This is a genomic window from Nostoc sp. ChiQUE02, from assembly GCF_034531305.2.
Classification (GTDB): Bacteria; Cyanobacteriota; Cyanobacteriia; order Cyanobacteriales; family Nostocaceae; genus Nostoc.
The window spans coordinates 1-57,671 of sequence record NZ_JAVRBN020000012.1 but is presented as its reverse complement, the minus strand read 5'-3'; the positions used below and the strand labels follow the sequence as shown (position 1 = coordinate 57,671).

Sequence of the window (57,671 nt, the reverse complement as noted above, 5' to 3'; positions counted from 1 at the left end):
TGGATTGTTGTAGCCCAAAGCAGCAATCAGAGTGGGAACAGATTCCTCTATACCAGCTGCTGCTAACTCTTGAACTGCGTCTAATAAGCGATCCGAGGAGTCTGCTTCTTGCACAGCACGGATCAATATTTGGGCAAGGTCACTGTTATTCATAATAATTTTTCATGAGTCATTAGTGGTCAGCCAATTGTAGCTTAAGTTCTGCGTAGTTGATATCATACATAAACCCCCTAGCCCTGATTTTGTGGTTGGGTTGGGGGTTTACGTGTAGTAAGCATTTTGTTTAAACGTATCAATGAAAACTCATTATCTAGAACTTAGGACTACAACAGCGAGTCCATCAAATTCATCACTTTAATTGCACCTGCTGACAAAGTGCTTGTTGCTGTATGGTTAACTTGATGTTCTAGTAATGCTTTAAGAGAAATTAGCTTCAGGCTATTTTCAGCAAGAGTCTCGGCGATCGCATCTGCTGCGGGTAGATAGCCAATCGCTCCCAAATCTGCTAAAACTGCTCGACGCAATTGCAATTTCTCTCCCGCCAAAGCTTTTACTAACCGTTCTCCATAAACTGGTTCTTGGGTTAATTGATACATGGCTCGTGCGGCAGCATATTGCACCAATTCGATTGGGTGCTCTAAGTATGGCTTTACTAAAGGGATGTACTCGGTCGCCCTCAAGGCTCCCAAGGCTTCTAAAATGGCCTCGTAGGGTTGAGATAAATCAGGCTGCTTTGATATGAGCTGCTCTCCCTGCAAGCCAACTTTTAATAGCTCGATCAGGGCAGAAATACAAACCGGATCGCCCAGCATCTCTAAAGATTGCGCCGCTGCTTCCCGTACATAAAAATCTGAGCAGTCTAAACACCTAATTAAAGGTGATACTGCCTGGCGATCGCCAAGTTTCCCTAAGGCCCGAGCTGCGTTCCGTCGCAGAGGATATCCGCCTTCTGGTGTCCTATCTGCTTCATCCTCTAACGCTTTGATCAATCCTGTAACCGCAGCTGCTTCACCTATGCGAAACCTGCCTAACCACCAGGCAGCATAAAACCGCAGACCTAAATCTGTACTCTCAAGATTAGCGATCGCTTGCTCTACTGTTAAAGATTCACCGTCGGCATTGTCACCTGTTGGTGATAAATCTTCAATTTTCTGCGGACTGGAATTCATTATGAAGAAGGAGGATCGCTTTGTTCGCTATTTGTTTGAGCTTCAGCGTTTAATGGCTGAATGCTGACTATTTTGCCACCCAAGCGAGTAATCCGCTGCATTTCTTGATTCATCCGGTTCTCAGGTACTGTGAAAAACACAGTGGCACTAGAACGAATGGGATAGTTGGTTTTTTCAGTTTCTTCGCTTTGGCGCAGACCTACTACTTCATACCGAAAGTAGCGACTACTCGTTCTACTACTAATTGAGCCAACCATAAAATTAATTCCCAATTTCAAATTGTCATTAGTCCTTTGTCCTTAATAATGACTAATGACTAATGACTATTGACAAATGACATTAAAGCGGCTTCACACTAGCTATTTTACCACCTTGTTTTACCACTCTCTGGAAGTAACTAGATAGTTCTTCATAGGGGATAATCACCGCTTGATTGACACGGCGTGTGCTAGGATACCCAGCTCCAAAAACGCCTGCCACTTCGATACGGTAAAGTCTGCCTTCTTTACCAAAAGTTCCCGCACCACCGAAAGTACTGTTGGGGGTAACGCCTTTTTCAGAAGCAACGTATGAAAAGCCTGAAGGACCACCAGAGGGAGGAACAACGACGGATGCACTATTACGACCTAGTTCGCTAGCAAGGCGGGAGGACTTGCCTTTGAGTTGGGAGGTATCGCTACTGGCATAGCCGCGATAAAGTTGGAATATCCGGCTAAATCCGACAGTTTTCTGTCCTGTTTGAGTTTGAAAGCCGCGATAGTAAGGCACTATATTTTCACCAAAGTTAGATTGATACTCTGGCGAATCAATATAAGAATCAATGTCAGCTTCGTATCCCTTGTTTTGGTACAAGTCTAAGTGATAGACCACGTCAGACTCATCATAGGGGGCACGACCCAACAAATGTTTATAGTTCAGTTCGATGACGCGAGTTTGGAAATTGTCGTAGAAAAACTTGGATTTGTACAGTTCTGATTTAGCTACTTGACGCACAAACTCTTGGACTGTATTTTTCCCATCGCGCAGGATGGATTCAGCACTTGTAAGGCGGTCAGATGCCAATATGTAGTTGTTGCCCAATACCTGACGATAGACGGCAGCAATTACTCTCTCAATGTCTTCTTTGGTTGCATTAGGACGCAATTCCACAGGAGACTGATCGCTAAAAGGTTCCGTTCCCAGACGGGAAGCTGCTGTTGTAATAGCCATTGGTAATTTTCCTTTTGTAATTGGTAATTGGGGACTAAGAATTAGGGATTGGGGATTAGGTATTGGGAAAACTCTTCCCCAATCCCCAGCCCCCAGCCCCCAGTCCCAAGTCCCCAGTCCCTATTTATACGGCTGTAATGCTAATAACCTTACTGCCCTTGCGATTCAACTGCTGCAATTTACTAGAAAGTTGCTCGTAGGGTACGATCAATTCCGCAGTACCCCGCCGCACTACAGTTGAGTTCGGGGAAGCTGCTTGTAACACTCTGATGCGGTATGTTTCCCCACGACCACCTGTAGAGAGGCCTGTTAAGGCTCCGGTGGAGACTGGGTAAATGGGTGAAGCTAGATTCTTAGCTACTTCCCAGGTTAGCCGTCCTTGTTTTTGTCCTTGAGCGCGATCGCTATTGGCATAACCCCGATAAAGTTGGAACAGTCGGCCAAATCCAACGTTTTTCAGTCCTACTTGACTTTTAAAGCCTCGATAGTAGGGCACAATATTTTCGCCAAAACTCTCTTGATATTCTAATGAGTCAATGTAGGAATTAATCTCAGCTTCATAACCTTGTGAGTTGTAAAGCTCAACATGGTACGAAATCTCTGACTCATCTTCCGGGGCACGCCCCAATAAATGCTTATAATTCAACTCGATAAACCGAGTTTGTGAGTTGGAGTGGAAAAACTTATCTCGATAGAGTTCCGATTGAGCAATGGCTAGCACAAATCCCCGTACGGTGATTGCACCTTGTTGCAACAGTGATTCTGCACTCTCTAGACGCTCTCCTTCTAGTAGATATGCATTACCCAAAACCTGACGGTAAGCCGCCCGGATAACCACTGCCACATCCGCTTCTGTTCTATCGGGACGTAGTTCTACCAGTGCTGAGTTTTCAAATGCTCCAATTCCTAACCTTGCTGCTTGTCCCAAAGCCGCCATCTTTAACCTCCTCAGTTTTAACTGCAAAACTGAAAATTTTTTAGAAAAATTTTTTTCTAGTTTTTTAACAGTCTTTTGAAAATAAAACTGCCCGGAGAGGTAAACAACTCATAGAACTCACTTGTCATAAGAGCTGATTTCCTCTCCGGGCTAAAGAAACACTCTAGCTTAGAGTATTGATTACATAGTCGATGTAAGAATTAGCTTCAACAGCTGGATCGCCGCTTAGACCGTGGTTAGCTTTGATGTACTTGAGAGCTTCAATGTACCAGCTAGGAGATAGGTCAAAAGTCCGGTTGATTTCAGCCAAGCCAGAAATCAAGAAATCATCCAAGGGGCCTGTGCCACCAACAACTAAAGCGTATGTGATAATCCGCAAGTAGTAGCCGACATCACGTACACATTTGCCTTTGCCGCGTGCATCTGACGCGAAGTTGGGGCCTTGTTGTTGAGTGGTGTAAGGGAACTTGTTATACACTGCTTGAGCAGCACCTTCGGTCAAGCGTTGAGCATTAGCACTTAATGCTTTTGCTGCTTGTAAGCTAGCTGGTGCTTGACGGAAGCGACCAAAAGCAACTTGAATTTCGGTGCTGCTGAGGTAGCGACCTTGGGAGTCAGCTGATGCAATTGCTTCCGTGAGAGGTGTTTTTGTCATTTTGGTATTTCCCTTTTACAAACTTTTGGTTGAAATTTTGTTTTGTCCTAATGGACAATTATTTAGTCGATAGCACCAATACCTGGCTTAAGCTACCGCAGCAGCAGCACGATCAAAATAGCTAGCTATTTCAGATGTCAGAGCGCTGCAATCTCCTCTGGTGATGTTGTTTGTATCGTTGACAATAGCCAAGGAAGCTGCTTTCAGCTTTTGAATACCAACAGCAACTGAAGCTCCTGGGGTTCCCAATGCTAAGTAGGTTTCACGCAAGCCATTGAGGGCGCGGTCATCTAGCACGCTGGAATCACCAGCAAAGATAGCGTATGTGATATAGCGAAGAATGATGTCCAAGTCTCTGATACAAGCAGCTGCACGACGGCTGGTGTAAGCATTACCACCGGGAGTGATCAATTGGGGTTGTTCTGCCCACAAATCACGAGCCGCAGCAGCAACAAGAGCTGACGCATTGCTGGTAATACGGTTAACAGCATCTGCACGCTTGTTACCATCTTTGACTAGTTCGCTCAATGCATCTAATTGTGCATCGGAGAGATATTCCCCACGGGTATCAGCTTGGGAAACCACTTTTGCAAATGCATCTAAAACCATTGCGTTAAATCTCCTAATTTGCTTGGTTAAGAATAATTGGACTCAAAACTGAATGGTTCAGTTGATTTTTGATGTCAGCACTGCCTGACGAGTTACGAAAGGTTTAAAACAGACATCCAAGAAATAAGTTTACGATCTCCAGGCTTTCAGATTAAAACTTTTGTTAAAAAACTTCAAACTTCTGTGAATGACTGGAAAACCTGATTAAGATGTTGTTTTTTACTTCCAAGTTCCCTTTATACAATGCTGCCGCATCATTATTTATTACAAATTATTGTTATGTTTGTTAATTTCATTTACATAAGTTAACATTTCCTTTCTTGAGTTTATGAGAAGTTTGGTACAGGACGGTAGAAATAACTATCCAGATGAAAAAAGCTAAAATTCCGAGCAAATAAACAGTATCAATTGTGTTTTTTGGCACTAAATATCTAGGCTGTTACGGAGAGCTTCGAGTAATCTTATAGACCTCTTGCAAAAGTCCCTAACACCCCACCCTGCTCTTCGGGAGGGGAGACAAAGCGTAGCTTTGACGGTTTAGCCTCTCGTGGAAAAACTTCCGTGGATTGGTTCTTTGGTTTTAAGCTTCACATTATAGTCAATGAGCTTGGTCAACTCTTAAATGTGACTTTGACTCCTGGTAATATTGATGACCGTAAACCCGTTCCCGATTTACTGTGTGGTCTTTTTGGAAAAATCTTTGGCGTTAGCGTACCCCTTCGGGGAAGCAAGCTACGCGCAGCGTCTCGTAGAGAAGCTTACGTTCGCGTAGCGTTCCGAAGGAAAGGTATCGCGGCTATGTTTCCGAAAAACTTGCTTCTCAACTTTTGGAAGAGTTCGGAATCCAATTTTTTGCCAAACCCCGTCGCAACATGAAAAATAAGCTGATGCTTCTTCATGACTTGCTTTTGTCACGTAAACGTTCAATTATTGAAACCATTAACGACCAACTCAAGAACATTTCCCAGATTGAACATTCTCGGCACCGATAGCGAAGCGGTAGCTGGTACCCCGGCGTCAGTCCCGTTAATTTTTGCGTTCATGTTCTGTGCGGATTAATCGCTTATTGCCATCAACCAAAGAAACCTAGCCTTCAGATGGAGTGGGTTTGATCACAACCTGCTTAACCCGAACTCAGGTTAAAAAAATTAATATTCAGGAAGCTGTGCTGACACCTGAACAGTATGCCGCAATTACTCCAGAATCAATTAGTCAAATGTAGCTTTCAAGGATTAGAGGGTGCGTAGGCGTAGCCCGCCGCAGGCATCGCACCCTCTAAGTATGTAGCATTTACTAATTATTAGCTCCTGCCAAACACACTGCCAAGGGCACGCGCCATATTTTGCGGTTGCATTGCATCCATTGCGGCGGTGGGTTCGTAGCCGCAGTGAACCATACAATCGGCACACTTAGGATTACCACTAGCCCGGCCGTATTGACTCCAGTCAGTTTGTGCCAGTAATTCCTTGAAGGTAGAGTAATAACCTTCGTTCAGGAGATAGCAAGGTTTTTGCCAACCGAGAACGCTATAACTAGGGCTACCCCAAGGCGTGCATTCGTAGTCCTTCTCACCAGTGAGAAAATCTAGGAACAGCGGATTGTGATTGAAGTTCCAATTTTTTTCACCAGCTTTGTATGGAGCCAGAATTTCTCGGAAGAGGGCGCGTGTTTGTTCACGGTGGAGAAAATGATCTTGATCTGGTGCCCACTCGTAACTGTAACCGGGAGAAATCATCATCCCGTCAGTATTTAGTGTGTCCAGAAAGTTGAAGAACTCTTGCATATCTTTGGGTTTAGTCCCCTCAAATATAGTGGTGTTAGTTGTCACACGAAAGCCTTTAGCTTTAGCAGCGCGAATAGCTTTGACAGCAATATCAAAAACACCTTTGCGATCGACACACTGATCGTGCAACTCGCGCATTCCATCTAAATGCACGCTAAAAGTCAGGTAAGGAGAAGGTTGAAACTTATCCAGACTCTTTTCTAATAACAAACCATTGGTACACAAGTAAATATATTTCTTGCGCTCAATTAATCCTTGGACAATCTCATCAATTTGAGGATGGAGCAGAGGTTCTCCCCCAGGAATTGAGACAACTGGTGCGCCGCACTCTTCCACTGCGGCAAAGCACTGTTCTGGGGTGAGATTTTGCTTTAAAATTTCCTTTGGATGTTGGATCTTACCACAACCAGTACAAGCTAGATTACACCGAAAAAGAGGTTCCAACATCAATACTAAGGGGAAGCGTTTACGTCCTTTCAAGCGCTGAGTAACAAGATACTTCCCAATATCCATAGCTTGTTGTAGATTAACTGCCATTGTTGCGATCGCTCCTCTTTTAAATATAAAAACACCACGATAGGGGCGCACATCTGTGCATCCCTACATATTGCATCCACAGGTAAATCGCTAGATTTATCATTTAACGTAACCCTGAGCAACAAACCAATCCACAGCATCCTTGAGTGCCGCCTTCAGCGGAGATTGAGGTAGACCCAACTCTCGGACAGCCTTGGCGGCATCGTAATACATAGGTTGTTTCGCCATCCGAACGCCATCCAATGGCACTGAGGGCGATTTCCCCAGTGGTGCGAGAACCTTTTCATCAACCCAGGCAACACTAAGGGGTAACCAAGTAGGTACAGTTCGTTGAGGTGCGCTGAGGCCTGTGATATCGGCGAGTTGTTCGAGTAGTTGCTTTAGACTGAGGTTTTGGTGACCTAAGATATAGCGATCGCCTGATTTACCCCGCTGCAAGGCCAGTAAATGCCCCCATGCCACATCCCGCACATCAATAAAATTCAAACCAGTATCTAAGTAAAAGGGCATTTGCCGTCGTAAAAACCGCAAGATTATATCACCCGTGGGGGTAGGTTTGATATCCAACGAGCCAATTGGGCTGCTGGGATTAACTATAACTACCTCCTGACCTGTCGCAACGGCTTGTATGGCTTCTTGTTCAGCCAGAAATTTAGACTTTTTGTAGTCACCCACTAACTTTTCTAAGGGACTCTGATGTGTTTCATCCACAACTTCCCCTGATGATCCTACCCCAATTGCCGCAACCGAACTGGTGTAAACAGTGCGCTCAATCCCAGCTTTACGAGCTGCTGCCAACACATTGCGCGTACCCAAGACATTGTGACGGTGGAGTAATTCTCGGTCTCTTTGCCACAGGGAATAATGGGCTGCCACATGAAATAGGTATTGACAACCAAGCATCTGTTGCCAAAGAGTTGGTGAATTCAAATCACCTTTGACAATTTCCACATCTAAACCGCGTAGATTCTCCAAATTGCTGCTATGGCGTACCAGTGCTTTGACTGTGTAACCCTGTTGCAGCAACAATCGTACCAAATGAGCACCAATAAAACCCGTACCCCCTGTAACAAAAACCTGCATCAAGCTGTCCCCCTGTTCTTAAATCGGGGAAACCAATCATCCAAAATGGTGTATACTACCGGCACAACAATCAAGCTGAGGATAGTTGAAGTTACGAGTCCACCAGCGATCGCTACAGCCATAGGCGATCGCAATTCCGAACCAGCACCCAAACCTAAAGCGATCGGTAGCATTCCTAAAATAGTGGAGGCCGTGGTCATCATAATTGGTCTGAGGCGCACTAGTCCGGTGTTGAGGATCGCTTCGGTGCGGTCTAAACCAGCGTTGCGTAACTGGTTGATATAATCCACAAGTAAAATGGCATTTTTATTTGCCAGCCCCAGCAAAAAGACGAAACCGATCAGTGAGATCATGCCAAAGTCGCTCTTGGTGATTAGTAGCGCCAACATTGCCCCCACCAGTGCCAAAGGTAAAGAGACACCAATAACCAGAGGATCTACCCAGCTTTTGAACAACAAAATTAGTACCACAACAATGCACAGGGCAGATAGAGCCAAAGTACTGCCGAAACTGCTAAAAACCTTATTTTGGTTAGCAGAGTCTCCCCCTAAATTTAAGGAAACATTAGACGGTAACACCGCGTTTGCTTCAGCTACCACTTTGTCAGTGGCATCACCCAAAGACAGATCCTTGCCAAGATTAGCACTGATGTAGGCCACCCGCTGATTATTCAGACGTTCGATCTGAAAAACCGTGCCCTGTGAATTCGTTTCACCTGTAACTGTGACATCAGCGAATCCCGGTAGCCTCTGAATTCTCTCTTTAATTGCTTTGACTGCTTTGCTTAGAGCTTGGAGATTATCACCTTGTAATGCTATTTGCAGGGGTTTTTGACCGCCGGAATCGACAAATTGAATATCTTCAACACTAGTAGTTACGCCAGAAAGAGTAGGTAAGGAGGAGCGCAATTGGTCTTGTAGTTCCGCAGTGGTAATTGTACGGTCTTCCTGTAACTTTACATATAGTGTCCCTTTATTCGGCTCACCCTCACGAGAACCAACAGTGGTAAATACTGTTTCAACTGCTGGTGATTTTCTCACAACCTCTTCTATTTTCTTCGCAACCTCAAGAGAATCGTTCAAGGGATTAGGGATTGGGGATTGGAGATTGAGGATTGGGGATTGGGAATTGGGAATATCGCTCCCTTGTCCTCCTTGCCCCCCTCTGCCCAAATCAGGGATACTCGGCAAAGGAGCTGTATAAGCAATATTAAATTCGCCGCGATCGAGTTTGGGAATAAACCCTTTCGGAATTAGTGGAATCAGCGCTATACCTGCAATGAAGCTGAGTACAGCTAACCCAATAACTATCTTGCGGTGATTCAAAGACCAACTCAGCAAGTTTCTGTAAAATTGGGTAAACGCCACCCAGATTTTGGCTTCCCGACGCGGAGAGAGTGAGGATTTAGGTTTCAGCCAGTAGATAGCCAGAACTGGAGATAACGTCCGAGCAACTAGCATAGAAGCAAGCATCGCCGCTGAAACAGTGATGCCGAAAGGCTTAAAGAACTGACCGATGACACCACCCATCAAACCTATGGGTAGAAAAACTGCTACTGCTGTCAAAGTAGCGGCGGTGACTGTCAACCCAATCTCATTTGTCGCTAAAAGCGCCGCTTGGCGAGGAGTTTCCCCATCTTCGACGTGTCGCATGATGTTTTCCACATCCACGATCGCATCATCAACAATACTACCAATCACCAAAGCTAAAGCCAGCAGGGTAATTGTTTCCAGGTTAAAGCCGAAAATCGCCATGACGATAAACGTCGCCAACAAAGACGTAGGAATCGCCAAGGCAGAGATGAGAGTCGCCCGCCAATTCCACAAAAAAGGGAAAATTACCACTATTGACAACAAGACTGCTTCCAGCAAAGCATCGATGGTTGACTGGGTGGCTTGGCGGATATATTCGGCTTGGGTGGCGGCTAAGGTGAGGTTGACATCCTTGAGGGTAGAGCGTAGCCTTTGAACTTCTTTCTCAACCTGACTCACTACTTCCAAAGTGTTAGCGCTACCGCGTTTGATTACCTGAAATGCCAGTGCATCTTGACCATTAAACCGTACTAATGTCGCCCCTGCTTGGGGGACAGCGGCACTCGCACTCGTTGGATTTAAAGGAGGAGTTGCAGTAGCAGCGCCCAGTAGTGAGACTTTTAATACTCCTGGGAGTTTAGCGATCGCACCTACAATCTCATCCTTCGCCAACTTCGTCAAATCTGTGAGATTCCGCGATGGACTCTGAATGGCATAGCTAATGGCGGCTGACTCGTTTAGATTCAGGGGAATAATTTTGGAAGTTGCTCCCTGAGGCAAAGTCAACTGCTTGAGGGCAGTTTCAACCTTTTTGGTCGATGTTTCTAAATTAGTTCCAACGGCAAAAGAAAGGGCAACGGCTGTTTGACTAGGATAGGTGGATGAGCGGATATTCTCCAGTCCTTCTAGGGAGCGGAGGCGTTCTTCCAAAGGTTGGGTGAGCTTCGCCTCTGTATCCAGGGCAGTTGTCAGGGGGGCTGTAGCATTTACAACCACCACTGGAAAGGTAATATCTGGAAACAAGGCATACTTAAGGGAACTGAAAGCCAGAACACCAGCTACCGTTACGGCAATCCAAAAACTCACCGTCAGCCACGAAAATTGAATCGCCAATTTGGAAATATTGAAGAGTTCTCGTGCGGATTTTGAGTTATCAAGCTTTACCATCTTGGAAAATTATCGTGTGGGTGACACAATTATTTAGTCATGCTACAGCAATCACCTTCGGTTTGCGAGTTTTGGTCACCACCAAACGGCAATATTACTTATTGTCACTCAGCTAGAGCAAAATTTTTAATACAGAATGGAACTTGATACATGAAACTTGGTTCTGTTGAGCATAAGGAATTATTCTGCCGTAGCTTTCTGTAAAGCTACAGGGAATACGAGCCTGAATCTCTCCCGTGGCCAGATTTGGACGTTACAGCCTTGAGTTTCCTACGCAGTATTCTCTTCTGGGAGATGACATCTTTACCAAAGACCTCACAATCGAAAAATCAGCGACGGCGGATGAGCAAGTATGATCCCGGTTTACTCCAACCGCAATTACTACCTAGACTTGCCAGTATCGCTCTCCGCATCCATGAGTTAATACCCAAACGCAAACTTGAAACTTTTGAGAGGGCTAGTGCCTAACTTTTTGCCCATCAACACAATTCTGGTGCCTCAGGGAGCAGAATATAAAGCTGTGTGTCGCGGATTAAGCGGCGTTACTGGCTCCATCCCAACGGTAGTAGCCATACCTGTTGGGATGAAGCCTTTACTGAAATATCTGCAACAAGGACAATTTCTAACTCCAAAATCCAGGGTGCTGATTATGGGTATATGTGGCAGCTTGAGCGATCGCCACACAGTTGGTGATATTGTGCTGTATCAAGATTGTATTTATCAGGGAAAGCGGCAAGAATGCGATCGCCCTTTTACAGCACAATTGCACTCTTCAATATCAGATAAAGTGACCTTAGTCAAGTCATTAACAAGCGATCGCGTTATTTGGTCTGCTGCCGAAAAACGCCATTTAGGTGAAACTTTAGCGGCTGATGTTGTTGATATGGAAGGATTTACCGCCCTAGAGTTTTTCAATGCGGCTGGGGTGGCCGTGGCAATGCTGCGAGTAGTCAGCGACGATTGTCAGCACAATATCCCCGATCTCACACCAGCAATTAACTCTGATGGCTCCCTAAACCCTTTTCCTTTAGCGATGGAAATGCTTCGACAACCCCTTGCTGCTACTCGGCTGATTCGAGGTTCATTAACAGCATTAAAGGTATTAGAGCAAGTTACAAATCTGCTATTTTCTGGCTATAGCCCGAAATAATCTGTTGCGTCTTGAATTGCACACTTAATCATTTTGTGAAATCGAACCACAGATTAAGGGACTTGCAAATAAAAAAATATCCCATCGCTTTGATGGCAGGGGAGCAGGCTTGCCGTGAGCTTGTCCTGAGCGTAGCCGAACGGGAGCAAGGGGAGAGAAATTCGTTTTGATTTGCTGAAATTGGATAATTTATTTTTTGGAGTTCCCTAAACACGGTTATTTATCGGTGTTTATCTGTAGTTACTTTTGCTTTGATATCACGTTAATACAAACTAATAACTATTAATAGTGTAACAATCAATACAACTTTGATTTTGATTATGAAATTCCTTGTGGAATAAGTTTTACAAAAACTTTATCTTTATTCACATTAAGTAGAAAACTAAATTGGGAAGCATAATATATAACCTTATCAGGGTTGGGTTCCATAAGAGCTGATTCCACTGGATTGTAAACCAAAAATACTTTTTTGCCAGCATAGCTCGGAACTAATTTGCCAACTATCAAACAGAATTTATGAAGCTCAATCACAAGCTCTACTTGTACTCGTTCCTAGCTAATTTCGGATGGCTCAAGAAAAGTTACACCACTAAAATCATGTTGGTGGCATTTTTGGGCACTCATGTACCACTTCTGACTTTACTCTTCAGTTTCGTCATTTCAAACTCCTATTCCTTGGAGATGGCGGCGCGAGTTATGATCGTTGCTCTGTTGGCGACGTTAGTGGGTACAGCCGCCACCCTCTATGCGCTAAACCATCTCCTCAAACCGGTCATTTTGACATCTGCTGCATTGCAGAATTATCTGAACACCAAAACCCTACCTGAATTACCCACAGAATATGCTGATGAAGCGGGTACATTGATGGCGGATACTTCACAAACTCTTCATAAATTAGATGAGTTAATTCACTACATCACTAATTATGACGATCTGACTGGATTACCCAATCGTGATTTATTCAGCGATCGCGTCCATCAGACTCTATCCCAATCTGAAAACAACCAGCGCCTTGTCGCTGTTTTTTTGCTGGGTATTGATGATTTCACTGGTATGAGTCATGCATTGGAGCATCAGACAACAAATTTGTTGTTAAGAGCAGTTGCTCAGAGGTTATCAACTTGTATGCTGCAAACAGATATTCTTGCCCATTTGAGTGGAGATGAATTTGCCATTGCCCGCATGGACATTGTTTCTTTTGAAAGTGTGATTAAGCTATCTCAGCTACTGTTAAGTACCCTGAGCAAACCCTTTTCTATAGAGGGTAACTTGATTCATCTCACCGCTAGCATCGGCATCACAATTAATGTCCTAAACGATCGTAATAGCATATATCAACTCTTGCAACAGGCTCACATGGCACTGTATCAGGCGAAGCAGCAAGGGCGCAGCCAATACCATTTCTATTCGCCGGAAATTAATGCTCAGTTGCAGGAGCGACTGACCTTAGAAAATGAATTACATGGAGCACTGAAGCGCAACGAAATGCTGGTTTATTATCAACCTCTGATTGATTTACACAGCAGAAAAGTTACAGCTATGGAAGCGTTAGTTCGCTGGCAGCATCCTACTTTAGGTATGATTTCTCCAGCAAAGTTTATTCCGATTGCAGAAGCCAATGGTGCGATCGTACCAATTGGCGAATGGGTCTTGCGAACTGCTTGCGCCCAAAACCGTGCTTGGCAGCTTGCTGGATTTACCCCAATTCGGATATCTGTGAATCTGTCAGCTCGACAGTTTGAACAACCGTATCTGGTTGAGGTCATCAGCCAAATTCTTGAGGAGACTGAACTCAAAGCATCTGATCTAGAACTGGAAGTAACGGAAAGCTTCTTGATGGGTGACATTGAGCGATCGGTTAAAACCTTAAAAAAATTACGAGAACTGGGTATATGGTTGGCTCTAGACGACTTCGGCACCGGTTATTCGTCCCTGAACTACTTGAAGCGCTTCCCTGTGAACATGCTCAAGATTGATCGGTCATTTGTGCAGGATATCATGTCCAATCCTGATAGCGCCGCCGTTACTAATGCGATTATTGCCCTGGCGAAGAGCCTACGGTTGAGTATCACGGCAGAGGGTGTGGAAACCCAAGAACAGCTTGACTACCTGCGAATGCAGGGATGTGATGAAGGTCAGGGTTTTTACTTCAGTTGTCCTGTCCCCGCTGATATAATTGCCCCGATGTTGCAGAAAAGTTCTCAACAGATGGAGACAATTCCAGCATAGATAGATGTCTCAGTCAGAAAGCCACCCCCCCCTGATAACGTTTCACTTTAATTTTGATAGAAATGGTTAACAGGGGGTGGGGGGAGATGAAGAGAGAAATCCGGGATTAATGAGGCGAATAACAGGTTATTTATTTTGAAACTGTGGAAAGCTTCGCAACCATGTGAGCACGAGATGAAACCTCAAGCTTGCGAAACATCCTTTTTAAGGCTTGCTTGACAGAGTTTTCGGTAATCCAAAGTTCAGCACTAATTTCTGCATTAGTTTGTCCTTGAGCCACCAAGGAAGCAATTTGCATTTCACGGGGCGTTAAACGCTCTGTCTGTAATAGTAGTGGTTGTTGCAATCGCGCCATTGCTACCCAAGTAGAAAGATGCAGACAAAGCGCACTTAAATCTGTGAGATTCTGTGAGTCGAATGCAGGCATTCCTTGCTTACGCGTAAAACCTACCACGCCTACTAACTGACCATTGCTGACAATTGGCCCTGCCATAACATGCCAGTGGTCAGCACGAGGACAAATCAACTGCCATGTCTTAGGCTCCACTACCAAAGCTTCATGAACAGGCGCATGGCGTTCTACCAAGTAGCGCACAACTGGATTGTATTGGGGTGATAATGCAATTTCCAGTGCTTTTTGAATATTGCGGTCAATTAGAGAAATTTGAGCAAAGAAAAACAGCCCACATCGTGTAGCTGAAAAATACTCACTCATTTCTGCGGATATGTGCGATCGCAATGTCTGTTCATCTTCAGCTTGAGCAATTGCATGAAATAGAGCTTGTAAGGCAATCATGATTGGCAAAGTGTACCCTTTCGAGGTCTAGGCGCAGTATAGCAACCAGACCTATCTTAGCTTTAGTCACATCAAACCGCTTCTCGGAGTCATTAGTCACTTTTTCCTTTAGCAGCCTTCCACCCACTTATCGGCTTTTCTTTATTTTCTATTTCCACAACCCTAGTTCATCGGACATCGCACATCGTATTTCCCAACCACAACCAAAACTAAATCCGAAGAGGAAACACAACTTTCAATTCTTTTGACGCTATTACAGGAGAAATATAAATGTCTCAATACACTCATCCATCCGTTCTCGTTGATACCCAGTGGCTAGCAGATCATCTCAACGATCCAAACGTCCGCATTATCGAAGTTGATATGAGTCCAGAGCCGTACAAAAATGCTCACATACCTGGTGCTATTTTCTGGAACATCTTTACAGACTTACTATTGCCCGATTTGAAGATGAATTTGGATGCGCGAGCTTTTGAAAGGCTGATGGCACATTCAGGCATCACCAATGACACAACAGTGATTCCTTATGGTAGTTATCCTGGAACAGGAGCCTGGATTTTCTGGTTGTTGAAAGTCTTTGGTCATGAAAATGTACGAGTTCTCAATGGCGGCTACCAAAAATGGAAGTCAGAAGGTCGTCCGCTGGCAACTGAGTTATCTACATTTCCTGGCACTAATTACCAAGCCAAAACTCCTGATACTCATCTGCGAGTATTACATAATGAAGTTCAGGCATCGATTGGTAGAAGCGATCGCGTGTTGTTGGATGTCCGAACGCTTCAAGAATACTGTGGTGAGTGGTTTTTCGATCAGCCACCAAAAGAAGATGAACGTACTGGACATATTCCAGGTGCAGTGCATCTTGAGCATATCTTAACTCTCAACGAGGATAGAACTTTTAAATCATTCAACGAATTGAAAAATCTTTATAACAGTAAGGGCATTACGGCTGATAAGGAAGTGTTTCCTTACTGTGCCATCGGTGGGCGTTCTGGATATACCTGGTTTGTCTTGAAGTATTTATTGGGCTATCCGAATGTTCGGAATTACGATGGCTCTTGGAATGAGTGGAGTCACCTGCCTGATGTAGCTATCGAAAGGTAGTGAGAATTACTTGAATGCTGCCAATATTACCAATAACCGCACCTTTACAGACGGACACCACTACCGTCACAAAGATTAAAATATCTTAACCTTTCGTTACACTAAAGACATCGAGAAGAACGAAAGCAAACCTCTCGAAGCTGAAATCAAAGGTGAACGACATGAATGACACAATTCGCGTTGGTAATCTCTTCGGAATTCCCTTCTATATCCATCCGTCATGGTTTTTAGTTCTGGGTTTAGTGACTTGGAGCTATAGCAGTGGACTGGCGGCGCAATTTCCCCAATTGTCTGCGGGATTAGCTTTGCTACTAGGATTGATGACAGCGCTGATGTTATTTGCCTCTGTCGTCGCTCATGAATTAGGCCACAGTTTTGTTGCGATTCGTCAGGGAATTGATGTCAAATCTATTACTCTGTTTATATTTGGCGGTTTGGCTAGCTTAGAAAAAGAGTCAAAAACCCCAGGTGAAGCTTTTTGGGTAGCGATCGCAGGGCCAATAGTAAGTTTACTACTGTGCGGTATCGTTACAGCTATTGGTGTTACTACTACTGCATCAGGGCCGTTAGCTGCAATTCTTGGTGTTCTAGCTTCTGTTAACTTGGCATTAGCCCTGTTTAACCTTATTCCTGGTTTGCCTTTAGATGGTGGAAATATACTGAAAGCCATCGTCTGGAAAATTACAGGTAATCCTTATAAAGGTGTGACTTTCGCTAGTCGAGTTGGGCAAATCTTTGGTTGGGTAGCAATTCTTTCTGGTCTACTTCCCCTACTATTATTTGGCAGCTTCGGTAACTTCTGGAACTTGTTAGTTGGCTTCTTCTTGTTGCAAAATGCTGGTAATGCGGCTCAATTTGCCAGAGTGCAAGAAAAACTCACAGGTTTAACAGCCGAGGATGCTGTAACTCATGACAGCCCGATTGTGTCTGGTAATCTTAGCCTAAGAGAGTTTGCCGATGAGCGAGTCATAAGTGGACAAAACTGGCATCGGTTCTTAGTGACTGATGATGATGGACAATTAGTAGGTGCGATCGCTGTTGATAATTTGCGAACCATCCCAATAGCACTGTGGTCAGAAACTCAAGTCAGAGAAGTCATGCGACCAATTACCGAATCCACCACAGTCAAATCCGATCAACCTCTGCTGGAAGTCATGCAGTTACTCGAACAACAAAAGCTATCTGTGCTCCCCGTGATTCGTGAGAATGGCGTCCTAGTTGGAATCTTAGAAAAAACTGCAATTATCCAGCTACTTCAAAGCCGAACCCAACCTAACCCCGCATAATTGTCTAAAAAACGGCAAACCCTTGTAGAGACGCGATTGATCGCGTCTCTACATTTTTATCGCCCAAATTCAAATAAATTATCTAATAGACCTGCCTTGAAAATAAGGCAGGTCTAATCTTGTGGGGTGAGCATCTTGCCAATTATGCAAGTTAAAGGTGGAAAAGCCGATCGCAGATGGGAGAAGGGGAGATGCTACGCTTTCTAGAAATGAGGTTTCACCGCGTCCTGCTTCAATTAATATCTCTGCGGTGAGAGCGTGTTTGAGCAACATGGGGGATAAACAGAAACAGCTGTTCTAACCGCCAAAGCTCTTAGTATTTCTTCTCCAAGAATTTTTACGAAATATCAGGTATATACCTAGCAAAGATAGACCGACTACTGGCGCTGGTTCGGGTACAGTTTTGATTTTGGCATAAATAGCTGTTCTAGTTGTGGCTCCTTCAAAAGCTTTAACACCTGTCTGGCGAATATCTGGATTAAAACCAGTTAGCTCAAGCGTATATTTATTGTCTTCAAAGGTGAAACTACGATTACTCAAATTTGTGTCTATAAATACAAAATCTGCACTCTTTTCGGAATCTGTTGCGTCATTAGCTGTATTTTCTAGACGCAAATCGAAGTCAAAAACCTGGCTGATTCCAACAGGAGGGCTGAAGGATACATTGAGATTTAAAGGTACAAATTTGACGCTTGTACCTTCAAGTACCGAACCATTAAAGTAACTTAAATCAGCTACTTTGAATACAGAGTTAATGTCCGCAGAAAATGAAGTTCCGTTAAAGGTCAGTTTATTTGAGCCTGTTATTTCACACCCACTAGGAGTATTTGAACTTGGTGGGCACACATTAGGATTACCCCAAGTAAATATGTTGCTTCCCACACCTGTATATATGGGATTGGTATTAGTGCTTCCTGGAGTAGGTTCTCCCCATATACCACTAGAGATGCCAGTAAAAGCTAGAGCATGTGCTTGACCAGAGAAACCAAATCCTGTAGTCGCACTCACAAAAAAACTAGATATAGCAGTCGCAAAAACAAAACTTAGTTTCATAATTTAGGTTTCAATTCTCATCCTGAAGCTTCTCTCAACTAGGTTTCTAGCCTACCTTAGTAAATTTACGGAAAATACGCCAATATCTTATTGTTTTTTTATCAAATATTTTTATATATTTCAAAATTTCTTTATGAAAAATTTATATTGATTGAGCTATGTTTATGGTTTGCTAAAAAGTCTTACTATTTTGTAATTTTTGAAAGAGTAATTGCAATTGCTACTCTACTTGCTCCCTTAATTAATTGCCAAGTTGATATCAAGTTATTTTTAACTCATCCCCGGCTACGAAAACATCGCTTATCTGACGACACGCTCCCGGTTCGCTGATTTTCTTGAATTGCCGTGGGGAAATCGAAGTCATTTGTTCTTACTAATGACTAAATCGGCGGACGGCTATCTCAAACACCCTTTAAAGGGATGGCATTCCCGCCGATTTTCTTTGACGAATATGATTCGTTGGTTGAATTCAAGGTATATGTTTTATAACTTTGACAAAATCTCTGGCAACAACTGACTAGGAACTTTAGATAAAGCCAGATTTTGTCCCTGTATACCTAACTCATTATGAAAAGCACGAATAGTTTTCACTACATAAGTGAAGGTTGTTTGATAAATCTCTGCTTGTTTACTTAATCCGTTTAAGGCTTGCAAATGGTTATCTAATGCTATTTCTAAGTGTTGAGAACGTGTTGCTTTGTCGCCATTAAAAGACTTATCTATTACTAGCTGATAATGGGCTAGTCCCAGGTTATTATAAGAGGCAAGCAAATCAAAACTTAAAGAAGTACCGCTAAGTGAGTGAGCCAAGGCTATAGCTTCTTCGTAAGCACTAATACATAGTTGCAGATACTTTTGCCGTACCTGTTTAGTTGCCTGAGATAGGTTTGCTAGATGCCAGTAGGCAGTACCTAGATTATTTTGTGTAGCGGCGCAGGCACTGGGAACATTAGCTGGAGTGCGGTACTTGAGAGCTTCGCTATAAACATCTATGGCTAGCTGGAGATTTTGGACAGGTTGTTCGTATTGTGCCAGATTCCAGCAGGCTGTGCCTATGTTATTTTGAATCATCCCATACTTGAGCGGTTCCTCTTCGGGGTTGTAGTATACAAGTGCTTCCTTGTAAGCTGCGATCGCTTTCTTTAAATGCACAATCGGTTGGTTGTATTGCCCTAGATGCCAGTATGCAGTACCCAAATTGTTCTGGCAAGCCGCATACTTTAATGAATCCATATCGGCTGTACGGTAGCTGAGTGCTTCATTGTAAGCCAAAATTGCTTGCTGCCAATTTTCAGATGGGTGAGAAAAACGAGCTAAATCACCATAAGCCGTCCCCAAATTATTTTGCACACGAGCGTAAGTTTCTGGATGTATCTGGGGTGAAATCATCTTTAACGCCAACTCATAAAATTCTATTGCCTGCTCTATATAAGTTTGTCCTTCCTCAGAATTGGGTGGCGTGCGGTATAGCATCCAGTAGAGTGTACCCAAATCATTCAAGATATCTGGGAGTTGCGGTGAGTTTTCGTCATAGCTAATTGCTTCCTGATAGGCAATAATTGCCACCATCAGGTTTTCTAGGGTTGACTCTCCTTGCTCAATGCGAAGACGGTATAACGTGCCCAAGCGATGATAAGCCTCTGCCAGTATCTCCCCTGGAACTTGCTTTTCGTGTAATTCTTCAATCTCCAACAAAATCTGCTGCGGTTGTAAGTAATTTTCAGTAATTTGAGAATTATTTGTGTTAATTGTTGCTATTACTAGCTCCGTTAACTCGCTGCTAATATAAGATAAAGACGACAGCGATTGATTATTACTCCCACTACCAGACCTATTAGTAGATTCCTGCTGTTGTGGCGCAGCCTTCAATAAATCCGCTGTTGACGGCGAAACTTCCTGGGTTTTATGTACGCCATTCCCTTGTATCTCTGCTGGAAAATCGGAATTATTCTCAAAGTTTAACCCGGTGGCTGCGGTTCTGAGTTCTGCGTGGTTAACTGATTCATCTAGAATCGACTGCTCAATATTACCTAAATCCAAACTTCTAGAACGTGAAAAACGTTCTGGATAGCCCGAATTCTGAGTTGCTGGTGTGGGTTCTCCGGCAAACACAAATACACCAGTACGAGAACGCCAAAACTGTGGTGCTGATTGCTTGATAGCAGATAACCAAGGACGTGGTATCCACAACAGCAAATTAGATTCTAGGAATCGGCTGGATTCTTGTGTAGAGAAATATTCTTCGCTCAAGCGGAGATAGTGCAAAAATAAACGCTGTGTTGCGACTGGTTGCTTGGTAAGATGCTCCACCCCTACAATCTGAAATGCTGGTACTGGAAAAGGTCTTCCAGGGGTGTCTTTTGATGCCCCAACAATTGGTGGTGGATAATTAGCCAACCATTGATTAATCTGAACTATGGGATTGGGATCGTTTAAATTTAAACGCAACGTGACTAATCTTGGATAAGCTGGAGTGCTATTTTCCTGAGCATTTGATGACTGATATAGCACCTGTCCTACAGGATAAGCCAATGTAGAATGCAAACGAGCTGCTACCTGATTTCTTAAGTGTAAATTATCACATACAGCTAAAAAAAGTTGTCGTCGTAAGCCAAGACTTAGGGCAAGTTTCAGGCGGTGGTATACTTGCCGATTCCAAGTAGAATTATTGTTGTGTGCAGTATCATTCACGCTCATAGCGGCTAAAGAGCCAAAACACAGTATGTATCACCTTTCTGGGTGCATCCAAGTAGGTTAAACTCATAATAAAAATTATTTTTAAGTAGATATTGTGCTCTCAGGGTTAACTGAGCCTTTAGGTCTACTAGAAATAATAAAGTATGTAATTATACTTTAATTGCTAATTCAATTTTAACAAAAAATAAAAAAGCAGGCCCCTCTTAAAGATCGGAACCTGAAAAACTATAAAAAAGTTGAAATTTTATTAAAATGTGTTACGTTCAAGTGCTTTTAGAAACAAAGAAGGCGACTAGAATCAAGCCGGCAACCAAAGCTGTAGCAGCGATTCCTAGTAAGATGTAAGTTCGTTTTTGCCCTTCCGTGGGAGGTTCTGCTTGATAAATCTTTGGTTCTCGGGCAAAATTATTCAGAAGACCGCCTTCTTCATTCGTATAGGGCATGAATTAATTCCTTTATCTTTATCGTTAATTTAATGTTACATAAATGCTAAATCCGCTCTTAAACTGCTAGACAAATCGTTACATTGGGCATTGGGCATTTAAAAGAGGCAGAGGGGCACACTTCGGCTGCGCTCAGGGGGCAGGGGGCAGAGGGGAAAACTCTTCTCTCTTTCTCCTTGCTCCCTGCTCCCCTGCTTCTTCCCCATTCTCTAACTAGTAATCGTCCCAGTTAGAGGTGAACTAGGACTGGCGTAATCTTTGATGGGCATCCTGCCAGCAAGGTATGCTAGACGACCGGCAACTGTTGCTAAATTCATGGCACGAGCCATTGCTGCTGGGTTCGGAGAAAGAGCGATCGCACTATTAATCAACAAGGCATCTGCTCCCAATTCCATTGCCTGGGCGGCTTCTGAGGGCGAACCAATACCAGCATCTACCACCACTGGCACACCTGCATTTTCGATGATGATTTGGATATTGGCAGTTGTTTTTAGCCCTTGTCCAGAACCAATTGGCGATGCCAAAGGCATTACCGTAGCACAGCCTACTTCTTCTAAACGCTTGGCTAACATGGGGTCAGCGTTAATATAGGGCAATACTGCAAAGCCTTCTTTAACTAGTTGTTCTGCGGCTTGCAGTGTCCCAATTGGATCTGGGAGTAAATATTTAAGATCGGGTATTACTTCTAACTTGACAAAATTATTGTCTTCCTGCCCCAATAATTTCGCCATTTCTCGCCCCAAACGCGCCACCCGAATCGCCTCTTCAGCAGTTTGACAACCTGCGGTATTGGGCAACATCCAGATTTTCGTCCAATCCAAGGCTTCAGCTAAACCTTCATGTCCGGGGGCCTTGGTTTGTACCCGTCGTACTGCCACAGTAACAATCTGACAATCACTGGCGGCAACGCTTTGCTGCATTTCCTCAATGCTACGATACTTACCAGTTCCCGTCATCAAGCGGGATTGGAAGGTTTTACCAGCGATAATTAGGGGTGAGTCTTGAGTCGGGAGTGGTGGCTGCTGTGGCAATATGGCAGGGCGATGCCCGTTGGAGAAATTGGCAGAGTGAGTCAGCATTGGGGTGGAGGTAGATGGCTTAGACTGGAAGCGCGAATAGTGAAAATCAGCAAGTAGGGGGTCAGACTTTTGTTCCAAGATTAAATCGGCAATCAATGCAGCGGTTACGGGGGCAAGTAGAATCCCGTTGCGGTAATGACCAGTAGCAAGGGTTAAATTTTGACAGTAGCTAGTGCCAAGGATAGGTAACTCATCAGGGGTGGCTGGGCGAAATCCCCACCAGAATTCCTGGATGGGATAATGCTTTAGTTGAGGATACAGCCGGATGGCAGCTTGTAGTAATGTTTGAATGCCTTCTGGAGTGTTGTCGGGGATGAAGCCAACGTCTTCGCTTGTTGCCCCAATAATTAGGCGATCGCGTCTTGGTACGATGTAAATATCCTGTCCAAACAAAACCCGCTTCAAGGGCAATTCCGGCGCAAATTCTGGTATCCGCACACTCAGCATTTGTCCTTTTCTGGGGCGCACGGGTAGTGGTAACAATTCATTTGACCAAGCACCTGAAGCTAAAACATAGTGCGCGGCACGAATTATTCCAGCATTGGTTTGGACACCAACCACTTGTCCTTGCTGCTGTAAAAATGCTTCTACTGTAATGCCGTCTTTGAGTTCAACGCCAACAGACTCAGCCGCTGTCCACAATACATGAGCTAGAGCCTTATTATCAACTTGTGCGTCTTCAGGATACCACCAGCCACCAACTACCTCTGCTCCCAATCCTGGCTGATATTGATGAATTGCCTCTTTGTTTAACCAGTAAGCCGGGGATGAGGGAGAAGAGGAGGAAAAACTTTCCCCTCTGCTCCTCTGCTCCTCTGCTCCCCCTGCTCCCCTGCCCCCCTGCCTCCCTGCCTCTTCAAAAAAGGGTGCGAGGATACCGCAAGGCCAGTAGCCAGTATTTAAGCCGGTCAGGTCTTCTAATTTGCGCGTCCAGTCGGGATATAAAGTACGCGATCGCCAACACAAGGAACGCATTGCCCCATTAGGGATGTTTTCCGCATCTGGTGCTAACATCCCAGCGGCGGCGTGGGTAGCGGCAGCCTGAAAGTCACGACAAAGCACGGTGACGTGTGTCCCGCGCAGTTTTAGTTCAATGGCGATCGCTAAACCGATAACGCCGCCACCAATAATTACAGTCTCACTAGTCATTAGTCATTAGTCATTAGTCATCTATCATTAGCCATTTATCATTAGTACATAACTAATAACTCATAACTAATAACTCATAACTTATAACTTATAACTCGTAACTAAAGACGGATCTATCGTTACCACAAGGCGCGAATTGGTTCGTTGCCTTGATTTGTATTGCTGGATGTATTTGTATCTGAAGAATCTGTATTGCTGTCTGTTGTACTGTCAGCAGGTGATGTTGAGTCATCGGAAGGATTCTGGGCAACGCTACTCCTGTTGTCAGGTCTTGGGGCTACAATACTGCGCCTAGTTTCGTTTGTTTCAGTTGTTTCATTGCCTTCAGTTGCAGTTTCTTCATTTTTGCTGCCAGCACTGCTATTAACATTGATATTAGCTGGGAGAACTTTTGCTGCTTTGCCACCGGGAGCGTTAGCGCTTTGTACGCCCATAGGAAAGTTGATGCCTAGTAATGTACCAAGCAGAATGGCCAAACCTCCAGCCATCAAAATTAAGGGTGTCCATCTACCCATCTTGTCTTACTCCTTTTTAACCTTTAGGTGTCCACACTATTCGAGAACCTTGTCCCCAAAATCCATCAAACTTTGTCACTTTCACATCGCCTAAAACCTGAGTTTGACAGGCTAAACGTAAGTCTGTTGTAGGAGAATGGGGAGGAAGCGAACGCCGTGCTCGATCGCGCCAATTCGCTGCTGATACTTCGCCCTCTACCTTAACCGCACAGGTTCCACAACTGCCAATGCCTCGACAGTTTATTACCTTAGCACCGTCATTGTAGAGGTGAATACTATTTTGCAGCAAAATTTTTCGGAGATTGCTTCCCTGTTCGCAATCAATTGTTTTACCTTCAGCTAGTACCTTAGGCATTTTTAAATTGCCAAACTGGCTTTTTGTTGTATATTGACACATTGCCTCGAAAGTTGTCTCGTCGGTCCCAGTTTTATGACCACAAATTCCTCACCTCAACTTTGGCTCTATGACACTACACTACGGGATGGCACTCAGCGCGAGGGGCTATCAGTATCGATAGAAGATAAGTTACGCATTGCCCGTAGACTCGATCAACTGGGAATTCCCTTCATTGAAGGCGGTTGGCCTGGTGCCAATCCCAAGGATGTACAATTTTTCTGGCAACTCCAAGAAGATCCGCTAAAACTTGCTGAAATTGTTGCTTTTTGTTCGACTCGACGCCCCAACTCCACTGCCGCAACTGAACCGATGCTACAGGATATTTTGGCTGCCGGAACTCGCTGGGTAACGATTTTTGGGAAGTCTTGGGATTTACATGTCACAACAGGCCTCAAGACGACATTAGAAGAAAATTTGGCGATGATTCGGGACACAATTGAGTACCTCCGTTCTCAAGGGCGTCGCATTATCTACGATGCCGAACATTGGTTTGATGGCTACAAGCACAATCCAAATTATGCTTTACAGACATTAGAGGCTGCGATCGCATCTGGTGCTGAATGGCTAGTCCTGTGTGATACTAATGGCGGTACTTTGCCCCACGAAATTAGCCAAATTGTTCAAGATGTCAGTAGTCATTTGTCATTGGTCATTAGTCAAGAAACAATGACGAAGGACAAAGGACAAAGGACAATTCCCCAAATTGGAATTCATACTCATAACGATTCAGAAATGGCGGTTGCTAACGCAATAGCCGCCGTGATGGCAGGGGCAAAGATGGTACAGGGCACAATTAACGGTTACGGTGAACGTTGCGGTAATGCTAATCTCTGTTCGTTAATTCCCAATTTACAACTAAAGGCGGGTTACAGTTGTATCACAGAAGACCAGCTCACACAACTTACAGAAGCTAGTCGTTTTGTTAGTGAGGTGGTCAATCTTGCGCCAGATGAACACGCTCCCTTTGTGGGACGTTCGGCTTTTGCCCACAAGGGCGGTATTCATGTATCAGCGGTGGAACGTAATCCCCTAACTTACGAACACATTCAGCCGGAACAAGTCGGGAATCGTCGCCGCATCGTGATTTCTGAACAGTCTGGACTCAGCAATGTTTTAGCCAAAGCCCGCAGTTTTGGCATTGAACTCGATCAGCTAAAGGCGGAGGCCAAGCAAATTCTCCAGCGCCTCAAAGACTTGGAGAGTGAAGGATTTCAATTTGAAGCAGCAGAGGCAAGTTTTGCACTGTTGATGCACGAAGCTTTGGGAGGTCGCCAGAAGTTTTTTGAAGTCAAAGGTTTTCAAGTCCACTGTGACTTGATTGAGGGGAAAGAAACTAGCAATGCCTTAGCTACAGTCAAAGTCGCTGTTGACGGGAAAAATATTTTGGAGGCGGCGGAAGGTAACGGCCCCGTGGCAGCTTTGGATGCAGCTTTACGCAAGGCTTTGGTGAATTTTTATCCCCAAATAGCAACCTTTGATTTGACAGATTACAAAGTGCGGATTCTCAACGGACATACGGGCACTGCGGCGAAAACCCGTGTGTTGGTAGAATCAGGCAATGGTCGTCAACGCTGGACAACGGTTGGGGTTTCCACCAATATTTTGGAGGCTTCTTATCAAGCGGTGGTGGAGGGCTTGGAATATGGTTTGTTGTTGCACTCCCAAGCAGAAGCAGCGGTGAAAGCTTCTAGTTGACAAAAATGCTATGTAGTGTAGCAACCTTTTACGCTTTTCGATGAGAAGGGGAGGCGATCGCCAAAGTGCGATCGCCTCTTGCCATTTAGTAACACTTTTATGCTTGAATTGTTAACCCAGCTTGCTTTTCGCAGTTTTTAGGTCGGTTGCTACTCGCTAGGCATAACGACAAAAACCCCTGTGTTGATAAAATCAGGCAATGATGAAAGATAGGCAGGATTAAAGGTGACAATCGAAATCTACGTTAGCACCGATATAGAAACGGATGGCCCTATCCCAGGACCCCACTCCATGCTTAGTCTTGCCTCAGCTGCGTATACCGCAGACAAACAATTGGTTGCGACTTTTACAGCTAATTTAGAAACCTTGCCAGGGGCACAAGGACACCCCAAAACTATGAAATGGTGGTCAGAACAGCCAACCGCCTGGGCAGCCAGTAGAGCCAACCCGCAGCCCCCTGTGGAGGTCATGCAGTCTTACCACTCCTGGCTTGTGGCATTGCCAGGTAAACCAATCTTCGTTGGCTATCCAGCCGCTTTTGACTTTATGTTTGTCTACTGGTATTTGATAAACTTTGTCGGCGATAGCCCATTCGCCTTCTCGGCATTGGATATCCGATCGTATGCGATGGCATTTCTGAAACAAAACTACAGCGAATCAGGCAAGGACAATCTACCTGCTGCATGGTTAGAAAATCTTCCATTGGCGCACATTGCCTTGGATGATGCTATTCAACAAGGGAAGTTATTCTGCAATCTGTTGCAAGCAAATCTACGGCCTTAAGCAAGATAGCTATGCGATCGCATCTATAAGAAAGATGAAGATGATTATGTAATAGATTTCCGATAACGACGAATGAGGCTTCGTCGTTATCAAAAATCCCTCGCTGCTTTTAAAACCGAGGATCTAGCCCTATACCTGGAAACCGTCGATATAAGACTTAATCGTCGGTAACGCCGTCATTTTTTCATAGAAGAAATTGTTCACAATTTTCATCACCTCCGCCTGAGCTACATCTACTTCGGAATCGAGAGGAGTGCCAGGTTCTTGGCGGCACAGACTACGGTATAAGCGCAGTAGATGACGCACGATTTCCAACTCTTCTTCCCCCTCCAAGACCTTGACAACTGAGATGATCAGTTCATCCGTCTGATTGAGAATACTGTCGATATCAAAGACAGTGCTCTTGTCCCTGGCTTCTTGGACAGTTCGCACTAGCGCATGGACTTGATAGAGCAGCGCCGCAGGTTCATCGAACAACTCACGCAGAAAAGCCGCTTCTTCATAACGCCCATTCAGCCGGAAAATGTTGTACAGACGCTTGGCTGCTTTACCGTAATTGAGTTTATCGCCTTTGACACATTTTTTGACTTCCTTTTCCAATTGCACCACATAATCATCCATGACATCAGTGGAGACCTGCTTCACCAGCTTGGAAAAGATTGGGGCTGATTCAGCATCTAAGTAAACCTCCTGGAAGTAGCCGTCCAGATAGCCGTCTAGTGGAGTGATGACACCATCTGGTGCTTCCCAGGTGACATCCAACATATTACTGGCATTGGACAACTGACCGCGTATCGTGTCGGCGATCACCCAATCTAGCTTGCACCAACCTGAGTCTTGTGCTACAGAATCCCAGGTGATGACGACAGGATTGCCTTTTGCGTCGATCGCTTCGATCTGACCAGCAACAATATCATTGGGTAGCCAGCTAATTGGTGAACCAACACGCATAGTTTGTTCTCCCCGAATCACCTCTTGGGGGTAGCTACCAAACTTCAACTCAATTAACTGGTAATTGGGACCGGACAAGCTGTTGAGCGCTTTCTCGCGCATTATTTTAGCAAGAATCTCGCAGGCTTCGGTGCGAGTAGGTGCAATGATATTCACTCGCTCGAAGTAGTCACAGTCACCGGGATAGGTTTGAATCTTGGATTGAGCCGCTGAACCAGAGAGCGCCAATGCAGTTTCCACAACACCAGGGATGTCGTCAAATTCTACGATTTTGCCAATGGCGCGAAACCGTGCCAGTTGTTGCGGATCGAAATCCAACATGGTGACTTTGTGCCCAAATACACCTGTGTCTTTATCCACCACAATATCGCTGTCGCCTGTCGCCTCGGTGATGGAATTCATCCAGCGTTCCAATTCTTGCTCATTGAGTTGAACCCCTAAGCGATTAGCAGATTCCACGATGCGGTTACGTGCATCTAGGGTTTGATCCTGTGCTTTTGTCATAGTTTATTATTTACTTGATTTTTGTGATTATACTTTATAGATTATTCCGATTAAATTTATTTTTGTGCTCGTAATTGAAGAAAAATGATTGAGTATTAAGTTTGATAATAATGTGGTTTTCTCATAGCAATTCATGAGCCAAAAACGCCTATAAACCCTACCAGTAAAGGATTATATAGGAATTACTTACTCAATATTTATTTTATCTGTATGTCAATTAAATAGTTTTAAAGGAAGAAAAATAGCTTGGAAAAATATCGTTACACTTTAGACTGATTTTCTCCCTAATGCTAGCCCAAAAAATTAAGTGGCAGTTGATAGGTGGTAATCTTCAGAATAAATAGTAGCTAGTAGGTAGAAATAAAGTTAACTATTTAAGTTTGCCATTTGTTCTTTGTCATTATTGATTACTAAGGGTTTTAAACTTATTTACTTTTGGTAATATAGTTGTATTTATTTCCACTTATCCCTCTTCTGTCACTTTCCGGGTATTCTGAATAAAAGAATCAAAAGAAAAAACTCTCTTCAGGTAAGCAGGGCAATGGATGTAGAATTACAAATCCTAAAACATTTGGCGAGAGACGCTCACCCAACAGTTGCGATCGTAGATGAATATTGTGCAGAGTATAAAGACTTATTTAAAGAAGTAAGGAATTATGAGTGCTTCAAATATTTACACATGGGGATAATATCAACGATAAAACGAAAATCGTTACCAGAGATAGCAAAGGTAGTGAGCATAAATTCGGCACAGTCACTACACCATTTTTTAGCAAATTCAGATAGTCACATAGATGTCCTGCGCGATCGCACTTCCTATGTCTTTGCGTTGATTTCTGTAGCGGCTGCCGTTGACATAGCAGGCGATTGTTGATCGGGTCAATAACTTAAAAAAGTCTCGCCGTTTTCTATAATTTGATGAAAACCCTACACTTTTTGTAAGAATGATTATTATTTTCTACGGTTATTTTATTTTATGCAAGTCTTTTAAATTTAGTATCCTTAAACTCAAATGGTATTAGATAGGCTATTTTTTTCAACAACATTTTTATCCAACAATGGGTTGGTGAAATCATGTGTGTTTGCCCTTATTAGAGAAGTTATCTGTTAACGTTAACACTGAAACAGTGGGAAAGGTGAAAACTTAAAAAGTAGGAAAAGTGGGAAAAGTAGGAAAGGTAGGAACATTTTAATTTACAACAAAATAATAGAATTTTAGTGTTAATATTTTATGAAACCTTAAAGGTTGTTTAGAAAGTCGTAAAGTATATTAAAAACCTCTCTCCAAACCTCTCCCGTTAAAGGAGAGAGGCTTTTAAACCCTCATTCTCTCGCAGTGAGCTAGGGGGGTTAAATTACCAATGTTTTGATGTTAGTAATAATACTTTCTAAACATCCTCTAAGCAGGGTGTGGCGAAGTAAATAAAGCATTTATTGAGAGTTTTGTCTTCAAGATATTATGCGATTGTTTTACTTTGTCATACTCCAGAATGACCAGTAAACTCAAAACAAAATTAGTGAGTGGGAATAATCAAGATGAAAAGAGAAAACAGAAAGTACAACAATCAAACTGAAATTCATGATTTGATTGATGAAGCTGTAAACAATGCGCTAGCACGTAGAAATAAAATTCAAGATGCAAGCGAAGGTTTATCAAGTTTATCTGATGAAGAAGCGGCAAATATTGTAGGTGGTAAAACTCAACCTGCGATCGCAGGTTTTAAACCTGTTCCTTCTAAACCTGTTTGTCCTCCTCCAATAATCGTGGGACTGGTTGCAACAGATATTAAAGCTTAGATATTGACAGGACTTACGCAAAATATGTCGTAACTAGCAGTAATTCATGAATTACCGCTACGGAATAATAGGCTTTTCAATTATTTTTGCGTAAGTCCTGATTGAGTAAAAAATCATCTTCGCTAAAGCTTCAAATCATGGAAATTCCTGCTGATAAGACTATACTATGTCCTAGTGCTAGACCAGAACTGGCAGACAGTATAGTCTTTGGTCTAGTTGGCGGAAAAGTGACCCAAGCGCGTGTAACTTATCTCAAGCAGCCACTACCTGTTACAGATGAACTGTTAGCAAAAGCTAGCCCAGTTACACCCACTGAAATTTTTCGCACTGCTGCCCCTTGTGCATCAAAAGATTGTCAGCATTTTGACGGTAAAGATTGTCGTCTAGCAACGAGAGTTGCAGAAAAATTACCTGCTGTAGTAGAAGAACTTCCTCCCTGTTCTATACGAAGAGATTGCCGTTGGTGGCAACAAGAAGGCAAAGCAGCTTGTCTGCGTTGTCCGCAAGTCATAACTGACAATTACAATCCATCTGAGTTAATGAATGAAGTTGCTCTACCTGAAGTAGTTACTTAAGGAGAAAATTATGTCTCTTGAAAATGTCAGAGCTTTCTATGAAAAGCTAGTTAATGATCAAGCTTTTCGCACTCAAATGCAACAAGTTGAAAGCAAGGATGAATCTACCAGACTAGTCAAAGAAGCTGGTTATGATTTCACTCCAGAAGAATTTGAAGAATATACAGCTCAATTATTAGAGTCAAATGCTGATGATGGTGAAATCAGACATTTAAATGACCAAGAACTAGAAGCTGTTTTTGGCGGCGCTGCTTCATTAATTGATAATGAGCCGATAGTTCGACCATTGTATGGGGTTGTTGAGCAGCCACATGAGAAACCATGTAAGAAACCACGTCAGAAATGGCCACCTATTCATCCTCAACCTGTGTATGGAATTCCGACTAATGAACAAGCAATTTAGAGCTATAAGTTAAGATTTTCGGGACGGATAACAAAAAAGCCGTCCCTCTTTAAATAAGCTGAATAGAGGATATTTTTAATGAGCGATCGCAGAATTAGCTATGCAGTTTGGGAAATTACCTTAAAATGCAATCTTGCCTGTCAGCACTGTGGTTCTCGTGCAGGCCATACAAGGGCAAAAGAACTGTCTACAGCAGAAGCCCTCGATCTAGTCAAACAAATGGCAGACGTTGGCATTACCGAAGTTACTTTGATTGGTGGTGAAGCTTTTCTGCGTCCAGATTGGTTGGAAATTGCCCAAGCCATTAATCAAGCGGGAATGCTCTGTGGTATGACTACTGGTGGTTATGGCATCACCCTAGAAACAGCACGCCGAATGAAAGAAGCTGGAATTCAAGTAGTTTCTGTTTCCGTTGATGGACTAGAAACCACTCACGATCGCCTCCGGGGTAGACAAGGCTCTTGGCAATGGGCATTTAAAACCATGAGTCATCTCAAACAAGTAGGTATCGCATTTGGTTGCAATACTCAAATTAATCGGCTCTCTGCACCAGAATTTCCCAGTATCTACGAACATATCCGCGATGCCGGAATCTTCGCTTGGCAGATTCAATTGACTGTACCAATGGGAAATGCCGCAGATAACAACGAAATTCTCCTGCAACCTTATGAATTACTAGATATCTATCCGATGATTGCTCGTGTTGCCGAACGCGCACAGCAAGAAGGAATTAAGCTTCAGCCAGGGAATAATATTGGCTACTTCGGCCCCTACGAGCGATTTTTGCGTGGCGGGAGTGCTTGGTCGTTTTGGCAAGGATGCAATGCCGGACTCTCGACATTAGGAATTGAGGCTGATGGTGCGATTAAAGGTTGTCCTTCGCTGCCAACTTCAGCCTATACAGGTGGGAACATCCGTGACTACTCTTTGCGAACCATCATCGAAGAGACAAAAGAACTGCGTTTCAATCTGGGGGCTGGGACACCCAAAGGTACGGAACATTTGTGGGGTTTCTGCAAAACTTGTGAATTTGCAGAACTATGTCGAGGTGGTTGCAGTTGGACTGCACACGTATTTTTTGACAAGCGAGGTAACAATCCTTACTGTCATCATCGCGCTCTCACACAAGCTAAACGTGGTATTAGAGAACGAGTATTCCTCAAGAATCAAGCCGAGGGCAAACCTTTTGATAATGGTGAATTTGCTTTGATTGAAGAACCAATTGATGCTCTCTGGCCAGAAAATGATTCACTACACTTTACTGCTAATAGCATTCAATGGTCAGAAAGTTGGCAGCAGAAGCCAGAATCATATCAATTCGTACATTCGTAATTCGTAATTAAGACGGTCAGATGGATAATAACTCTAGCTTTACCGAAAATAATCTAGTTTCTGATCCCACAAATGGCAATTTAAAGTTATCACCAGATGAATCTCCAAGCCAAGTAGATGCTACAAAGTTTCTCTTGCCTCGTTCAGCATGGAGTAGTCAAGTAGCGTATTTAAGAGTACTTTTTAGAGCAAAAAAAGCTTTAGATCGCATAGAACAAGAAACAAAATATGAATATAGCGTTCTAGAACATCCTGTTCATCAACCTTTAAAATGGATTAATAAATAATACAAATCAGTTTTTTACTTAGTATAAGTTTTACTTAATTAACTTTCAATGATTCATGAAAAAGAATCTTAACCTAAACAACTTGGGAAAAGAAAAAATCTGATGATGCATTACGAACTTGAATATAACTTTTGGTGTTTAACCACCCTTTAGCCCAATACGCTTGGGTTAAGGAAATTATCTGTTGAGGCAGGTAGAGGGTACAGGGAAAGAGAAAAAAGCTTATCTGAACTGTATTGCCTTTTAGCCTACATTCCGTAGGTTTTTCATGTTAACTAGATAATATTTTTGGCAAGGAGTACTAAGAAACTGAAGAAGCCATCGTCCTTCATCAGTAAGATTAGCAATGTGTTTAGCGCCGATGATCGTTACCAGATGAATCGACATGAAACATTGAAATTCCAACCCTTCGATTTACTCGAAAAAACTGGCTTATCTGGCAACTCATCCAGAAGGCTGACCGTTTTGAGTAATTCATCCTTAGGCTGGCTTTGACGCATCTGATTAAGTTTCTAGTGCCCAGTGCTGATATGGTTAAGTTAGTGGCTTCTGTGCTGTAAATGCAAAAATAGCAACCCAATTGCCAATTCCAGACATGTTATTCCTATACCTAAAATGCGTAGGCGCAGCCCGCCGCAGGCATCGCCAATCTTTAGGTGCAGAACTAAAAATCTAATGCTGCGACAAAAACTTCATTTTATACAAGGTTTTAGGAGAACTTTTCCCAAGATTGGGCAACTAATTGGCTCAACCAGCGACGTTGTTGCTGATCCAGCAGTGGATCATCTGCTAGCAACTGAGCGGTTAATTCTTCTAAAGATTGACCCTGAGCGCGGACAATTTTAATAACTCCAGCGATCGCACTGGCAACTAGTTCTTCATCAATCGGCTGTTGTCGTAGGGCAACAATTTCTTGGGGACTGTCTGGAATGGGATAATTCATGGCGTGGGTTTACAAGTTTTACAAAATGAACAATAAATTTGACAACATCTTAAAATTTCTTCACTGAATCTTTACGAAAGTAATAGGGCGGAGTTTACCTTACTTTGTGCCTTCATAAAATCTGTCTTAGTGAGTAGATTTATCGGAGATGTCAGGAAAAGATGAGAGAAATCCTTTATTTAGAAGTTCCAACTCCGGATATAGCAACTGTGCGTAGCTGGTTACAAACAGATTTTGAACCCGGAAATGGAGAAAAAGTGCCTACATCGGAAGGCTTTCGCCTTAAAATACCCAGTGCTACTACAGCTGCTGGGGTGGCTCTTTCCGAAAACTTGCCTACGGAACTTTCTGTATTTGTCTGGTCAGTGCAACGAACTACCTATTTAAAAGTGTTTCGTTGGGCAGAACAACCCTTTCCCAATGAGGGGCAAATCCTGCAACGCCTGACCAAAGAAATCAGAAGCCGTTTTCCGCATCATTACCCAGAACCGCCAGCAATTGATTTATCCCAGCAATCGATTTTTGCAGCACTAGGCTCTGTTTACCCCCTCACCGTCAAATATTTTCAGAAAATGCCCAACGGCGAATACGATCTAACTCGTGCCTATTGGTGGGAACAACGATGGCGCGAAGGAGTACGGAATCCGCAGCAGCCGCGTCAAGTTGTGTTTTCTGGTAAAGAGGACAGGGGAAGAGGTATAGGAGCAGGGGGAGCAAGGAGTAAGGAGCAAGGAGCAGGGAGCAGGGAGCAGGGGGAAAATTTCTCTCCTCTGCACCCTGCACCCTGCCCCCCTGCCTCATCCTCCTCATCCGCGACTTATGACATCATCTACATCGGTGGCGCACTAGGGGCGATCCATGCCGCAGTCATGGCAAAACTAGGATATAAAGTCCTGCTGGTGGAACGAATGCCCTTTGGACGGATGAACCGAGAATGGAATATTTCCCGTGATGAGATTCAAAGCTTAGTTAACCTGGGTTTAGTCACCCCCGCTGAGTTAGAAACCATCATTGCCAGGGAATACAAAGACGGATTCAATAAGTTTTTTGATGCTAATAATCCATCCAAATTGCGATCGCCCGTTCTCCACACACCCACAGTCCTGAATTTAGGCTTAGATTCCGAAAAATGGCTCCAAATGTGTGGGCAAAAATTGCAAGCGGCAGGCGGCGAAATCTGGGATGAAACAGAGTTTATCCGTGCAGATATTGATATATCACAAGTACTTCTGAAAGTCAAACACTTACCCAGTCAGATTGAGAAGCAAGTAAGTGGACGACTGCTAATAGATGCAATGGGAACTGCGTCCCCCATCGCTTGGCAATTAAATGGTGGTCGTGCTTTTGATAGTGTATGTCCGACGGTGGGAGCGGCAATTGAGAGCGGATTTGAGCCGGAGGTATGGGACTCCCAATATGGAGACGTTCTTTACAGTCATGGGGATATTTCGCGGGGAAGGCAGTTAATTTGGGAATTGTTTCCTGGAGCAGGTGATGAACTGACGATTTATTTATTTCATTACCACGAAGTCAATGCTGAAAATCCCGGTTCCTTGCTAGAGATGTACGAGGACTTTTTCACGATCTTGCCAGAGTATCGCAGGTGCGATATGGACAAATTGGTGTGGAAGAAACCGACATTTGGGTATATACCGGGGCATTTTAGTGTGGGAAGTAGCGATCGCACAGTCGCCTTTGATCGATTGATTGCGATCGGTGATGCCGCATCACTCCAGTCTCCCCTCGTCTTCACCGGTTTTGGTTCGCTAGTTCGCAACTTAGAGCGCTTAACATCGCTGTTGGATACTGCTCTCAAGCATGACTTGTTGAGTTTCCGACACTTGAACCAAATTCGTGCTTACCAAAGCAACGTTTCAGTAACTTGGCTATTTTCTAAAGGCATGATGGTGCCTACAGGAAAATTTTTACCCCCGCAGCGGATTAACTCCATGCTGAACACCTTTTTTGGGCTGTTAGCAGACGAACCCCAAGAAGTAGCAGATAACTTCATCAAAGATCGGTGTGATTGGTTAACCTTTAACCGCCTAGCACTTAAAGCAGCTAGAAAAAATCCTGCTTTGCTTTTATGGATTTGGGAACTTGCTGGGCCTAGAGATTTGCTCAGATGGCTTGGTAGTTATTTCAACTTCGGTCGTCATGCCCTGATCAGTGCTTTGCTGAGTCCGTGGTTCGGGCGCTTCTTGAACCGGGTAGGTTTTTGGCTGGAACCCCGGAATCCCGGCTTGTGGCTGTGGCTGTTAGCGATTAATTACGCGATCGCCACAGGCAAACCGCGATCGCGCTCTCAAATAGCAAAAGCCAACTCAGAAGCTATAATTCCGAAGTCAGAAGCAAGGATTCTTAATTAGTCATTAGTCATTAGTCATTAGACAAATGACAACTAACTATTGACTCTTGGGGCGAAAATTTGGCAGTTCCACAGATGCCAATGACTTACGCCCCTTCGGTGGACGCTGGGGATAAACCACCGGTGAGGGTGAATTACCATCATTGGTGTTATCACCTAATAACTCTGGGGACAAATCAGTTGCCGACAATTCCATCTGTGTCAATTGTGAAACTTCTGACCAGTAGTCTTCAGTTTCTCCAACAGGCGTCTCAGTGTGAGGTTGAGTGGAAGAAACTGGTAAGTTATTGGCTGGTGAGACTACAGAATCTATTGTCCAAGAAGTGGAGGTAGTTGCAGGGGGATTAATTTCTGCTTCCAACTGCTCCTCCTGTGGATTTTCTAATTCCTCATCGTCTTCTAAAATTGTTGCTAAAGTCTCCCAGATAGGCGCATCACCCTGATTACTATTCACATCCGTTTTCGCAGCCGATGGTGGTGATACAGATGTAGGCTGGGAGGTGAAAAACATTTGGATGAGACTATCTAATTGCTGATCTAAATTTGATGAACCCGAAGTTGAAACAACTTCAGGTGTATCTGGGGAATCCTCAATTTTTGGAGAGGGGCTGGGTTGTGTTGGTGTGTTTTTCTTAACTGACCAGTTCCAAGAAGATGATGCCGTCGGAGTCGGTTCATTTCTTTGGAATGGTATTGGTGCTGAGGGTTCGCCCCAAGAATTCTCTAGATCGTCACTCAAGGATTCTGGTTCTGCTGACCAAGGTTGAATTGGCTGTGCATTAGGAAACAAAGACCGAGCTTTTCTAGAGAATCTTCCTTGTCCACTAGTTATGTCTTTAGGATGTTTTGCAGTATCTTCTAGGGAGTCATAGCTAGGAACCGATGTATCTAAACATTTTTCCAGAGCTGCTTTAAATTGCAGCGTTTGGCGTTGTTGTCGCATCAGTCTAGTACGTAACTCCCGACAAACAGTTTCTGATTGCAATAGCTGCTGAGACTGTTCGTCGTTGTTAGTGTGTAGAAACGTACATTCTCGCTCTAACTGGGCAAGGCGTTGTTGGCTAATTTGTAGCTGTGCTTTATAAGTATCAATGAAAATTTCTTGGCGTTGAACAGTTTGTACAGCAGTTTCTAATTGTTGAAATAGAGACTTTATCTGTTCTTGAGCCGCAGCCAGTTCCTGAGTATGTTGGTTGAGCATCGACTCAGTAACGCTGGAACGCGTTTTCTGCCATTGCAAAACCTTTTCTGACTCAGCTAGGTTGTCTTTTAGCTGCTCCACTTGTTCATACAAGTTATTGTTAGCTGCACGCAATTCTTCGTTCAATGCCAGCAGGTTCTGAAACTCCGAGTCAATAAGTGCTTGTTTACCGCTTTCAGGCTCTGCAACCCAGTCCTGCTGGGTGGTATCTTTTGAAAATTGTGTATCTTCAGCCGGCATGAGAAGTGGCAGTTTTCTAACTGTCACATTGTCATTAGGCACAACTGAGTAAAAGGGACAACTCGCCTGCTCCGATTGTGGCGAATTAGCAGAATTTAGGGATTCCATCACAGCCCCCTTGTTTGAGGTGTCAGCTTCATTCATCACTCTTGACCCACCTGCTTAAAAATATTCAGCAGTGCTGGCATTAGCATTGCTTATTAACTCTGTCTAATCAGGGTTTGCTCTAGAAGCTAAGTTTAACTCTCTCCAAGCACCAGCAATTAATCATCAATTGATGTTCCCCATTTTGTATCTAGACTGATGCCGTTATAACACTATGATGCTCTTCCCCGTCAAGAAGAGGCGAAACGGGAACTTGGACCGCCTTTGGGGATAGGCAAGAAAGAGGAGAAACCCGATACTTAAAAACTAAACTGTATTGGCTGATGAAGTTTTTCTACATGAAAAAACTGCCTTAACCTATATTTTTTTAGTTAAAATCGCATCTATCTTAAGAGGTGAATTATAAATGTCTCCTTCAATACATTTTCTACTAGCTCATTTATTACTTAGGATAGATGTCCGTAGATGTATCTACTATTCGACGATTATTCTGTAATTTTGGGCGATCGCTATTTAATGTCAGCAAACAACTAAGAGCTTCTGCGATCACTGCAATGTCAAGAAAACCTGACAATCAAGAATAAATACTTATAAAATAATTTTAAAGAAGTAACAATTTGCCTAAGTGAATTCATGAAACTTTTTTAAAGAGTAATCTGACACTTAGTTCGTGCTTTTTTATCGGTAAATACAGTCCTAGTAAGCAATTCCAGGCTTATTTAGTAAGAGGGTTTTTCTATCAACTTGCCTTCAATGTGTGAAGTTTGTTTAATGACTACAAAGAAAATGTTTAAAGTATACTTGAATACTTATGAATATTGTTTACAAGGTATATTAATCTATATTAAAATTAACCTAATTCAGTATAAATTCGGATATTTTTTTTAATTAATTTATTAAAGAATAATTAGAATAACAGAGTATTCTACTAGCAATAAAGTAATTATAAAGACCATGATTACTGCCAATTGAGATGATTATTGCGCTAAATAAAGCGTTGTGGCAGTCAGACTTGTCCAAAAAATCAAATTTTAAAATAGAGGTGCTAAAGATGACTGACGTACTTGCAATGGGCGCAAATATAAAGCAAGAAGCTACCCAATTCCCGCTGTTTGCAGAAAATTGTGACAGCTTTTGGGACAAAGAAATCAGACCGTTATTCACAGATGAGTCTCTATCTTTCAGGGTGAAAACTCTTAACGGAAACTATGTCAAGTACGTCAACTTGGATAATGGAGCTACAACCACTCCCTTTGCAACTCTCAAGCAGTATGTGGACGAAATGCTTGACACCTATGGCAGTGTGCATCGAGGTTCTGGGCAAAAGTCCATCATCACTACACGAGAATATGACGCCAGCCGCAACATCATTCGGGACTTTGTGGGGTCATCTTTAGACAACTATGTAATCTTTGCAAAGAATACAACAGAAGCAATTAATGGAGCTGCTACACTTTGGGCAAAAAAACCTGGGAAAATCTTAGTTTCTGATATTGAGCATTCATCGAACCTGCTGCCTTGGGTTACTAGAGACGAAGTTGTGCAATACAGAACCCAGCCGGATGGAAGTGTAAGTGTTGCAGATATTGAAGATATCTTCAAAGCACACGAAAATCTCCCCGAAGCCGAGCAAATTAAGTTAGTAACTATTACAGGTGCTTCGACAATTACAGGTTACAGACCTCCGATTTACGAAATTGCAGCTTTAGCACATCGGTATGGTGCTAAAATATTTGCCGATGTGTGTCAGTTAATCCAGCATGAACGAGTCGATATGCGTGCAGATGATGACCCATGCCATTTAGATTTTGTGGCTTTTTCTGGACACAAGATGTATGCACCCTACGGAACCGGGGTTTTGCTGGGGCCAAAGGAATTTTTTGATAGTTCTTACCCTTATCAAATTGGCGGTGGAAACCTGCCTTATATCACTAGAAACCTAGAGATTAAGCGTTTTTATACAGAACGGGCCCATGACCCTGGAACACCAAACGCAATGGGTGCGATCGCCATTGCTAAAGCAATTCAAATTATCGAAGCATTAGGGCGCGATCGCATTGCTCAATACGAACACTCTCTAGTTGACTTCACATTTACCAGGCTTGGGCTGATTCCTGGCGTCAAAGTACATATCCCAGGAGATAATTTAGCCCATGTTATTCCCTTTGATATTGATGGATTTGACGGACGCTTAGTAGCAGAGATTCTGGCACAAGAATACGGTATTGGGGTTCGGGCTGGGGCTTTCTGCACATACGAATACATTCGCAAACTCAAGAATGTTTCAGACGAGCAAGACTGTGAGATTGCCAAGGAAGTAGACAGAGGAATTACGCGCAACATTCCTAGTATTATCCGAGCAAGCTTTGCTGTATATAATACATTGGAAGATTGCGATCGCTTTATAAATGCGATCGCTCAAATTGCTAGAAACGGATTTGCTCACTATTTGCCCAACTATACACAAGATGAAATAACTGGTGTTTGGACAGCGATAGACAGCTAGTCTCACCCCTTTTTCTCGCCAAAATCGATATTTGTGGAACCAGGTAGCAGAGGTAGAATTTCAACTCCTTTGCTGCCTGCCAATATTTAATTACAAATAATTACAAGGGGGTAATAGCTTGAGTGATGAAAACCTCTTTGACCAAGAGGATTATCTACAGGCACGGGTTGATCGGTATATCTGGCAAAAAAGTACAGATGCAGGTATTTCACGCCAGCGCTTTCTAAAAATACTAGCCACTATGGTTGGTGCAACAGGCATTGGAGGGTTAGCTAAACCTGCGCCTGCTCACAGTCAGGCAGCTGTTAAAACCAAGGGCAGCAAAATACTTAAGCCATTGCCACCAGGCTATATCTCTCATAGCAAAGGCACATTAGAGATGAACTGGGAAGCGATGTATGGGCGTGGTTATGTAGTACCAAATGATTGGTTCTATGTTCACAATCGCAGTACACCTCCTCCCTTTGACCCATCTACATGGCGTTTGCAAATTCATGGAACTGGCGTTTCTGTCCCCTGTGAGTTTACTTACGATGAAATTGTCGCGATGCCGTCGATCTCGGTCACTTGTGCCATTGAGTGTGCTGCAAATGGTCGGCGCTTCTTTGAAGAGGCTTACAACACACCACTCTCTGGAACACGATGGAGGCTTGGAGCTATTGGTGTGGCTGAGTGGACTGGTGTACCACTTGGTATGTTATTAGAACGAGCTGGATTGAAATCCACAGCAAAAGACGTACTTGTTGAGGGCGCAGATGTGGATTCGCTGGACTCAAAGGGGACAAATAAATCCAAGTTCAACAATGTAGTTCCGATTAGTAAGGCATTAGCAGATAACTCGCTCCTCGTCTATGCAATGAATGGAGAACCATTACCTCCAGATCACGGTCAGCCATGCCGTGCCTTATTCCCTGGTTGGGGAGGAAACGCTAACGTTAAATGGATTGAGCGGATTGAAGTTTCTGAAACACCAATATATACCCAGTGGGTGATGGAACAGATGGTGTTAGTTGGTGCAGATTACCCAGCGATCGCACCGTATAAAGGTAAGCTGATTACCTATCAAAATGTTAAGAGCGCTTTTGAGTTGGCTTGGCCCGCTAAACTTTCGGCTCGAACCCATTTACTACGTGGACGTTCTTGGTCTGGCAAAGGAAAAATTATCCGTGTAGAAGTCAGTCTAGATGGCGGTAAAACTTGGCAATTTGCACGACTGAGAGAACCAAACTTTCCATTTGCATGGGTACGCTGGGACATCGAATGGAACCCAATTCCTGGGGAATATTTTCTCCAAGCTATTGCTACTGACAATTTAGGTAATACACAACCGAGTACAGTTCCGTGGAATGATTCTGGATTGCTCTACGGTGGTGTTGTTAGCCATCCGGTGACAGTACAGGGTTAATTACACCAAATCAGTTCTGTAGAAAAAGAATTATTTATGATTGATTATAGTTGGTTGATTTTAATAACTGGAGGACTAGTATCTGGAGTCATAGCTGGACTTTTAGGAATAGGCGGCGGTATTATCACAATTCCTCTCTTAGTCACACTAGGTTATACTCCCGTTCAGGCGATCGCTACTAGTAGCCTTGCTATTGTAATTACTTCAATTTCTGGAAGTTTGCAGAATTGGCGAATGGGCTACTTTGACTTTAAACGAGTAGTTTATTTAGGAATTCCAGCTTTTCTAACTACTGGAATAGGCGTATATTTCGCCAATAAAATTCCATCTTATATAATACTCTTTACATTTGGCATCATACTACTTGCTAATATCTATTTGATTGAGCTTCGCAAGCAACTATCCTTCAAGGAAAAAGAAGATACAGCCCCAGTATTTAACCCAATGGTTTCTAAAATTGGCACTGGAGGAGCAGCAGGAATTTTAGCAGGTTTATTTGGCTTAGGTGGCGGTACGATTATGGTGCCACTGCAAATGTTGCTACTAGGAGAAGAAATTAAAGTAGCAATTCAGACTAGTTTAGGTGTGATTGTCATCACTGGTTTAGCTGCCTGCACAGGACACACGTTAGAAGGAAATATTCTATTTGTTCAAGGTATAGTTTTGGGATGTGGCGGTCTTTTAGGCGTTCAAATGAGTACTCGCACATTGCCAAAACTACCAGATTATACTGTGAGTTTAGTGCTTCGTATTTTCCTAGGGATACTATCAATTTATATTTTTTGGGAAGCTTGGATAAATTATCAAGTGATAGTTTAAATATCTTCCAAAATAAAAATTTGTTAGCTTCTTATCAACACAACTCCCAACTTCTCTAAGAAGTTGGGAATCTACAATTACCTAAGATATTAACAGTTAGTTGGACTGTGCAAGCGTAGACGCAAGCGGCTTGTCGCTAGACATCGCTCATTTATGTGGTTACTTGGAACATCACCCTAATACTTGAAAGAAATATCTTTATCAAGTTTGGATCACAAAATCTGATGCAGTTAGTGATGGGTTGCCGATTAGATTGGCGAACTGTGCTCCAGTTCCAAAGCCAGCCGAAAGTCCATTTTGATTGTAGAAGAGGGCCCCACTGCTTTGGTTGTAAACAATTTTAGCACCACTGATTTCAGCAGCAGCATTGCTGATAACTATGGCGAATTCATTAGCAAGGCTAAACCCATTACCAGCCGAGCTTTGTAGAACTGTGAATGTGGTTTTATCTAGAATGATTTTATCGCTTCCTTTTAAAAAGTCTGTAATGAGGTCAATTCCAACCGTTGCATTGGTAAAGGCAGCATTGGTGTTATAGAGGAAGAAATCGTTATTACTGCCACCAGTTAAAATATCATCACCTGACCCACCAATGAGGGTGTCATCACCCAATCCCCCAATCAAGGTATCCTTACCACTTCCTCCGTTAAGAGTATTATTTTTTGCATTGCCAGTCAGAATGTTGTCGAGGGCGTTGCCTGTACCCTTAGTTGCTCCTCCTGTCAAAATCAGGTTTTCTAGGTTAGCACCCAGGGTGTATCCCTGTGGGGAAGTATAGGGAGCTTGAACGGTATCGATTCCTTCGGCTGCATTCTCGATAATCATGTCATCATCCGAAACACCTACAATGTAGGTGTCATTACCAGTGCCACCCTTCATTACACCCTTGCCTGTACTGGCGATAAGGGTGTCATTGCCTGCGCCGCCATCCAGGGTATCATTGCCTGAGCCGCCATCCAGGGTGTCATTGCCTATACCCCCATTTAAGATATTGTTACGGTTATTACCAGTCAGCTTATTGTTCAAGCTATTGCCAGTCCCATTAATTACTCCTGAACCTGTCAGAATTAAGTTTTCTAGGTTGGCTCCCAATGTGTAAGTAATGGAGGCTTTTACCGTGTCAATTTCAGTGCTGAGTGTGGAGGTTTCAGTAACGATATCTCCGCTGCTGTCAACGATGTAGGTGTCGTTACCAGTGCCGCCAGTCATCACATCATTACCCGCCCCCCCATGAATGGTGTCGTTTCCAATGCCACCATTGATAGTGTCATTTCCAGCGGCAGTATTGATAGTGTCGTTTCCAGCACCAGCATTGATGATGTCGTTTCCAGCAACAGTTTTGATGGTGTCATCTTTGCTAGTGCCTATGACGGTGAACTCCTCAATGTTATGGAAACCAATGAAATCTAAGCGAGTGTTATCTGTACTACTGACTTGTCGGATGGCCGTACCATAAGTGCTACTACCATTGAAACGCATACCAGTGCCCGTATCACCAACGGAATAGTCCACGATGAGGCGGTCAATACCATTATCACCATAAACAGTGTCACCATCATTGATACTTCCACCACCCAGTCCTGCGTTAATAATGTCGTTGCCTGCACCAGTTTTGATTAGGTCATTAGTCCGAAGAACAGCACCGTTAACAATTCCAGTATGGGTAACAATGTCGTTGCCACTGCCTGTAGTGATAGAAAATCCCTCAAAATTAATGGCAGTGACAACACCAGAAACATTGATATTTAAGAGGTTAGAAAGGTTGAGGTTAGCCGTTTGTGTGGAGAGGTCAAGAGTTAGGTAGTCCAAGCCTGAACCACCATCTAGAGTGCCAGCAACAGCAGTAACACTGTCATTGCCAGCACCCGCTTTAATCAGGCTGTTTCCAAAGAAAGTTCTGATGGTGTCATCTTTGCTAGTGCCTATGACGGTGAAGTTCTCAATATTTTTGAAAGCGATGTAATCCAATCGTGAAGGGTTTATACCGCTGTTAGATCGAGAGGCAGTGCCTAAAGTAGGGTTAAAGCTATTCAAGTACATACCAGTGCCCGTATCACCAACGGAGAAGTCCACGATCAGGCGGTCAGTGCCATCGCCACCATCTACATAGTCATCCTTACCCAGTCCGGCGTTAATGGTGTCGTTGCCTGCACCAGTTTTAATGATGTCATTGCTACGAAATACTGTGCCATTGGCAAAAACTGGTCTGATAACAGTATCGTTGCCACTACCTGTAGTAATTTCCATGATTTTCAGTGTGTCTTCAATATGGGTAAACGCTATAACTCTAGTACTTGCGACGATATTTCCAAACAAAATTGGGGCTGATATCCTCTGGGTGAGTTCAGCACCTCAATTGAAGAATAAAGCGGTCTAAGTAGTTATTAGAGGAAATTATTTTGGATATTCACCTTATAAAGTGAAGATAAATCTCTATTGAGGGCGTTTGCCTTCATAAATAAACAGAAATTTTTCGTATAATACTTTATATTTGATGCTTAAGTATTATACGAAAAATTCTGCAAATTTAACGCATTTACGGCTACCTTGAATTGCGGTGTGTGAGTATCACTTGGAAGCCCTTATACGAAAAATTCTGCAAATTTAACGCATTTACGGTAAATACCCCGAAAAATTCGGGATAGCATCTTCCTTAATGCATTTAGACGGAAATTTTCGGAATATTATTTTATGGTAGCCACCGGGGATGAAAACCGACTAAGGGGAGTTGTTCTGGTCTAATTTCAACTGTCGCAGCATCAGCGATGGGCAACAAAGGCATTAACCACAGGCTACTGGTAGCGATCGCATCTCCATCATCAGTTTTCAAGGTGTTTGTGGGTAATGATGCTGGGGGGTTTGTCTGCGGTACTACTTGGTCAAATAACAAGCCCAAACCGTCAGCAGATAAACTCATTTGCACATTCCGTTGAGCGGGAGGCAGTACTAGCAGTGGTTTCTGTTGCCCGGTTTTCAGATCAATTGCCACCACATAAGGCTGTTCTATGTATTGTTCCTTGGATACTAGCTGTGTTAGCAAGCAGTAGAGGGTGGGTGAGGCGATGTCAAATTGGCAGCTGAGAATTGAGCCTGTTGTTTTTAATAGTTGTTTCTGCACACCTTGGTTTGTCACTAAAAACAAATCTCGCGTGTAATCTGTATTAAATTTTACCATCGCTGCTTGAGAGCCGTCTTTGGAGAAAGCCTGTACCAAACCAAACTGCGGTAGAAAATCTAGGGGTTTATTGGCATCACCTTGCAGTGGTAAAATTGCTGCTCCCTGTCCTTGGGCAACTGCTACGGCTTTACTATCTGGCGTTACCATAAAATCTCCCCCCGGTTGGCTTTGCAGACGTTTAGGGGTGGGTTTTTCTGCTGAACCATCACTGGTTGCTGGCATAAACCATAGCCCAAAGTCGCCGGGATTAGTTTTGTTTCCTCGCTGAATAACAATAGTTTGCCCATCAGGTGATAAGTCAAATTTCAGGTTTTGATAATCTTTACTATCTAAAACCAGGTCAACTCTGTTTCCTGGTTCTGCTTCTTGTCCAGATTTACCAGAAACGCCTGTTGTCACTGTGTACAGTTGAGCTGAGAGTATGTCTTGGTTCTTAGTTGTGCGAGCCGAAAATAAAATTTTCTCCCCATCAGGAAATGACTCAAAGTCGATTACTATCAGGTCTTTGGGGGTAAGTACCTTTTTTTGCTCTTGGGTCAAGTTGTAAAGAACTAATCGTCCCTGTTCTTCTTGCTCAGTTCCGATGTAAAGGATGACGCGATCGCGTGTACGGAAGCTACCAACAAAGGGCTGTATCACCCGATTTTTGCCTTCTTGCTCCGCAAACTTATCTTTAGCTCCCTGCAATTGCACTTTATAATTCGTGCCATAGGGTGCTGGTGTCACCAGTGTATAAACCATCCGCCGCCCTGCCCAACTGAATTTACCTGCTAGGGGTGGCTCGATCTTCAAGTTATCTTCGACGCTTTTTACTTCCATTGGGCGGCTGAAGGTGAGGGTGAAGGAGTTATCTTCTGCCCCAATTTGTTGATTTTGCCAGGTAAATTCCCGGACACGAGCAGTTACCACATCACCTTGCAAGATGATTAACCCAATCAGCACACTCAGCAGTAGCATTAGTGCGATCGCTATGCGATCCAGTGGTTGGATAAATGCTTTAGATTTCGTCATTGGTTATTGGGCATAAGGTATTGGACTAATGACTAATGACTAATAACTATAAGGATTCTGCGGTTGAGGAATCTTTTTAAGAGAGGTAGCGGCAATGGTAAGTTGGCGTTTACCTGCCAAATTTTCTGTTACCATTTGTCCTTCTACTTCTAGCCATGTGTCAGGGGAATAAGCTTCCTGATTATTTTGTAGTTTGACGGGCAATCCCACAGGGTAAGCATCTGCTGCACAGCAAGTTAAGACAAATCGGGCTAAGAACAAATATTCTTTTCCTAAATCCGGCGGGTGAATGACAAATCCCTGTACTTTGACTTTTTGTCCTGTATATGTGTCTGGCTCTGGATAAACATTGACAGTACGTACCCAGTCTACAAGCGATCGCTCTTCTGGACGAACAGTAGCCCGAAAGGCTTGGGGTTTGACACGTGTGCTTCCCAATAAATCAGTCGTCACACCCCTTTGGAGTGCTTTGTCACTAGCAAAAACTTGCGGTGTAATGATAAAACCTAGAATCGCTGTAGTCAACAACAAAGCACTGCCCCAACCTGGGGGAAATAAACTAATATGCTGAGTATTTGGCATCACATCACGGCGACGCCGCTGCCAAAGTTCCTGCATCTTGAAAAAACCAATAATGATGAAGCTGATACCAGTTACAATCACCAACCAAAAATAATTTGGATGAATCAACAGGTTCAGCTTGTTAGTTAGCCAATATCTCAACATCAAAATGCCCCAAGCTGTAATTGCTAAAGCATCCAGCCAAGGGAGTAACAGATTTGGGATTTTAGATTTGGGATTTTTGTTAGCCATTGAGCATTAGTCATTGGTCATTGGTCATTGGTCATTGGTCATTGGTCATTGGTCACTTGTACTGAGCAGGAAGCAAGCTACGCGTAGCGTCTCGTAGAGAAACCGTAAAGCCTGCGGCATAGCTACGCTTAGGGCGCAGCCTCTCCAAGAGTTGTATTAGTCATTAACAAAGAACAAATGAAAAATGACAAATATTTTTTTTAAAAGATGTGTAAGTTCAGGAAAAGAGTGAACACAAATGTCAGTTGTGCTGCTAAAGCAAATAAGTAAAAGATAGTTTTGGGTTTAAAAATAGATAACATCAAACCAACACTTTTGATGTCAATCATTGGCCCAAACACTAAAAATGCCAACAATGAACCGCTGCTAAAGGTTGAGGCAAAAGATAGGGCAAAGAAAGAATCAACTGTAGAACAAATTGAGACGACTACTGCTAATATCAGCATGACCACAATTGAGCTAATCGGCCCAGCACCCAAACTGAGAATTAATTCTCGGGGAGCTAGGACTTGAATAGCAGCTGCGATCGCACTTCCTAAAATCATCACTCCGCCCAATTCTCGCAATTCTTGGATGCTATTATCCACCACTAGGCGCAGTTTATCTGCAAGCGGTTTACTGGCAGTAGAGATGCTGGTAGGCGGTACTAAATTAGCATCTATCCGCAAAGGTATACCTGCTTTTCCTCCTAAGATATAAGTCCCCGATTGCAACAGATTCGGTACCGTTTCTTGTTGTACTTGGTAACGCTTACCACGGCGTTTAGTTTCAGGCTGCGCGGGCGGATTAAACTTCATATAACGAGCGATCGCAGGTTGGACTATGGGATTTAAGTCCTTTTGAAAACTGAAAACAAACCCGATAATTGTGGCAATTGCTAGGGAAAATACGACTCGTAAAACCACTATTTCTGGTTGATCTCGAAATGCTGTCCATGTGGCCCAAATTACAACTGGGTTAATTGTTGGTGCTGCTAACAAAAAACCAATTGCGACTGGTGTGGGTACTCCCTGAATTAGGAACCGCCGCGCTACCGGTACATTCCCGCACTCACACACCGGAAATAAAAAGCCGATCATACTGCCAACTAAAGCACCCAGCAGCGGATTTTTGGGCATTTTTCCTACTAATTTGCGCTCATCAACAAAAAACAGCAGCAAACTGGAGAATAAAACCCCAAGAAGCAAAAAAGGCATCGCCTCGACTAGCAGACTTAGAAATAGCGTAAAACCATTGTTCAATTGATTCATGGGCGTCGCAGTCAAAAGCGGTTTTGAGTTTTAGGGTTCTGCCTAGTCATTCTATCGAAATGGGGATCAAAAGCAGTTCGGGAAAATTAAACATCATTTAAGTAGCAAGTTATCTTACCTTTTAACTAGCGCTTAAACGCTGCAAGCCTTTGCTTCAGCCGAGATAGTGATTTGTACCTGAGTGCATTTACTGAGGATGACCATTTCTAAGATTGTCTAAGTTCAGAAATTGTTCCGATTTTAGAAGGCAAGTAACTGCATAGATAATTTTGAATTACCTATATTTATACTTACAGTAATTTGCTGGATAAAATATTAGCTCGGCTGTATATTCATCAAGTATTCACAGTTATGCAACATTTGGGGTAGGCGTAGCCCGTCGTAGACATCGCTCTTGGTTATTACCATGATTGTTTTTGGTTAGTTATGGCAAAATTTGATCTGAGCTTTGGTTGATTTTTTACTATAAAAACTCTAAAAAGGCAAGACCAAAGTTTAGCAGATACGATAAATGCTGATAAGTAAATGGGCAAGAATAAATTAAACTATGTTACGTAATGTAAAGTTAATTAAATTGGTTCGTAGTAAGCGGCTCTAGCCCTTCCCGTTCTCCTAAGGTTGTATGCGTAGCTTGCTTCCTTGTAGGGGTAAAGGTGACCTCGATAGCGTCCGCAAAGTGTCTCGTTGGCGCAGTCTCTCGTAGACGCGATCGCACTTTTCATCTCACGTCATTCAGTTCCTTGACTACTTTAAAAAATCGGGTATCTGGTGTTCGCCCTTAATTACGTTTTGGTGCAATCCCCCAAATCTTGATTTGTCGATCAAATCCACCACTGGCAAGAATTTTACCATTTGGACTAAAAGCGATCGCACTCACCCAGTCTGTATGTCCACTCAGCGTTTTTATTAACTCGCCTGTAGTTAAATCCCACAATTTAATCCCATCTCTGCCGGCACTAGCAAGGGTTTGTCCATCGGGGTTAATCGCGATCGCATTCACCCAGTTATTATGTCCTGTAAGGGTGCGGACTAATTCTCCAGTATTAATATTCCACAGTTTTACTGTGCGATCGCGGCTAGCAGTAACTAATGTTTGTCCATCTGGTGTAAAAATGACAGCGCTAACAGCATTAGAATGAGCTACCGATTCACTGATTAATTTACCAGTACTCAAATTCCACAGCTTGATTACACCCTTATTATCACCACTAGCCAAGGTCTGTCCATCTGGACTAATGGCTAGGGTATAAATCAAATTATCAAAACGTACTAGAGTCCCTAGAGGGCGCTGCTGGAGCAAATCCCATAGACGAATCCCATCCAAAGCTCCACTGATCAGAATTTTACTATCAGGAGACACCGCTAAAGATAATACGTTACTGGTATGTCCGACAAAAGAGCGGCTAAATCTAAAATTTTTCAGGCTCCAGAGGTTAATCGTGTTGTCATTACTACAGCTAGCGAGGGTTTGCCCATCTGGCGAAATCACTAAAGATTCGACGGCTGTTTTGTGTGCTTTGTTAATATTCCCCAACTTTTTGCCGTTCACTGGATTCCACAGACGAATTACACCCTCGTTTTCTGCACCTCCACTCACCAGAATTCTGCTATCTGGACTGAAAGCAAGGGATTTAACGGTTCCGTTATGTCCTCTGAGTGTGTAAAGTAGTTGGGCATTAGCAAAGCTGCTGGTAGTTTGGGAGTTTGGTGTTACTTCAATGGCAGCATGAGCTTGATGAATGTAAAACCCTTCCCAGATAGTCACTGGAAGGGCAACGGCTGCCATAAATGCCAGGATAATATACGGCCGCAGAAAATTATCCCCACCTCTTCCCTCACTACTCACTCTTTTCCCTCACTTTTATAGATACAGTTACCTCAATACATTTTGCAGAGTTATTACTTAATAACTCTGCACATCTTAAAGAGGTGGTTTTTTCTTAGAAACGCTTAACATTGGTAAAGGCGGACTAGAAGAACGAGAGGGCAAATAATGTTGCACTACAGGCTCCTCTGGTAGAGGACGACGCTGCTGGAAACGCCACAACTTAAAGCCTAGCGCTATTCCTGCCGTTCCTAAACCAAAGGCGAACAACGACCAGCTATCATTCAATCCGCCAATTAGGGCATCCATAACACCCATCGTCATCAATACACTGACTAATGGCTCTTTTCGGTAGGTTAACTTCAAAAAACGAGGTAATACAGCATTCATCACAGCTTGGTTGGTTCCAGTTCAGCTTTTGTGTATATTTACCAAGAATACCTCACCCGTAATTTGCCTTTCTCATCCAAGGCAGACACTAATTATAATTTTCTTTAGTAGGGGAGGAAGTTTACTCATTAATTGCCTTGCACATTTTAGTTGCAAGTCTATGATATTCCAATCACTAATAGGTATTTCGATTCCTCTCTTGCTTACATTCTAGGGCAAGTGTTTATGAATTAAGTCTAATTAAAGTATCTAGGGCGAAGTACTTGGCTATCAATTGTTAAAGTCAAAACCAACTGGTTGTTCCAGCTGGTTGAAACTCTTTTAATTACTAGCTTACAACTTCCACCTTGTGCTTGTTGGTGGCACTACTTCAGACCCAGCCATGATAGCACCCCTTGATTGGTCGTATATTCAATCACCAGCAGCAAACCAAAGCCAATCATGGCAGCTCGACCATTCAAGCGTTCGGCATATTCGTTAAAGCCAAACTTAGGCTCCTCTAGTTTAGGTGTAATTGTTGGTTGTGTTTGTGTCATTTTTTAAGAAACCTTTTTTCGGCAAACGGGATTTGATATCAGACTTAGCAGCAGTTGTCAGGGAAAGTGGGTGTAAGCGGTAAAGGTTAAAGGAATAGACTCGTTCTTTTCCCATTAACTTTTACCTTACACTACGGTAGGTTCAAAGCTGATTGCAGTGCTTGAATATCAAGATGACTTGAGAAATTCAGCAAAAGCTTCCTAGTAGGGGGCTATACAATCGCTCTTTTAATAAATTGTTACTATTCTTTATATATTGTATAAACACTGGGGCAATAGTCAAGGGTAAGAGTTTGGGCTACTCAGATTGAATTGAGAAACTTAGAACAGAGATTAGCTATCTCTAATACAGCTATCTCTAATACCGAACTAGCAAGAGGGAAGTAGCAAGCTTGAGATTGGCAGGCTACAGTTAAACAAAAAAATTATCAGAGGCGATATATGGAAATCGGCGTTCCCAAGGAAAATAAGGATCAAGAGTTTCGGGTAGGGTTAAGTCCTTCTAGTGTGCGGGTGCTGCGAGAAAATGGTCATAGCATCTTCGTCGAGACGCAAGCAGGTAATGGTGCTGGATTCTCAGATGACGACTACAGAAGTGCTGGAGCCGAGATTGTCCCCACATCAGAAACAGCTTGGAATCGGGAATTAGTTGTTAAAGTCAAAGAGCCGCTGACATCTGAGTATAAATTTTTGCAGAAAGGGCAGATATTATTTACTTATTTACATTTAGCAGCCGATCGCAAATTGACAGAGCATTTAATTGATTGTGGCACTTGTGCGATCGCCTACGAAACTGTAGAACAACCTGGTGCTAACAGACTACCCTTGCTCACGCCCATGAGCGTGATTGCCGGTCGGCTAGCAGTACAATTTGGGGCCAGATTCCTCGAACGTCAGCAAGGTGGTAGAGGAGTGCTTTTGGGTGGTGTACCTGGAGTCCAACCAGGCAAAGTAGTAATTTTAGGTGGCGGCGTTGTTGGCACAGAAGCAGCTAAAATCGCCGTAGGCATGGGTGCTAGCGTCCAGATTTTAGATGTGAGTGTCGAGCGCTTATCTTATTTAGAAACTCTATTTGGTTCTAGGGTCGAATTGGTTTACAGCAACTCTGCTCATATTGAAGCCGCCGTTAAAGAAGCTGATTTGCTCATCGGTGCAGTTTTAGTGTTAGGACGTAGAGCACCAATACTAGTATCCCGCGAATTGGTCAAACAAATGCGTCCTGGTTCTGTAATAGTTGATGTTGCTGTTGACCAAGGCGGTTGTATAGAAACGTTATACCCTACATCCCACACAAATCCGGTATACGTTGAAGAGGGTGTGGTGCATTATGGCGTTCCCAATATGCCAGGAGCAGTACCTTGGACAGCAACTCAGGCACTTAATAATAGTACATTACCTTATGTTGTCCAGTTGACGAATTTCGGAATTAAGGCACTGGAAGTTAACCCAGCATTAGCTAAAGGTGTGAATGTGCAGAATCATCACTTAGTGCATCCGGCAGTGCAAGAGGTATTCCCTGACTTGGTAAATTAAGGTGTGCAAGTATTAGGCGATCGCTTATTTTAATAGAGGTAGCGATCAGTAATTAGACTAATTTCCTTGCCAAATGCGCGGATGGGTAGGTGTACAAAATTAGAAGGGGCGAAAAATGGCTGCACGCTCTTCTATACAAGACTTTCAGGGCAATGGCACTTTCAACCCATCCGTGCACCTTATGGGAACTGGGTTTCAGCGATTTGCATCTTTTTGCATGACTATTCCCTGTGTTATGATTCAGTGGTTGACGCAACTGCACCTTGAAAACCAAATACAGCAAGCCTTTCAGATGGCAGCGATTGCAATTCATCAAAATCCCTATTAGGGATTGAAACCATCAACTGCCCAAGGATAATAACTGTTTCCTTGAATTGCAATTCATCAAAATCCCTATTAGGGATTGAAACACTGTACCCAACCAGGCAGAGGCACTAGCAGAACTGAATTGCAATTCATCAAAATCCCTATTAGGGATTGAAACCAGCGACCACCACCGACACGCTCATGCTTCTCAAAGAATTGCAATTCATCAAAATCCCTATTAGGGATTGAAACAAGCAAATCTCAACCAAATCACCACCAACAACAACATTGCAATTCATCAAAATCCCTATTAGGGATTGAAACTCGGCTATGCCAGCTTGACAGGGCTGCGAAGTTTATTGCAATTCATCAAAATCCCTATTAGGGATTGAAACAACCAGGAAGGGCTAATCATCGACATTCTGACCACATTGCAATTCATCAAAATCCCTATTAGGGATTGAAACCTACGATGACCGCATTGATAAAGGGCTTTCACCGTATTGCAATTAACCAAAATTCCTATTAGGGATTGAAATGTATTTCAAATAGCGATTATAAAATCGCCGTTCATCTTGCATACAAATGAAGTCCACCTAGCCTGTGGATTCTGCGAAGGATACGCGGACTCCAGGAATTTAAAACCATTGTCATGCGGGTTTTGTCTGTATAGCCCCGAATTCTATTCGTCCTTTAATATTAGCCATAGAAAGGGTGGATTTTTTATTAGTCTATAGTGCTGATGCTTGGAATTCTAATCGTAAACTCGGTTCCCATACCCAGTTGAGAATTCACATCCAACGTACCATTGTGTTTTTCCAAGACGATTTGATGGGCAATGGATAAGCCGAGTCCAGTGCCTTTACCTACAGGTTTTGTGGTAAACAAAGGCTCAAATAGGCGTTGTTTAACATATTCAGGAATGCCGATACCATTGTCACCAATCCGAATTACAATCCATTGTTCAGAATCTACTTCTGTTGCAATTTTAATTTGAGGAATTTGATCGCTGATTTTGCCTAGTATTAGAGCTTCATCAAGAGCATCAATTGCGTTAGCTAGAAGATTCATAAATACTTGATTCATCTGACCGACATAGCAGTTTATCTTTGGTAATGTTCCATAACTCTTAATAACTTCAATAGCGGGGCGATCGCCATTACCTTTAAGGCGGTGTTGCAAAATCATTAATGTACTATCCAGTCCTTGGTGCAAATCCGCAAGTATTTTTTCATCACTATCCGAGCGGTAAAAGTTGCGTAGTGAGGTAGAAAGGTCTTGAATCCGTTCACTTCCTACCTTAAGTGAATTCAAGATTTTTGCTATATCTTCAAGAACAAATTCTAGTTCCAAGTCCCGAATAGCGGTGCTAATTTTGGCTGTCGGGTTAGGATAATCTTGTTGATACAGTTGGAGAATTTTAGTTATTGCTACAAAATATTCCTTTAAAGGTGGAATATTGCTGGTAATAAAACTGAGAGGATTGTTGATTTCATGGGCGACTCCAGCAATTAATTCTCCCAGTGTTGAGAGTTTCTCTTGCTGCACCAACTGAACTTGGATTTTTTGCAAAGCAGTGGTGCGATCGCTCACTTGTTCTTCTAAAGATTCAGTCAGTTGTTTGAGTTGTAAATGCACACGCACTCTAGCAATAACTTCCTCATGTGCAAAGGGTTTGGGGATATAGTCTACTGCACCAAGAGAAAATCCCTTGGTTTTGCTCTCTGTATCAGCTAAGGCTGTGGTGAAAATAATGGGAATGTTTTGGGTAACAGGATTGGCTTTGAGGCGGCGACAGGTTTCAAATCCATCAATCCCTGGCATTTGTACATCCAGCAAAATTAACTCTGGTTGATTACGTTCTGCTAGAGCGATCGCAGTTTCTCCATCAACTGCAACACGGAAACGAAACCCCTCACTACTGAGCGCTTCGCACAGGACAGATAAATTTGTCGGATTATCGTCCACAATCAAAATAAATCCGGTATGTGGGGTCTTGATCATGATGGATTAAAAAGCGAAATTAATTCTAATTAATATGTTGTTTGATGAAAGTTTCCAAACGTTTGAGTTGGAAATTACTAGCAAGCTGGATTAGTTTCTCAGTAAACGCACTAAGCTGATCGTCAGATGCAGAAAGTTGCTGACCTGATTCTAAAAGTAGTTGAATATCGCCATCTTGTGCGAGTTCGAGTAATTGTTGTAAAATCTCATTGCTAGGAGAAATCATTTTATCTGGATGATCCACACCAACCGGATCAGTTTTTTTAATCGTGTCTGCTTTACTGTCAAAAATCCATTCTAGTTGCAAAAGTTTCCGTAGCAATTCCAGCAGAGCTTCGGCTTCTATAGGCTTTGGTAAAAATATATTTGCGCCAGCATCAACACTCTTGTACTGATCGGCTGCAAATACACTAGCTGACGAAGCAATAACAGCAATCTTTTTAAATTGGTTAGACCAACGTAAACGTTTGATGAACTTAAATCCATCGTTTACAGGCATAACTAGGTCGGTGATAATCAAGTCTGGTTTGTTAGCTACAGCTTGTTCCCATCCTTCCTGACCTTGACTAGCTTCTATAACCGTAAATCCAACTGGCTCCAGTAAATTTACAATTACCGAGCGGTTTTCCCATTTGTCATCCACAATTAAAATAGTGCGCCTTTTTCCTTGATAACCAATAATGGTTCCCTGTTCTACTATTCTGGAAACCTTTGCCCAGTCTTTAGATTCTGGCAATTGCACCTCAAACCAGAAAGTGCTACCTTTGCCAAGCTCACTCTGCACCTGAATTTGACCACCCATTAGCAAAATAATTTGCTGGCTGATTGCTAATCCCAAGCCAGTGCCTTCAGTTTGTCGTTTCTGACTTCCCACTTGTTCAAAGGGCTGGAAGATTTTCTCGGTTTGCTCAGGGGTAATACCTGTGCCGGTATCTACTATCTCAAAACGAATTTTGTAGTTTGTTATTTTTCCATTAGCATTTGATTCTTGACTAATAACTTTAGCCTGAAAGGTAACGCTACCTTGATGAGTAAATTTGATAGCATTACTAAGCAAGTTAATCAGTACTTGTCGCAAGCGTTTTTCATCAGCATAAACACCTGTTGGCAAATCAGGATCTAATTTAAGATGAAATCCAATCACCTTTTGTTCTGCCTGGATGCGGCAAATTTCAACCACACTGTCTATAAAAGCAGGAAAGTAGAAACCAACAGGATTTAATTCCAGCTTTCGGGCTTCAATTTTGGAGAGATCCAGGACATCATTAATCAGGTTTAAGAGATGAGAACCACATTGATAAATGATGCTGACTCCTTTGCGCCCTTTCTCGCTTAAAGATTCTGTGCGTTGGAGAATTTGTGTATAGCCCAAGATGCCATTGAGAGGTGTGCGTAATTCATGACTCATATTGGCAAGAAATTCACTTTTTGCTTGGCTGGAGCTTTGAGCAATTTCCTCAGCTTTACGAAGTTCTAACTCTATACGCTTGCGTTCTACAATTTCACTTGTGAGCACTCGATTAATAGCTTCTAACTGGGCAGGGCTAGGTAATGTTAGAGCTTGAGGCATGAGATAAAGTAAGGCAAAGGCTGTATATATTGAGATAATCGCAGTTAAAGCTTTTAGACTACCTGCAATCCAGTAATCTGGATGCCAAAGCGTCCAAATATCCATCAAGTGGCCAGTCCCGCAAGCAATGATAAAAGCACCAAATAATAGAAAGACTCCGTTGAAAGGAACATCTTGGCGTTTGGAAATAAAGTAGATCAGTAGGAAGGGAATGGAATAATAGGCAAGGGCGATCGTGGCATCAGAAATAATGTGTAACCAAACTAGGCCAGTTTGCCAGAGATAACAATGTCCGTGGGGGATAAAACCATTTGAGTGGAAAGGATAGTTTAAAAATGCCAACATAATGCTGAAGGTTACTGGATTTGCAATATATGCCTATAATCTCAGTATTCCCAAATTAATAAATACTGAAGCGCGATCGCAATTTTTTTTGAAATCTTTGTCTTGATTTTTGGGTAAAATATCGACATATTCACAACAGATGACATCATAGAAAAAAAAGCAGTTAGCTACTTTCCCCTTTGATGTGATTATTGCGATCGCACAAAACCAACTTCAGTAGATTTTGGAAGAGTACAAGGTAGGGGCACACAGACGTACACCCTAATGAATTGCTGTACTTCACTTTTTAACAGAGAGATGTAAAGGAATAAAAAAGAGTTTCACGGATGATTTATGACTGCTATAGGACTCATATTTGATTTTTGAAATATACGTAGGGTGCGTTATGCCTCTGGCTAACGCACCGTCCGAAGGCTT

Annotated in this window: 48 protein-coding genes, 3 pseudogenes and 1 CRISPR repeat array (1 of these 52 running past the window's edge); of the genes and pseudogenes, 21 read left to right on the top strand and 30 right to left on the bottom strand. The window is 43.0% G+C overall.

All coding sequences use genetic code 11. The annotated features are described in order from the left end of the window. The 7 genes from RM347_RS14945 to RM347_RS14915 form a co-directional block, all read right to left on the bottom strand. Nucleotides 1–153 carry the start of a HEAT repeat domain-containing protein gene (locus tag RM347_RS14945; RefSeq protein WP_322716703.1) on the bottom strand. The gene continues 573 nt to the left of window position 1, outside the view, so the window shows 153 of its 726 coding nt (coding positions 1–153); its start codon is at nt 151–153; its stop codon lies off the left edge, out of view. A 170-nt stretch (nt 154–323) separates the two neighbouring features. Then, the gene (locus tag RM347_RS14940) at nt 324–1,169 is read right to left on the bottom strand and encodes a HEAT repeat domain-containing protein (RefSeq protein ID WP_322716704.1); all 846 of its coding nucleotides are present in this window, start codon (nt 1,167–1,169) and stop codon (nt 324–326) included. Further along, nucleotides 1,169–1,441: a phycobilisome linker polypeptide gene (locus RM347_RS14935; RefSeq protein ID WP_428850557.1), complete on the bottom strand. Its 273-nt coding sequence runs from the start codon at nt 1,439–1,441 to the stop codon at nt 1,169–1,171. Before RM347_RS14935 ends, RM347_RS14940 begins: the two co-directional genes overlap by 1 nt. A gap of 67 nt (nt 1,442–1,508) precedes the next feature. Continuing rightward, on the bottom strand, nt 1,509–2,378 hold the full coding sequence (locus tag RM347_RS14930) for a phycobilisome linker polypeptide (RefSeq protein WP_322716706.1): 870 nt from the start codon (nt 2,376–2,378) through the stop codon (nt 1,509–1,511). 124 nt (nt 2,379–2,502) lie between these two features. Then, nucleotides 2,503–3,315: a phycobilisome linker polypeptide gene (locus tag RM347_RS14925; RefSeq protein ID WP_322716707.1), complete on the bottom strand. Its 813-nt coding sequence runs from the start codon at nt 3,313–3,315 to the stop codon at nt 2,503–2,505. Nucleotides 3,316–3,478: 163 nt separating this feature from the next. Next, entirely contained in the window at nt 3,479–3,970 is a 492-nt protein-coding gene (gene cpcA / locus RM347_RS14920; protein WP_012411562.1) for a phycocyanin subunit alpha, read from the bottom strand. Nucleotides 3,971–4,057: 87 nt separating this feature from the next. Continuing rightward, nucleotides 4,058–4,579: a phycocyanin subunit beta gene (locus RM347_RS14915; protein WP_322716708.1), complete on the bottom strand. Its 522-nt coding sequence runs from the start codon at nt 4,577–4,579 to the stop codon at nt 4,058–4,060. Nucleotides 4,580–5,107: 528 nt separating this feature from the next. Here RM347_RS14915 and RM347_RS14910 point away from each other — a divergent pair. Both RM347_RS14910 and RM347_RS14905 read left to right on the top strand, forming a co-directional pair. Then, nucleotides 5,108–5,284, top strand: a pseudogene (locus RM347_RS14910) (transposase); the annotation flags it as partial. Between the two features lie 86 nt (nt 5,285–5,370). Next, nucleotides 5,371–5,691 (top strand): annotated as a pseudogene (locus RM347_RS14905) (transposase); the annotation flags it as partial. A gap of 188 nt (nt 5,692–5,879) precedes the next feature. On the opposite strand, the gene hpnH reads toward RM347_RS14905, so the two are convergent. The 3 genes from hpnH to RM347_RS14890 all read right to left on the bottom strand — a co-directional run bounded on the left by hpnH (nt 5,880) and on the right by RM347_RS14890 (nt 10,681). Continuing rightward, entirely contained in the window at nt 5,880–6,899 is a 1,020-nt protein-coding gene (gene hpnH / locus RM347_RS14900; protein WP_322716750.1) for an adenosyl-hopene transferase HpnH, read from the bottom strand. Nucleotides 6,900–6,998: 99 nt separating this feature from the next. Then, a complete protein-coding gene (hpnA, locus tag RM347_RS14895) occupies nt 6,999–7,982 on the bottom strand; it encodes a hopanoid-associated sugar epimerase (RefSeq protein ID WP_322716710.1) in 984 nt (327 codons plus the stop codon). Further along, nucleotides 7,982–10,681, bottom strand: coding sequence for an efflux RND transporter permease subunit (locus RM347_RS14890; protein WP_322716711.1), 2,700 nt, complete (start codon nt 10,679–10,681; stop codon nt 7,982–7,984). The genes hpnA and RM347_RS14890 overlap by 1 nt, the downstream gene beginning before the upstream one ends. Between RM347_RS14890 and RM347_RS14885 the strand changes: the two genes are divergently transcribed. From RM347_RS14885 to RM347_RS14870, 4 genes are all read left to right on the top strand, one after another. Further along, on the top strand, nt 10,651–10,797 hold the full coding sequence (locus tag RM347_RS14885; RefSeq protein WP_334770718.1) for a hypothetical protein: 147 nt from the start codon (nt 10,651–10,653) through the stop codon (nt 10,795–10,797). The two genes, RM347_RS14890 and RM347_RS14885, sit on opposite strands and share 31 nt — an antisense overlap. A gap of 178 nt (nt 10,798–10,975) precedes the next feature. Continuing rightward, on the top strand, nt 10,976–11,149 hold the full coding sequence (locus RM347_RS14880) for a hypothetical protein (protein WP_322716712.1): 174 nt from the start codon (nt 10,976–10,978) through the stop codon (nt 11,147–11,149). After that, nucleotides 11,142–11,831: a phosphorylase gene (locus tag RM347_RS14875; protein WP_322716713.1), complete on the top strand. Its 690-nt coding sequence runs from the start codon at nt 11,142–11,144 to the stop codon at nt 11,829–11,831. The genes RM347_RS14880 and RM347_RS14875 overlap by 8 nt, the downstream gene beginning before the upstream one ends. 516 nt (nt 11,832–12,347) lie before the next feature. After that, a complete protein-coding gene (locus RM347_RS14870; protein ID WP_322716714.1) occupies nt 12,348–14,060 on the top strand; it encodes a putative bifunctional diguanylate cyclase/phosphodiesterase in 1,713 nt (570 codons plus the stop codon). A 130-nt stretch (nt 14,061–14,190) separates the two neighbouring features. On the opposite strand, the gene RM347_RS14865 is transcribed toward RM347_RS14870, so the two are convergent. Continuing rightward, nucleotides 14,191–14,856, bottom strand: a complete 666-nt coding sequence (locus RM347_RS14865) for a LuxR C-terminal-related transcriptional regulator (protein ID WP_322716715.1) — start codon at nt 14,854–14,856, stop codon at nt 14,191–14,193. 270 nt (nt 14,857–15,126) lie between these two features. On the opposite strand from RM347_RS14865, the gene RM347_RS14860 reads away from it, so the two are divergent. Beyond that, a complete protein-coding gene (locus RM347_RS14860) occupies nt 15,127–15,960 on the top strand; it encodes a sulfurtransferase (RefSeq protein ID WP_322716716.1) in 834 nt (277 codons plus the stop codon). Between the two features lie 161 nt (nt 15,961–16,121). Then, nucleotides 16,122–17,246, top strand: coding sequence for a site-2 protease family protein (locus RM347_RS14855; RefSeq protein WP_322716717.1), 1,125 nt, complete (start codon nt 16,122–16,124; stop codon nt 17,244–17,246). Nucleotides 17,247–17,324: 78 nt separating this feature from the next. On the opposite strand, the gene RM347_RS14850 is transcribed toward RM347_RS14855, so the two are convergent. The 7 genes from RM347_RS14850 to RM347_RS14820 all read right to left on the bottom strand — a co-directional run bounded on the left by RM347_RS14850 (nt 17,325) and on the right by RM347_RS14820 (nt 24,537). Next, nucleotides 17,325–17,519 (bottom strand): hypothetical protein, encoded by a 195-nt coding sequence (locus RM347_RS14850; RefSeq protein WP_322716718.1) that lies wholly within the window; start codon nt 17,517–17,519, stop codon nt 17,325–17,327. A 24-nt stretch (nt 17,520–17,543) separates the two neighbouring features. After that, nucleotides 17,544–18,299 (bottom strand): choice-of-anchor K domain-containing protein, encoded by a 756-nt coding sequence (locus RM347_RS14845; RefSeq protein WP_322716719.1) that lies wholly within the window; start codon nt 18,297–18,299, stop codon nt 17,544–17,546. Nucleotides 18,300–18,782: 483 nt separating this feature from the next. After that, entirely contained in the window at nt 18,783–20,996 is a 2,214-nt protein-coding gene (locus RM347_RS14840) for a tetratricopeptide repeat protein (RefSeq protein ID WP_322716720.1), read from the bottom strand. A gap of 263 nt (nt 20,997–21,259) precedes the next feature. After that, a complete protein-coding gene (gene psb34 / locus RM347_RS14835) occupies nt 21,260–21,439 on the bottom strand; it encodes a photosystem II assembly protein Psb34 (protein WP_322716721.1) in 180 nt (59 codons plus the stop codon). A gap of 209 nt (nt 21,440–21,648) precedes the next feature. Then, nucleotides 21,649–23,667, bottom strand: coding sequence for a glycine oxidase ThiO (gene thiO, locus RM347_RS14830; RefSeq protein ID WP_322716722.1), 2,019 nt, complete (start codon nt 23,665–23,667; stop codon nt 21,649–21,651). Between the two features lie 119 nt (nt 23,668–23,786). Further along, on the bottom strand, nt 23,787–24,182 hold the full coding sequence (locus tag RM347_RS14825) for a hypothetical protein (protein WP_322716723.1): 396 nt from the start codon (nt 24,180–24,182) through the stop codon (nt 23,787–23,789). 16 nt (nt 24,183–24,198) lie between these two features. After that, nucleotides 24,199–24,537 (bottom strand): 2Fe-2S iron-sulfur cluster-binding protein, encoded by a 339-nt coding sequence (locus RM347_RS14820; RefSeq protein WP_322716724.1) that lies wholly within the window; start codon nt 24,535–24,537, stop codon nt 24,199–24,201. Between the two features lie 75 nt (nt 24,538–24,612). Here RM347_RS14820 and cimA point away from each other — a divergent pair, with 75 nt between their 5' ends. Both cimA and RM347_RS14810 read left to right on the top strand, forming a co-directional pair. Next, nucleotides 24,613–26,274, top strand: a complete 1,662-nt coding sequence (gene cimA, locus RM347_RS14815) for a citramalate synthase (RefSeq protein WP_322716725.1) — start codon at nt 24,613–24,615, stop codon at nt 26,272–26,274. A gap of 225 nt (nt 26,275–26,499) precedes the next feature. Then, nucleotides 26,500–27,057 (top strand): exonuclease, encoded by a 558-nt coding sequence (locus RM347_RS14810; RefSeq protein WP_322716726.1) that lies wholly within the window; start codon nt 26,500–26,502, stop codon nt 27,055–27,057. A 129-nt stretch (nt 27,058–27,186) separates the two neighbouring features. Here RM347_RS14810 and RM347_RS14805 read toward each other — a convergent pair whose 3' ends face one another. Further along, the gene (locus RM347_RS14805) at nt 27,187–28,512 is read right to left on the bottom strand and encodes a hypothetical protein (RefSeq protein ID WP_322716727.1); all 1,326 of its coding nucleotides are present in this window, start codon (nt 28,510–28,512) and stop codon (nt 27,187–27,189) included. A gap of 541 nt (nt 28,513–29,053) precedes the next feature. Here RM347_RS14805 and RM347_RS14800 point away from each other — a divergent pair. From RM347_RS14800 to RM347_RS14775, 6 genes and pseudogenes are all read left to right on the top strand, one after another. Continuing rightward, nucleotides 29,054–29,323: pseudogene (locus RM347_RS14800) on the top strand (IS701 family transposase); the annotation flags it as partial. A gap of 725 nt (nt 29,324–30,048) precedes the next feature. Beyond that, the gene (locus RM347_RS14795; protein ID WP_322716728.1) at nt 30,049–30,309 is read left to right on the top strand and encodes a hypothetical protein; all 261 of its coding nucleotides are present in this window, start codon (nt 30,049–30,051) and stop codon (nt 30,307–30,309) included. Between the two features lie 137 nt (nt 30,310–30,446). Further along, complete coding sequence (locus tag RM347_RS14790) at nt 30,447–30,884, top strand: nitrogen fixation protein (protein ID WP_322716729.1); 438 nt, start codon at nt 30,447–30,449, stop codon at nt 30,882–30,884. Between the two features lie 10 nt (nt 30,885–30,894). Continuing rightward, entirely contained in the window at nt 30,895–31,287 is a 393-nt protein-coding gene (locus RM347_RS14785) for a Nif11-like leader peptide family natural product precursor (RefSeq protein WP_322716730.1), read from the top strand. A gap of 78 nt (nt 31,288–31,365) precedes the next feature. Next, on the top strand, nt 31,366–32,619 hold the full coding sequence (locus tag RM347_RS14780) for a nif11-class peptide radical SAM maturase 3 (protein WP_322716731.1): 1,254 nt from the start codon (nt 31,366–31,368) through the stop codon (nt 32,617–32,619). 20 nt (nt 32,620–32,639) lie between these two features. Continuing rightward, complete coding sequence (locus tag RM347_RS14775; protein WP_322716732.1) at nt 32,640–32,906, top strand: hypothetical protein; 267 nt, start codon at nt 32,640–32,642, stop codon at nt 32,904–32,906. A 709-nt stretch (nt 32,907–33,615) separates the two neighbouring features. On the opposite strand, the gene RM347_RS14770 is transcribed toward RM347_RS14775, so the two are convergent. After that, nucleotides 33,616–33,849: a hypothetical protein gene (locus RM347_RS14770; protein WP_196522570.1), complete on the bottom strand. Its 234-nt coding sequence runs from the start codon at nt 33,847–33,849 to the stop codon at nt 33,616–33,618. 161 nt (nt 33,850–34,010) lie between these two features. On the opposite strand from RM347_RS14770, the gene RM347_RS14765 reads away from it, so the two are divergent. Next, complete coding sequence (locus RM347_RS14765; protein WP_322716733.1) at nt 34,011–36,218, top strand: NAD(P)/FAD-dependent oxidoreductase; 2,208 nt, start codon at nt 34,011–34,013, stop codon at nt 36,216–36,218. A 36-nt stretch (nt 36,219–36,254) separates the two neighbouring features. Here the strand turns inward: RM347_RS14765 and RM347_RS14760 are convergent, their stop codons facing one another. Continuing rightward, the gene (locus RM347_RS14760; protein WP_322716751.1) at nt 36,255–37,802 is read right to left on the bottom strand and encodes a hypothetical protein; all 1,548 of its coding nucleotides are present in this window, start codon (nt 37,800–37,802) and stop codon (nt 36,255–36,257) included. Nucleotides 37,803–38,814: 1,012 nt separating this feature from the next. Here RM347_RS14760 and RM347_RS14755 point away from each other — a divergent pair. The 3 genes from RM347_RS14755 (at nt 38,815) to RM347_RS14745 (ending at nt 42,493) form a co-directional block, all read left to right on the top strand. Then, complete coding sequence (locus RM347_RS14755) at nt 38,815–40,269, top strand: aminotransferase class V-fold PLP-dependent enzyme (RefSeq protein WP_322716734.1); 1,455 nt, start codon at nt 38,815–38,817, stop codon at nt 40,267–40,269. Nucleotides 40,270–40,387: 118 nt separating this feature from the next. Then, nucleotides 40,388–41,674, top strand: a complete 1,287-nt coding sequence (locus tag RM347_RS14750) for a sulfite oxidase (RefSeq protein WP_322716735.1) — start codon at nt 40,388–40,390, stop codon at nt 41,672–41,674. Nucleotides 41,675–41,710: 36 nt separating this feature from the next. Then, the gene (locus tag RM347_RS14745; RefSeq protein WP_322716736.1) at nt 41,711–42,493 is read left to right on the top strand and encodes a sulfite exporter TauE/SafE family protein; all 783 of its coding nucleotides are present in this window, start codon (nt 41,711–41,713) and stop codon (nt 42,491–42,493) included. A 201-nt stretch (nt 42,494–42,694) separates the two neighbouring features. Here the strand turns inward: RM347_RS14745 and RM347_RS14740 are convergent, their stop codons facing one another. The 7 genes from RM347_RS14740 to RM347_RS14710 form a co-directional block, all read right to left on the bottom strand. Next, nucleotides 42,695–44,740, bottom strand: a complete 2,046-nt coding sequence (locus tag RM347_RS14740; RefSeq protein WP_322716737.1) for a beta strand repeat-containing protein — start codon at nt 44,738–44,740, stop codon at nt 42,695–42,697. Between the two features lie 442 nt (nt 44,741–45,182). Beyond that, complete coding sequence (locus RM347_RS14735; RefSeq protein ID WP_322716738.1) at nt 45,183–46,682, bottom strand: Ig-like domain-containing protein; 1,500 nt, start codon at nt 46,680–46,682, stop codon at nt 45,183–45,185. 39 nt (nt 46,683–46,721) lie between these two features. Continuing rightward, entirely contained in the window at nt 46,722–47,495 is a 774-nt protein-coding gene (locus tag RM347_RS14730; protein ID WP_322716739.1) for a TIGR03943 family putative permease subunit, read from the bottom strand. 200 nt (nt 47,496–47,695) lie between these two features. Further along, nucleotides 47,696–48,745, bottom strand: a complete 1,050-nt coding sequence (locus RM347_RS14725; RefSeq protein WP_322716740.1) for a permease — start codon at nt 48,743–48,745, stop codon at nt 47,696–47,698. A 778-nt stretch (nt 48,746–49,523) separates the two neighbouring features. Continuing rightward, nucleotides 49,524–50,531 (bottom strand): WD40 repeat domain-containing protein, encoded by a 1,008-nt coding sequence (locus RM347_RS14720; RefSeq protein ID WP_334770578.1) that lies wholly within the window; start codon nt 50,529–50,531, stop codon nt 49,524–49,526. A gap of 135 nt (nt 50,532–50,666) precedes the next feature. After that, on the bottom strand, nt 50,667–50,960 hold the full coding sequence (locus RM347_RS14715; protein ID WP_322716742.1) for a hypothetical protein: 294 nt from the start codon (nt 50,958–50,960) through the stop codon (nt 50,667–50,669). 365 nt (nt 50,961–51,325) lie between these two features. Then, on the bottom strand, nt 51,326–51,496 hold the full coding sequence (locus tag RM347_RS14710) for a hypothetical protein (RefSeq protein ID WP_322716743.1): 171 nt from the start codon (nt 51,494–51,496) through the stop codon (nt 51,326–51,328). A 441-nt stretch (nt 51,497–51,937) separates the two neighbouring features. On the opposite strand from RM347_RS14710, the gene ald reads away from it, so the two are divergent. Then, complete coding sequence (gene ald / locus RM347_RS14705) at nt 51,938–53,029, top strand: alanine dehydrogenase (RefSeq protein WP_322716744.1); 1,092 nt, start codon at nt 51,938–51,940, stop codon at nt 53,027–53,029. Between the two features lie 301 nt (nt 53,030–53,330). Continuing rightward, nucleotides 53,331–53,874: a CRISPR direct-repeat array (repeat unit 37 nt; unit sequence ATTGCAATTCATCAAAATCCCTATTAGGGATTGAAAC). A 187-nt stretch (nt 53,875–54,061) separates the two neighbouring features. Here the strand turns inward: ald and RM347_RS14700 are convergent. Next, entirely contained in the window at nt 54,062–55,339 is a 1,278-nt protein-coding gene (locus RM347_RS14700; RefSeq protein WP_322716745.1) for a sensor histidine kinase, read from the bottom strand. A 25-nt stretch (nt 55,340–55,364) separates the two neighbouring features. Continuing rightward, a complete protein-coding gene (locus RM347_RS14695) occupies nt 55,365–57,254 on the bottom strand; it encodes an ATP-binding protein (RefSeq protein ID WP_322716746.1) in 1,890 nt (629 codons plus the stop codon). Nucleotides 57,255–57,671: the final 417 nt, after the last annotated feature.

Coding starts and splice junctions, on each gene's coding strand:
- RM347_RS14940 (WP_322716704.1), bottom strand. CDS start 1,169: ATGAATTCCAGTCCGCAGAAAATTGAAGATTTATCACCAACAGGTGAC.
- RM347_RS14930 (WP_322716706.1), bottom strand. CDS start 2,378: ATGGCTATTACAACAGCAGCTTCCCGTCTGGGAACGGAACCTTTTAGC.
- RM347_RS14925 (WP_322716707.1), bottom strand. CDS start 3,315: ATGGCGGCTTTGGGACAAGCAGCAAGGTTAGGAATTGGAGCATTTGAA.
- cpcA (WP_012411562.1), bottom strand. CDS start 3,970: ATGACAAAAACACCTCTCACGGAAGCAATTGCATCAGCTGACTCCCAA.
- RM347_RS14915 (WP_322716708.1), bottom strand. CDS start 4,579: ATGGTTTTAGATGCATTTGCAAAAGTGGTTTCCCAAGCTGATACCCGT.
- hpnH (WP_322716750.1), bottom strand. CDS start 6,899: ATGGCAGTTAATCTACAACAAGCTATGGATATTGGGAAGTATCTTGTT.
- hpnA (WP_322716710.1), bottom strand. CDS start 7,982: ATGCAGGTTTTTGTTACAGGGGGTACGGGTTTTATTGGTGCTCATTTG.
- RM347_RS14890 (WP_322716711.1), bottom strand. CDS start 10,681: ATGGTAAAGCTTGATAACTCAAAATCCGCACGAGAACTCTTCAATATT.
- RM347_RS14880 (WP_322716712.1), top strand. CDS start 10,976: ATGACATCTTTACCAAAGACCTCACAATCGAAAAATCAGCGACGGCGG.
- RM347_RS14870 (WP_322716714.1), top strand. CDS start 12,348: ATGAAGCTCAATCACAAGCTCTACTTGTACTCGTTCCTAGCTAATTTC.
- RM347_RS14865 (WP_322716715.1), bottom strand. CDS start 14,856: ATGATTGCCTTACAAGCTCTATTTCATGCAATTGCTCAAGCTGAAGAT.
- RM347_RS14860 (WP_322716716.1), top strand. CDS start 15,127: ATGTCTCAATACACTCATCCATCCGTTCTCGTTGATACCCAGTGGCTA.
- RM347_RS14855 (WP_322716717.1), top strand. CDS start 16,122: ATGAATGACACAATTCGCGTTGGTAATCTCTTCGGAATTCCCTTCTAT.
- RM347_RS14850 (WP_322716718.1), bottom strand. CDS start 17,519: ATGTTGCTCAAACACGCTCTCACCGCAGAGATATTAATTGAAGCAGGA.
- RM347_RS14845 (WP_322716719.1), bottom strand. CDS start 18,299: ATGAAACTAAGTTTTGTTTTTGCGACTGCTATATCTAGTTTTTTTGTG.
- RM347_RS14840 (WP_322716720.1), bottom strand. CDS start 20,996: ATGAGCGTGAATGATACTGCACACAACAATAATTCTACTTGGAATCGG.
- psb34 (WP_322716721.1), bottom strand. CDS start 21,439: ATGCCCTATACGAATGAAGAAGGCGGTCTTCTGAATAATTTTGCCCGA.
- thiO (WP_322716722.1), bottom strand. CDS start 23,667: ATGACTAGTGAGACTGTAATTATTGGTGGCGGCGTTATCGGTTTAGCG.
- RM347_RS14825 (WP_322716723.1), bottom strand. CDS start 24,182: ATGGGTAGATGGACACCCTTAATTTTGATGGCTGGAGGTTTGGCCATT.
- RM347_RS14820 (WP_322716724.1), bottom strand. CDS start 24,537: ATGCCTAAGGTACTAGCTGAAGGTAAAACAATTGATTGCGAACAGGGA.
- cimA (WP_322716725.1), top strand. CDS start 24,613: ATGACCACAAATTCCTCACCTCAACTTTGGCTCTATGACACTACACTA.
- RM347_RS14805 (WP_322716727.1), bottom strand. CDS start 28,512: ATGACAAAAGCACAGGATCAAACCCTAGATGCACGTAACCGCATCGTG.
- RM347_RS14795 (WP_322716728.1), top strand. CDS start 30,049: ATGAAAAGAGAAAACAGAAAGTACAACAATCAAACTGAAATTCATGAT.
- RM347_RS14790 (WP_322716729.1), top strand. CDS start 30,447: ATGGAAATTCCTGCTGATAAGACTATACTATGTCCTAGTGCTAGACCA.
- RM347_RS14785 (WP_322716730.1), top strand. CDS start 30,895: ATGTCTCTTGAAAATGTCAGAGCTTTCTATGAAAAGCTAGTTAATGAT.
- RM347_RS14780 (WP_322716731.1), top strand. CDS start 31,366: ATGAGCGATCGCAGAATTAGCTATGCAGTTTGGGAAATTACCTTAAAA.
- RM347_RS14775 (WP_322716732.1), top strand. CDS start 32,640: ATGGATAATAACTCTAGCTTTACCGAAAATAATCTAGTTTCTGATCCC.
- RM347_RS14770 (WP_196522570.1), bottom strand. CDS start 33,849: ATGAATTATCCCATTCCAGACAGTCCCCAAGAAATTGTTGCCCTACGA.
- RM347_RS14765 (WP_322716733.1), top strand. CDS start 34,011: ATGAGAGAAATCCTTTATTTAGAAGTTCCAACTCCGGATATAGCAACT.
- RM347_RS14760 (WP_322716751.1), bottom strand. CDS start 37,802: ATGAATGAAGCTGACACCTCAAACAAGGGGGCTGTGATGGAATCCCTA.
- RM347_RS14755 (WP_322716734.1), top strand. CDS start 38,815: ATGACTGACGTACTTGCAATGGGCGCAAATATAAAGCAAGAAGCTACC.
- RM347_RS14745 (WP_322716736.1), top strand. CDS start 41,711: ATGATTGATTATAGTTGGTTGATTTTAATAACTGGAGGACTAGTATCT.
- RM347_RS14740 (WP_322716737.1), bottom strand. CDS start 44,740: ATGGAAATTACTACAGGTAGTGGCAACGATACTGTTATCAGACCAGTT.
- RM347_RS14735 (WP_322716738.1), bottom strand. CDS start 46,682: ATGACGAAATCTAAAGCATTTATCCAACCACTGGATCGCATAGCGATC.
- RM347_RS14730 (WP_322716739.1), bottom strand. CDS start 47,495: ATGGCTAACAAAAATCCCAAATCTAAAATCCCAAATCTGTTACTCCCT.
- RM347_RS14725 (WP_322716740.1), bottom strand. CDS start 48,745: ATGAATCAATTGAACAATGGTTTTACGCTATTTCTAAGTCTGCTAGTC.
- RM347_RS14720 (WP_334770578.1), bottom strand. CDS start 50,531: ATGGCAGCCGTTGCCCTTCCAGTGACTATCTGGGAAGGGTTTTACATT.
- RM347_RS14715 (WP_322716742.1), bottom strand. CDS start 50,960: ATGAATGCTGTATTACCTCGTTTTTTGAAGTTAACCTACCGAAAAGAG.
- RM347_RS14710 (WP_322716743.1), bottom strand. CDS start 51,496: ATGACACAAACACAACCAACAATTACACCTAAACTAGAGGAGCCTAAG.
- ald (WP_322716744.1), top strand. CDS start 51,938: ATGGAAATCGGCGTTCCCAAGGAAAATAAGGATCAAGAGTTTCGGGTA.
- RM347_RS14700 (WP_322716745.1), bottom strand. CDS start 55,339: ATGATCAAGACCCCACATACCGGATTTATTTTGATTGTGGACGATAAT.
- RM347_RS14695 (WP_322716746.1), bottom strand. CDS start 57,254: ATGTTGGCATTTTTAAACTATCCTTTCCACTCAAATGGTTTTATCCCC.